This window comes from Arcticibacter pallidicorallinus (genome assembly GCF_003002875.1).
Classification (GTDB): domain Bacteria; phylum Bacteroidota; class Bacteroidia; order Sphingobacteriales; family Sphingobacteriaceae; genus Arcticibacter; species Arcticibacter pallidicorallinus.
On sequence record NZ_PVTH01000013.1, the window covers coordinates 57,672 to 102,013 of the forward strand.

Consider the following 44,342-nt stretch of genomic DNA (forward strand, 5'->3'; position numbering starts at 1 on the left):
CATTCGGGGTTTTTCCATTTTATATTTAATATGCTATGGCTGTACTGGTTTGGTCAGATCTTCGAAGACTTTCTGAGTGCCAGGCAGCTCACATTTACATATTTGAGCGGAGGTCTGGCTGGTGCTATCCTCTTTATCGCCTTCTATAACATATTCCCGGCCTTTTCGGATATTCTGCCAGTGGCAACTTTGATCGGCGCTTCTGCAAGTGTGATGGCGGTCGTTGTAGCTACTGCTACGCTTTTACCAGACTATAGCATCCGCCTGCTTCTGTTTGGGAACGTAAAGCTGAAGTTTCTGGTTATCGCGTTCATTGTAATCGATATTATCGGTATTGCAGAGCTGAACGCAGGTGGGAGCATTGCACATCTGGGTGGAGCGTTAATGGGCTTTATTTTCATTAAGCAGCTTCAGAACGGAAACGACTGGAGTAAGATCTTTGCCAGGAAGAAAAAGCTAAAGGTTGCTGCCACTAACTACAGTCACAAGGTTCCTGCCGGTCTCCCCGACCAGGAAGTGATCGACCAGATACTGGATAAAATATCAAGATCCGGATATGACAGCCTGAGCCGCAAAGAGAAAGAAGAACTATTCAAAGCGAGCAATAAGGAATGAGGCGTAAGAAAAGGGTGAAAAGCTTGGGGTTTGCAAGAAGGTCAATGCTGTTCATAAACATCGCATTTGTGGTCCTTATGCTCCTCAGTTATCTCTCATCGGTTGTGAATCCAACACATGTCTGGCCGATGGCATTCTTCGGACTTGCCTATCCGTTTCTCCTGTTTATACATGTGCTGTTTATCGCCTTCTGGATTCTTAGCAGGCCTGTCTTCGCACTTATTTCTTTGGCGACCATACTCTTGGGCTGGAAATTTTTGACGCTGACGATCGGCTTTCGTGAGTCGCAAGCTATAGAAGTACCCAAATCATCCAAGGACATGATCAGGATAATGACCTGGAATGTTCATGAGTTTAAGCCATTCGGCAGCAAGGCAGACAAGCCGGTAAGGGATCAAATGCTGGAAATCATCAGGAATGAGCAGCCAGACATTCTCTGTATGCAGGAATACTATTCCAAGCGTCGGGGCGAGTCGAATATCAAAAAAATGATCACCGAAATCATGGCTGCGGAGCACTATCATGTGCGCGAGGATTTCGGAAACCCCTGGGAATTGAAGGGTATGGTCATATTTTCGAAGATTCCGTTCACGGACACCGGATCGGTCGTTTTCCCGAACTCACCTGGAAGTAATGAAACGATATATGCAGACTTTGAATACGATAAAAAGAAGTTCAGAGTCTATAATGTTCATTTACAATCTATCAACTTTAAGCCGGAAGACTATAAATATATTAAGACGGTTAAAGAAGAAATCAATACCGATGTTCAATCATCAAGACGCATTGGGAGCAGGCTAAAACGCGCTTTCATCAAAAGAAGTGAACAGGTTAACTACCTTTCTAAACATATAAAAGCTTATCCGGGGCCGGTAATTATAGCCGGCGACTTCAATGACACCCCTGCGTCCTTTGCGGTAAATAAGCTATCTTCGGGCATGAGGAACGCGTTCCGAGAGAAAGGAAGTGGCTTTGGGATTACTTATAATGGCGAATTTCCGAACTTCCAGATTGACTATATTTTAGCTTCTAAAGATTTCGAAGTAAAAAGCTACCTTACTGTCAATAAAAAACTTTCGGATCATTATCCTGTTAGAAGCGATTTAGAATTCCGGACTCCATAGAATATACAATTTATTAAGTTTGCACAATGACTAACAACCTGGTTGTTTATAATACGTTATCAAGAAAAAAAGAGCCTTTTGAGCCGATAAATGCCCCGTTTGTGGGAATGTATGTTTGTGGACCTACCGTATACAGCGATGTTCATCTGGGCAATTGCCGGACGTTCGTATCTTTTGATTTAATATACAGGTACCTGACGCACCTGAAATATAAAGTGCGTTATGTTAGAAATATAACGGACGCAGGGCACCTCGAAGGTGACCGCGACGAAGGGGACGATAAATTTTCAAAAAAGGCCCGCCTGGAGCAGATTGAGCCTATGGAAATTGTTCAGCGATACACCATCGGATTTCATGATGTAATGAGGGTGTTCAATACACTACCTCCGAATATCGAGCCTACGGCAACCGGTCATATTGCTGAGCAAATCGAAATGGTCAAGGAGATCCTGGCAAACGATTTCGCTTACGAAGTAAACGGCACTGTTTATTTTGATGTGGAGAAGTATAGTAAAGATCATAATTATACTGTACTGACCAACCGGAACATCGACGAACTCATTGCAAATAGCCGCGATCTGGGAGGTCAGGATGAGAAGAAGGGAAGACTTGATTTTGCCTTGTGGATCAAAGCGAAGCCAGAACATATCATGCGCTGGCCGTCGCCATGGGGATGGGGCTTTCCGGGATGGCATATTGAATGCTCCGCAATGAGCAGTAAATATCTTGGTGATTCCTTCGACATTCACGGTGGAGGAATGGATCTTGCTGCAACCCACCACACCAATGAGATCGCGCAGTCTAAAGCATGCAACCATAAAGAGCCAGCCAAGTACTGGCTTCATACCAATATGCTGACCGTTAACGGCACGCGTATGTCGAAATCGGCTGGAAATGGCTTCTTACCTCATGAACTCTTCACCGGGAACCATCCTTTGCTTACAAGAGGATTTTCTCCAATGACAGTTAGATTTTTCATGCTTCAGGCTCATTACCGCAGTACACTCGATTTCTCTAATGAAGCACTTGAAGCGTCGGACAAAGGCTTTAAGCGCTTAATGAACGCCTGTGCGCTCCTGCCAAAGCTAAAGGCATCGGATAAGTCAGACTTTGATATCCAACAGATCATTCATCGCTGCTACGAGGCTATGAATGATGATTTCAACAGCCCTGTGGCAATCGCGGAGCTCTTTGAAGCGGCAAGGATAATTAACAGCGTACATGACGGAAAGGGTAGCATTACTCAGACCGATCTGGAGGCCCTGAACTCCTTGGTAAATGATTTTATCTATGACGTACTTGGCTTAAAGGAAGAGACTGCTCAAACGGACGAGATTGGACCGCTTATCGACTTCGTAATCAATTTACGTCTGCAGGCAAGAGCTTCCAAAGACTATGCGACATCTGACAGAATCAGAAATGGTCTGCTTGAACTGGGTATTCAGTTAAAAGACAACAAGGAAGGCACATCCTGGAGTAAATTATAACAATCTGCGCATATACAGGGCTGTACTTAACAACAAAACATCAAAATTTAATGAAATTCGCTTTATCGGTAATCTGCTTTATCACTGTGTGGTCACCCGCATTTTCGCAAACTCCTGAGGGAGTGCAGCAGCTAATAGCAGCAGAGAATTATTTCAATTTAAAGGTCGAGGAAAAAGGGCTTAAAAAAGCTTTTTTGTCAGTATCTGACGACTATACCATTGCATTCAGACCCGGACCTGTTTCGGCGAAGAAGTTCTACAAGGAACAGCCAGACAGCATCGGCCATTTAAAACTTCAGCCTGTACTGGCGAAAATATCCAAGAGTGATGACTGGGGCTTCACTGCAGGACCCTATACTTTCAAGCAGAGTCCATCATCGCCTCAGTCATTCTATGGTACTTACCTGTCTGTATGGAAGAAGAATAAGCGGGGTATCTGGAGACTGGCTATGGATGCGGGAGTTGCGCACAAAAAGCCAACAACAAAGCTCAAGAACTCTTTCATGACGCCGAGCGATAAGGACTACATACATCAGAAGTCGGACAAACGCCTGCAACAGAGAGAAGATATCGTACTTAGCTCTGACAAGCTGATGTCTACCATCATGAAGGCTGACAACCGCATTGCACAGACAGAGTTCTTAACAGATGACAGCTGGTTGCTATTCCCGGGATATGAGCCAATGACCGATAAGAAGAGCATTATGGCCTTCTGGAAGACAAAAGGCTATAAAGCGCTTACCTATCCGGTTAAGGCCGACAGATCTCTAAGCGGTGAGATTGCCTACACGTATGGCAATGCGACAATTCTCGCAAAAAAGTATAACTACATTCGTGTTTGGGAAGTTCAGCCTTCTCATAAATGGAATGTCATTGCAGAGGTGTTTACGGAAGAGCTGCCGTAAAGTTTGCATCACTTGCTACACATAAAAAAGTCCTGCAGTAAACTGCAGGACTACACAACACCAAATCCCGGGGATTAAAGGCGGGCAAACTTCAATTAGCCCCGGAAAGCCTTTAAATAGATAGCCTGAATATCGGCTACAGTAACGTCTCTCGGATTGCCGCCTGTACATACATCGGCAAAGGCCTGAACAGACAGCCTTTCTACATCAGCAGGATTGAAGGAGGTATCTTTTAATAATGGGATGTTCAACTTCACTGCCATTTCTTTCAGAGCCTCAATAGCCTCGTTTTTAGCCTCTGTAACTGTCAGACCATCAATGTTTCTTCCGAGAGCCTGTGCAATATTTTTAAATTTATCTTCGCAGACGACAGAGTTAAACTCTTCTACATAAGGAAGCAGCAGTGCATTCGCGACGCCGTGTGGAAGGTCATACTCAGAGCCAAGCTGGTGAGCCATAGAATGAACAATTCCCAGTCCGGCATTGGAGAAAGACAATCCTGCGATATAAGATGCCCACGCCATTTTAGAGCGGGCTTCGAGGTTCTTTCCATCTTTGACCGCGTCTTCAAGGCTCTCGCCGATCAGACGGATAGCTTCCAGAGAAAGCGTGTCGGAGAGTCTGAATGCTCCCTTAGTGATATATGATTCGATCGCATGTGTCAGCGCATCCATACCTGTAGCAGCAGTAAGGCCTGCCGGCTTATCTATCATAAGCTCTGGATCGTTTACGGCTACACTTGCCAGAGAGTTGGGATCAACGATGACCATTTTGATCTTCCTCTCCTCATCAGTTATGACATAATTGATGGTTACCTCGGATGCCGTGCCTGCTGTAGTGTTTACTGCCAGAATAGGTACAGACTTTTTCTGCGACTTACCGATTCCTTCATAGTCGGGAACTTTACCTCCATTCGTCTGCAAGATGCCGATGGCCTTGGCTGCATCCTGAGGAGAGCCTCCGCCTATTGATAATATCCCGTCACAGCCAGATGATTTATACATGTCGAGCCCGCTATAAACGTTCTGCGTAGTTGGGTTAGGTTTAACATCGTCAAAAACTACATAGGATATGTTATCAGCATCAAGCACATCTGTCACCTTCTTCACTACGCCAATGGATTGTAACATCTTATCTGTTACTACCAGAAGTTTCTTAAGTTCTAGCTTTTTAATTTCTATTGCAATCTCTTTGACTGCGCCGGGTCCTATTAGGTTAATGGCCGGAAAGTAAATTCTTCTGAAGGGTTCCATACAATACCGAATGATTAGATATGTGTTCTACACAAATCTACCTTTAACAACGGTCTGCAAAAATGATGGCTGTTACTTAAAGGGATGACATGTCGCATGCCTGTCCACCAAAAAAGGGTTTAAAAAAGGCTCCTGATGATATCGTCGGCACTCAAGCCTTCGGCTTCCGCCTTGTAATTCCGGACGACTCTATGCCTTAGGATTTGCATCGCGACTGCCTGTACATCTTCAATATCAGGAGAATATTTGCCGCTTATGGCGGCATGACACTTGGCTCCCAGAACCAGATACTGAGAGGCGCGGGGACCCGCTCCCCAGCTAAGGTACTTATTGACTTGAGGCGTTGCGAGTTCTGTTCCCGGTCTGGTCTTAGCCGACAGAGAAACTGCATATTCAAGAACATGATCGGTAATGGGTACATTCCTGATCAGGCGTTGGAAATACAATATCTGTTCGGCCGTAAGGACTTTGTGTAATTCTGGCCGGGTATTGGTTGTAGTGCTTTTTACGACTTCTATCTCGTCTCTGAAAGACGGGTATGAGAGCGTCACATTAAACATAAAACGGTCTAGCTGTGCTTCTGGCAGCGGATATGTCCCTTCCTGTTCAATGGGGTTCTGAGTTGCCAGTACGAAGAAAGGACTTGGCAGGGGGTAGCTTTTGCCGCCTACCGTGACGACCTTCTCTTGCATGGCTTCAAGCAGTGCCGCCTGCGTTTTGGGAGGAGTGCGATTGATCTCATCAGCCAGAATAATATTAGAAAATACCGGCCCCTTCAAAAATTTAAAGGACCGGTCTTCCCCCAGAATCTCGGATCCGACGATGTCAGACGGCATCAGATCGGGTGTAAATTGCACTCTATTGTAGCTCAGGTCGATGACCTGAGCTACAGTATTCACGAGTAATGTTTTCGCTAATCCAGGCACCCCGATAAGCAGGCAGTGTCCGTTACTGAGTATGGAGATGAGTACTGCTTTTATTACTTCATCCTGTCCGATGATAACATTAGATATCTCCTTGTTTACCTTTTTGTAAGATAAACTCAAAGCATCTAACCCTTCTGCATCTGACATATAGTTCATTAGTTCACCTGCGCTGTTTCATTGGGCAGCCACATCTTAAGGCTTTCACATGTTTGGAACTCGGGATCTACCTTGATATAGGTAGACAACCTGCGTTTTTCAAACCAGCTGCTTACTTCGCGTTGGATCTTATCTTCGAAAGCTATTTCCTTGATCTTTGGAAAATCCTGATCCAGGTTAGCTCTGTGAGGATCAGTCTTGGATTTAAGATACACAAAACGGTATCCCTTTTTACCGTCGCGGGCAGTGAACTCGTAAGGTCTGGAATATGTTCCGACCTGCATCGTATCAATAGCAAAGAAAACCGATGGGTCAAGCTTGTCCGTTGGGATGAAGGTAGTTCTGGATGAGACGTTCTCTGCATTCAGCATCATACCGCCGTTATATTTCGTGTCGTTATTATCTGAATACATAGAAGCAGCAGTTGAAAATGGCAGCTTCTTGTCCACTACATTTTGGTAGATACTGTCTATTGCTACTTTCGTGCGCACCAGACTTTCTTGTGGAGCTTCCATTTTTATAAGGATATGTCGTGCGCGAACTTGTTCGCCACGGCGTTCCATCACCTGCAGGAAGTGAAATCCGAAGTCTGTCTCAAACACAGGTGAAAGCTCATTCGCCTTAAGCTTGAATGCCAGGGCAGTAAACTCCTTTACCATAGCTGTTCTGTCAAAAAATCCCAGGTCTCCTCCTTCAGGTGCTGATCCTGGATCTTGCGAGTAAAGTCTGGCAAGCGTGGCGAAGTCTTCCCCCCCCTTTATCCGGAGGCGTAAGGCCTCAGCCTTATCTCTGAACTGTTCTTTTTCTGCCTTAGTAAGTTTAGGATAAACGACAATCTCTCCTACCTCAACTTCTGTAGGGTATTCCGGAAGACTATCTTTGGGAATAGACTCGAAGAATCGCTTAACCTCCAAAGGTGTGATACCTATATTTTCGGTAATCTTAGAGTGCATGCGGTTAGCAACCAGCTGCTCCTTAACGTCAGGACGGATCTCATCTTTATATTGAAGCACAGAGCGATTCAGGAATTGCTCCAGACGCTCTTGTCCTCCGGCTCTCTGGATAAAAGCACGCATACGCCTGTCTACTTCATTCGTAACCTCATCGTCTGTAACAGTTACCGAGTCAATAACAGCTTGCTGAGAAAGCAGCTTTTGTGTTAGCATCTGCTGTAACACCCCGCACTTCACTTCGTCATTTTGCGGATTACCTTGCAGGATATAATTGGCATATTCACGCTCTATATCTGATTGTAAAATGATATTATCGCCAACGACAGCTGCTATTTTATTAACTGTAATGTTTTGAGCGAAAGTGAGGTTGATAGATGTTAATAGAAAGAAAAGTATCCCTACGGTTTGTTTCATTATGTTTATGTACGTTATAGCATCCCGGACGCTTTAGTCCGCAATAACAGATATGCAGTGTATTCAAATGATAATCTCGCAAAAATAAGGATATAATCTTTGATTTGCTGAAGAAAATATTTGATTTACACCTTCATAAAGGTAAGCTTAATTTCTGCTACCAGGCAGTCTGCCGAGCTGATTTAACTATTTTTAACAAAGGATTATTACTTTTGAGCAATGAGTGAAATGAAAGCATCCGATTTGGTAGCGCTTCAGTACCTGATGACGGAAGATATCTACCTGATCAGCGAAAAAGAGCCGGCCACAAGCTCTGCGGAGAGTCAGGATAGCAGCCCTGCGTTTGATTATCTGGGAGAGAATAACAAGTTTATGCTCTTGTTGATTCAGGAGGACAGTCATCCTAACCTTCGTTCCAACGAACTTGAGGCACTGTCAAGCATTCTTGGCGCAAAGAGGATGAGCATTAAAGATGTTGCCATCGTTAACCAACGCAAGTACAACTCTTCCTCATGGAAAGAGTTTAAGGCTTATTTCGCCTGCAGCAGTATCGTGCTTTTCGGGATTGACCCGCAGCAGATCAAACTACGCCCTTTACCAAAAAATGCAATAACAGACTTCGAGGGAATGCAGGTGCTGTTCACCTACAGCTTTGCGGAGATGCTAAACAGCGTAGATAAGAAGAGAGAATTTTGGAACCAAATGAAAAAACTTTAATGAGAACCCTGGTATTTGCAACGAATAACAAGCATAAGCTGGAAGAAGTACAAGCGTTGATTGGCGACAAATTTCAGTTAAAAACGCTTGAGGAGATTGGCTGCATGGATGACATTCCGGAAACCGGAGATACGTTCAGAGCTAACGCCTCTCAGAAAAGCCGGTATATATGGGATCGGTTCCAGATCGACTGCTTCTCTGATGATTCAGGTCTGGAGGTTGACGCTCTGAATGGAGAACCGGGGGTTTATTCAGCGCGTTATTCCGGCTCCCGGGATTCCGAAGAGAACCTGCAGCTTGTAATGAGTAAAATGAAGGGGATAGGCAACCGATCTGCCAGATTTAAGTGTGTGATTTCCATTATCCTTGATGGCAAGGAATACTTATTTGAAGGATCTGCGGAGGGTGAAATTACAGATGAACGCTCCGGGTCCGCAGGGTTTGGCTATGACCCGATCTTTAAGCCCCAGGGCTATGACGTTTCTTTTGCAGAGATGTCTGCTGAAGAGAAGAACGCGATCAGCCACAGGGCAAGGGCGGTAGGAAAATTAGTCGAATTTCTGAACCAGCAATAGGAACACATATTTTAAGCCCTGCCGGTTGGTCAGAGCTTACTTTTCGTTGTTTCTTTCTTTGGCTGCGGTGTTTTTCCAGGCGGCTGCCTTGAAGTAACCGTCGATTTCTGCGGCGTTAAGGTCGGAATGATTTCTTCCTTTGATTTTGGACGCTCTTTAGGCTTCCACATAAAGCCTTCCAGGATTTCCATATCCTTTGGTGCCTTCTCAATAGGGTAATATTTCCCTTCGGGTTTTCGAACCAGCACCACCCGCTTGAGCTTACTATCGGCGAATTCCAACTTCATCCTGCTGCTTAACGACCGGTTAAACCCTGTATATACGCTGTCTTCGAGCGTATAATAGATACTTTCAGCATTCCCATCCACAAACATGCTCTCCAGTTTACTGTCTCTGAACAGGCCTGTTACCACCTTCCCTTTTACCTGATTAAAGCGACTTGAATCTCCCTCTGCACTCACGATAAGGCCGTTATTCTGCAAAAGCATATTATCGAGCTTTTGATTTTTCATTTGCAGAAAGATGGTATCAGCGCTAAGCTGTGTTCCTTGCGTCCAGATGATCGGATTGATATAGCACCTGATGATTGAATCTGCATAACTGTAGAAAGCAGAGTCTGAACGAGACTGAAGATCCGATTTGAAGATCTTCACTTTGTGGTAAGCATTGATAATTCTGGTTTTAAGGGTATCCTGAGGATTAAAGGCTGCCTTTTTCGCGGCCGTATCTACACCATTGCCCCGGGGCAAGCTTGCGCGGTTTCCGGCCTTTTTTGACAGGGTGTCCGAAACCGTAGCAATACTATCGGCTGCCGGCGGCACCTCTGCCGTTGCAGATGTTTTCACACTGTCAGCCACAGTTGTCGTCGGCCCCGCCGTTTTGCTGTTGTCTTCGAGCGGTTTAACAGCCTTCGACGCTTCCTCCTGTTCTTTTTTCCTCTTTCTTTCCCTCTTGGAGAGCTTTACTTCTGGTTCCTGCTTGGGTGGTGCCGGAGGAGGCGCTAATCTTTTAGGGATCGCAATTCCACCGTCGTCAGAGACTGTGCCTTCGGGGTCTTCTTCGATCTCCTCATCAGATTTAAGCTCTTCGGGATTGGCAGACACCAAATCCTTCATGAAAATAATCTTCGTCATCAGGGTATCTGCGGTCATATAGATGGAATCCACAGACGCAGAATCTTTCTCGACTTCCATCACAACGTAAGCATTTCGTGTCACCAACGCACTTTCGTCGGCTCGTCTGTAAATACCCTGATTTCCTTTCAGTATAACCTTTTGAACGGTGTCCAGAAACGTGATATTATTGATGGCTTTCCCCATTCCGGCCTTTCCATCGTAAAACAGACTGTCGCCTTTAAGAGACTTGGAGCCTTCTGTATATAAATTCTTTTTTCCAAACCAGGCCTGATCCGTCACCGTATTATACCGGCCATTTTCTGTATATAGGCGCGAGGCTCTATTGGCGTTCTTCCCATCGATGGTTGTAGGTCCGTAAAAATAAGCGATTTTCGAATTCGTATTATACTTCAGCGTATCGGTGTTTATGAGGGCGTCGGGTGTATTGACCACGACATCAAAGCGAAAATAAGCATCATTGGTAGATGCAAAGTAATAGCCGTTCTTGCTGGTTAAAACATCCTTCCCATTCTCTATCTTTCCCCCGCCTATATAGGTACCGATCTTGTTTGCCATCTTATACGTCAGGTGATTGGTAGTGAGGGTCGAGGTCTTGTCAACCATGCGGACGTTGTTCGTCAGAATAGCCGTTCTGGTATTGCCATCATAGTTCAACAGATCAGAATAGATTACGGTTCCGTCCGGCTGAGTGATCACCACATGACCAAACGCGTCGAAAGCATTCCCTGCCTGGTTGTAATCGGAGCTGTCGGCCCGAAGGGTAGAACCTTCCTGAACGAACACCGGATTGATGACTCTGAAAAATTGGACCCCGTTTCTCTCAACTCCTTTAATTTCGGTAGAACTGGTTAACTGGACCTGGCTTCTCTTCTGTGCTGAAACATGACAAACACTTAAAAGAGCAATAAAAAGAAAAAGCAGTTTTCTCACGGTACAAAATTAGTTTTTTTTGAGCATGTAATTTGTATGTATGTCGTCAGCAATATTTACAGTTTATTTAAATAGTTTTGACCATGCTTCCAACAAGTAGATTTCTTTCTTACATCTCGCAGCACAATTTGTTCGGACCTGCCGACCGGCTGTTGCTTGGCGTGAGCGGAGGAAAAGATTCTGTACTGATGGCTCACCTCCTTTACGCTTCAGGATATCAGTTTGGTATAGCGCACTGTAACTTTTGTCTCCGGGACGAAGAATCTGATGGCGATGAGGCCTTTGTCAGGGAGCTAGCCTCCCAGCTCAACGTGGCCTTCCATTCCATTAAATTCGATACTGTGAGGCATGCGTCATCAAATCAAATTTCCACCCAGATGGCGGCAAGAGAACTACGCTACGCCTGGTTTGAGCAGGTCAGGCAAGAGCACGGATATCACTATATCGCCGTTGCACAACATAAAAGTGATGCTACCGAAACTATACTGCTTAACCTGATAAGAGGAACAGGTATTGCAGGCCTTCACGGGATATTGCCAAAAAGGGACAGCATCATCCGGCCTCTCCTTTTTCTGACTTCGGAAGAGATTGACACTATTGTTACACAAAGCGATATTAGCTTCCGCAATGACAGCTCAAACGCGTCTGTTAAGTACGCAAGAAACAAGATTCGACACGAGGTGATTCCCAAGATGAAGCAACTCAATGAACGCCTTGACCAAACCTTCGAAGAAAACAGCCAGCGCTTCCTGGAGGTGGAAACCTTTTTAAAACACGAGGTTGATAAGCTGCGGAATAAGCTTTTTCAACACACAGGCGCCGATACTACTGAGATCGACGTGGAACTGCTCGCAGACTTAAACCCGCGAAATCTACTGCTTTATGAACTGTTCAAACCGTATCAATTCAGTGAAACTACGATCAAAGATCTGGTGAGCGCGTGGAAAAATCAATCCGGGAAAATGTTCGAATCTCCAAGCCATATTCTGCTGCTAGATAGGAACCTTTTGATCTTACAAAAACGTTCAAACGCTGAGAACCCCAAAATTACCTTCTTCGAGAATATGGAATCTTTTGAATGGAACGGAAGGAAATATAATACCAGCCGTGTTAAGCCAAATGACGTTAAATTCTCAGGAAACGGCAAAATTGCATATTTAGACGCTGACCTGTTACAATTCCCCCTTAATTTGCGTCTATGGAACAAAGGGGACTATTTTCAGCCCCTGGGAATGCAAGGAAAAAAGAAGATCAGCGATTTCTTTATAGGACAAAAGCTCAACCGCTTTGAAAAAGCCAATATTGGAATACTGGAAAACGGGAATGGTGATATCTTATGGGTGGTCGGTTTCAGATCCGACAACCGTTACAGAGTAACCGATAGCACACAAAATATTTTCATTATAGAAACATCCGGATAACATGACAGATCAAGCGACCTTTACCGAAAAACAGTATCTGGGCAGGGACTATAACCGAATCAGCGTTCGGCTAACAATGGCTCTTTTCTGTTTTGGTGCATACTATCTGAGCTCCAACAAAGAAAGAACCGCTGAGGTACTCGTTCTGGTCGGCATAGGGATTTTAATTGGTTCTGTTGTCATGTTGTTCATGGTGCATTATCGCACCACGGTGAGAAACAAAAGTCTCATTATTGATGGCCTTTGGACAACCCGCCTGGTCAAAATTGATCTGAATAGTATCGTCAAAGTTGAACGCACTAAATACAGTTCCTATCTCATAAACAACCCGGTATATAATTTACATACCAAGGGCAAAATAAAATTTTATGCCGGAGGAAAAGAAGCCTTAACGCTTACAGACCGTGACGGACTCGAATACGTTATCGGGACACAGTGTCCGGAAGAGTTTGAGCTGGCGCTAGAGAAAGAAATGAAGGGGGATTAGAAGGATCTGTCAGCCGACCACCAACAGATCCTTGCTGTTTATCACATTTTGAGACCGATCTCTCTCAAACGCTCATCCAAATATTCACCAGCAGTCATATCACTATAAGCCTTTGGTTTATCTTCGCTGATACAGATATCCAGGCAGGTCAGATCCATGTCGAGCTTTGGATGCAGGAAGAAAGGCACCGAATATCTTGATGACTTCATCAGCTCCCTTGGAGGATTTACCACACGGTGAGTAGTAGATTTAAGTTTATTGTTTGTCAAACGCTGGAGCATGTCACCTACGTTAACAACAATATCTTCCACTTGTGCTTTTACTGGATACCAGGTTCCCGCACGGGTCAATACCTCCAGGCCATCCGCACTGGCACCTATCAGCAAGGTAATCAAATTAATATCTTCATGAGCACCTGCCCGCACTGCGTCAGGAGCCAGAGCATCAGGATCCTGAATGGGGAAATAGTGAATGCCCCGTAAAATGGAGTTACCATTGTGGACCTTAGGCTCAAAATAGTTCTCATCCAGACCAAGATAAACGGAAATAGCCCTTAGGAGATGTCTGCCTGCGATCTCCAGTCGCTCATAAACCTCTCGTGTCACTTCGTTAAATCGCGGAAGTTCTTCCACCATTATATTATCCGGATATTGTGCCTTTACCGGATCACCGTCAGTAACCGTTTGTCCCCGCTGCCAAAACTCTTTAAGATCTGCTACCGGTGCACCTTTGGCTTTCTCCTTTCCTTTACTGGTATAGCCCCGTTGTCCAGCCAGCTCCGGCTTTTCGTATTTGCGCTTAACATCCTCCTGGAGGTCGAAAAACTTCTTGACCTCGACATAGAGCTCATTCATCAATTCCTGAGTCATGCCGTGGTTCGCGATAGTCACAAATCCGGTTTCGGTAAAAGCCTTTCCTATGTTTTCTGAGAACTGCTGCTTCTGCTCGGCAGATCCGTTCACATAGTCGTTCAGGTCTAATCGTGGAATATTTATCTCTGCCATTTTCTTTGTTTGTTTGTTAACGTTCAAAGATAAAGAAATTGACTCGTCGATCAGAGACCAGAAAACGCCCTTCCGTCATCTACGGATCAGGTTTTAGAAATATTTCTGATAGTGGCTCATTATTATTATTTTTGATAATCATATTAACTCTATAGAGAATGCAAGGTTTCAGAACAGAGCTAGAGAATCCACTGGTACAGAAAGACATAATTGAACTTGAAAAGAAGATCAGACTGTTCAGAGAGGGACAACTTCATGAAGAGAAATTCCGCAGCCTAAGGTTAGCAAGGGGCGTTTACGGCCAGAGACAGCCTGGTGTACAGATGATCAGAATCAAGCTTCCATACGGAAGGATGACCGTTCAACAGTTGTATCGGATCTCCGATGTATCGGATAATTATGCCACCGGCAACTTACATATCACCACCCGACAAGACATTCAGCTCCATTACGTGAGTTTGGAACGCACCCCTGAATTATGGGCTGAGCTTGAAAAAGATTCAGTAACGTTACGGGAAGCCTGCGGAAACACTGTGAGAAACGTGACCGGATCGGCAATGGCGGGTGTAGATCCCGAGGAACCATTTGACGTAACTCCTTATGCACATGCTACGTTTGAATATTTTCTTCGCAACCCGATCTGTCAGGATATGGGAAGGAAGTTCAAGATGGCCTTTTCTTCTTCGGAGAAAGATTCCGCTTTCGCTTTCATGCATGATATTGGTTTCGTTCCGAAAGTGAGATTCGAAAATGGGGAGGAAGTGAGGGGCTTCAAGGTCGTACTTGGTGGCGGACTTGGCTCACAGCCTCATATCGCTGAATATGTTACAGATTTTATGCATGAAGATTTGATCATTCCTTTTGCAGAGTCGGTCATCCGCGTGTTTGATCGCTATGGAGAACGCGCAAAAAGAAACAAAGCACGCTTAAAATATCTTATTCAGGACATCGGCAAAGAGGCGTTTCTTGAACTTGCCGAAAATGAGCGTCTTGCTTTAAAGAATAAAATTTATAAAATAAACCGTCACATTGCTTTTACGGAGCCTGAAGGAAATCTACTTTCAGTTCCTGAGATCAGCAATCCGGCTAAGTATGAGCGTTGGCTTAAAACAAACATTTTCGAGCAAAAACAAAAAGGCTTTGTTTCCATCGGTATACGTGTTCAAAATGGAGACATAAAGACCCCTATTGCCCGGAAGTTTGCTCAGCTCGTCCTTGATGCTGCTGGTGACGACATTCGTCTGACCAATTCACAAGGCATTATGTTACGCTTTGTGAAGGTTGAAAACCTCCCCTACGTGTTTGAAAAGCTAAATGAACTCGGTTTAGCAGAGCCCGGCTTTGAAAGCGTTATCGACATCACGTCTTGTCCCGGCACTGATACTTGTAACCTGGGAATTTCAAACAGTACAGGCATCACTCGTGAACTCGAAAGAGTTATAGCTGCTGAGTATCCGGAACTCATCTATAACAAAGACATTACCATAAAAATCAGTGGGTGTATCAATGCTTGCGGACAACATGCAATGGCAGCAATAGGTTTCCATGGCTCCAGTATGAAAATAGGGAAGATGGTAGCCCCTGCCCTTCAGGTATTGCTGGGAGGCGGACCAACCGGTGACGGAGGTGGTGTCGCATCTGAGAAGATCGTAAAAGTACCTAGTAAACGCGGACCACAGATTCTGCGCACGCTTCTAAATGACTATTTTGACAATCGCAACGATGGCGAGCTATACAACGCTTATTATACCCGTCAGGGAAAGATCTATTTCTACGACTTATTGAATCCTATCGCTAAGTCAGACGATATCACTCCTGACGACTTTATTGACTGGGAACATACAGAAGCGTATAAGCCCGCTATCGGGATCGGCGAATGTGCCAGCGTCATGATTGACCTTGTTGCCACCCTGCTCTTCGAAGCTGAAGAGCGCATTGACTGGTCAAGGGAGGCATTGGAGGCCGCTGAGTATGCCGATTCAATTTATCATTCCTATACCGGATTCGTAAATTCAGCAAAGGCTCTTTTAGTAGCTGAAGGAATAAAAACGAATACTCAGGCAGGAATTATTCGTGACTTTGACTCGACATTCGTCGAGACGAAAAAAATTGCGCTTCCTACGAGTTTCCATGATCTGGTTTATCAAATGAATCAGCAGGAACCAGGTAAGGAGTTCGCCACTTATTATTTCCAGCAATCTGAATTGTTTAATCTGCAATTGAAAGACTATAGAAATCTTCAACTAGCATAGATGACTGACCTGGAGGAAACAAATCCCTTATTTCCAATATTCCTGAAACTACATAACCTCAACCTGCTCCTTGTAGGTGGAGGTTACGTAGCTATGGAAAAGCTTAGTGCCCTACTGGCTAACAGTCCGCATGCAAATATCAAACTGGTAGCACCTGAGATCAGTAGCGAAGTGTTGAATATTCTCAAGCTTCACAATATCCCCTACATAGAACGTGTTTTTGAACCCGGCGATCTCGAGGGTATGGATCTCGCCGTTGTCGCGATAAACGACAGCAACATCAGTGCAGGCATTGCCTCCGTCTGCAAGGAAAAAAAGGTATTAACAAATGTTGCTGACAAGCCGGATCTCTGCGACTTTTACCTTGGGTCCATCGTGCAAAAAGGCAATCTAAAGATAGCGATATCAACAAACGGCAAATCACCCACCATTGCCAAACGTATCAAAGAAGTACTAAACGAAACCATACCTGAGGAGATGGACGACCTTCTGAATAATATGCAACGCATCAGAAACGGACTGAAAGGCGACTTCAACGATAAGGTAAAACGCCTGAATGAAATTACCAGCGTAATGTCTGTTGAGAATAAAAAGAAGTCCGCATTCAAAAGGTTCATCTACTTCTTCTCCTTCATCATCGCAATCATGTTTCTTATACTGGCAGGCTACTATATCCTTCTGGCGGTTTCATAATATATATACAGCTTTCCGCGTTGATAATATTTATATCTTATCTTTGCTATTGACTTTATATACTATTTGCTTTGCTAACAAAGAAAACCAAATACGCTGTGAAAGCCTTGATGGCTCTAGCAAGAAATAAAGGGAACTCTCCAATGCTCATTTCAGCTATTGCGGCAAAAGAGCAGCTTCCCAAAAAGTTCCTCGAAGCGATTTTACTGGAGATGAAGCGAAACGGCATCCTCGCCAGTAAAAAAGGCGCCGGCGGCGGATATTATCTGATGAAGAAAGCTGAAGAGATAAAGCTTGCTGCTATTATCCGGATAATCGATGGTCCTATCGCGCTCCTTCCCTGCGTCAGCCTCAATTTTTATGAACGATGCGAAGAATGCACAAGTGAATTGTATTGCGGGATACGTGATGTAATGAAGGACGTCAGGGATGCCACTTTAAAAATCCTCGGCGAAACGAGCCTGGCCGACATGATCGAACGTGAAGACAAGATGAAAGCCCTGCTGATGGAGAATCAGGCCGAAAACGTAACAGGGGAAGACTTCAAAGGCAACCTGGGCGGTGTTATAGAATAAAAAAGGGTTGTTCTCATGATGAATGATACAACCCTTTTTTTAAAAAAACCTAGCTTAAAACTACTCTAAAGTCAAATCACTTAACTTACCTTCTTCTACGGGGAAAGTAGTTGAAAGTTTCAAAAAAATCATCTTAAACACTGTTTCACAAGTTGTTGCAAACCATCAGCTCAGCGATTTACGGCGAATGATCATTAAAACGATCAAAGCTCCCGCAACCACACAAGCTGCCCACGCGATCCAGTCCCCGTAACGAACGTAAAATGTCAGATCACTATTCAGATTAATATCCTGCTTCAGGGCGGTGGGCACCCACCATGAAGTAGCCTGAATTACGTCACCTCGTTGATTGATAAAAGCTGAAATACCGGTATTGGCCGATCTTGCAACCCACCTCCTTGTTTCGATGGCTCGCAAGCGAGCATACGCAAGATGCTGATCTTTACCCGAAGTATTACCCCACCATGCGTCATTGGTAATGATGGCGATAAATTGAGCTCCGTCACGAATATACTCCGCCACATAGCTGCCCCAGACAGATTCATAGCAGATCACCGGAGCAACGCCCATACCACTCTGCGAAAAGAAAACAGATGGCTTATCCTGTTTCCCGAAGCCTCCGGACGAACCTCCAAATGCAGCGAATACCGGCTTCATGAAACTTAATGCATCTGCAAAAGGGAGAGACTCAACCCCCGGCACCAGCTTTGATTTGTGATAAAATTGGACCCTGGAAGAGTTCTCTATGTTGATGGCCGCGTTATAATAGTCGAGATATTTGCCAAAAGACTCGTTGTATGTGGCGCTAGATGTTTCAGCCTTGTCGTAAAGCTTAAAACTCTCAATTCCCGAAAGCACGTTTCCATTCTTGTACTTTGACAGAAATGCCTGAACCTTAAGAAAGTTAAGATCACTGTGAATACGGTACTCTTCGGTCATTCTGGATATGGCAGTCTCAGGCCATATGAAATACTCTGTATTTATCTGACCTATAGAGTCAGATAGCCGTATCAGGTCATCGACCTGCGTTTCGGGCGACTTGCTCCATTTATCATAGGGATCAATGTTCGGTTGTACCACGACCACGTTCGCCGGATTGGGCGATTCGACATACCGCGTGTACATCATGACCGAAACCGCAATAGGAACGGCCACCCAGACTGACAGCCCAAGAGCTAATTTCTTCTTGAGGTGGTAACCAGCAGCCCGGGAGTCATCCTGCTCACTCAACTCAAAGGCAAGAATATTCGCGACGAGAATCCAGAGACTGCCACCATAGACCCCCGTAAACTCATACCACTGCACTAACCGGGGCGTCTCGGCGAAGCCATTGCCCAGATTCATCCAGGGAAACTGAAGATCCCAGCTCTGATGCAGATACTCATAAGCGATCCAGAAGCATATAAGACCGAGGTAGCTTAAAAACCTGCCCGAACTTCTTCGCAGTTGAAAATATAGCCAGAACGCCAGGGTCATCAATAGTGCGGCCAGGCCGAACGGAATAAGAGAGATCAGAGAGGCAACCCAGACATCGAGCACTGCGTTTAACGAATTAAACACCCAGTAAATAGAGGAAGTGTTCCAGATCAAAAACGTCAGGCCCGACAGTAGGAACACCTTTCTCCCCTTTCGCGGAAGGTCAGACTGAAACACGTTTTCAACAGCCCTCAGCAGAGGCACCAAAGCCACTAACAGTATTGGCGCAGTAAAGGACATGGGTGGCCAGGCAAGCCATAACAGAAATGCACTTACAAGGGCCAGGAAATAATTTCTTTTCACTTAGAACTGAGATAATATATCCGATTTTTTTGCTTCATACTCTTCCTGCGAGATCAACTGCTTTTCAAAGAGCACCTTCAGCTTCTTCAGCTTCATAGTAATCTCATCTTCAAAGGCTTCCACAGGTTCAGGAGCAGGAGCGACCGTTTCCGCAACAACAGGCTGAATCACTTCCTGAGCTATACTCTCCTTTTCAAACTGCTCTCTACGTTGCTGCTGTTCTTTAAGATACTGCTCTTGCTTCAGTTCTGCTTTTAGCCTGTCTATCTGCTGATTCGAAAACTGATACAATTTCCTTGCCTGAACTTTTGGTATATAATCGACCGTAAAATTCTCTCCGCTCAAAGGAACAGCAGTAAAGCGCGCACCAAAGAATTCTTCTTTGAAAGAAACCTCCTTGATGTCTTTCCACGAATAAATCTCAAAGTTGGTAGTCAAACCCAAATTACCCGGAATACAAAAAAACAAACGCTTGCTGGTAACCGCAATAGTATCCGGAACAAGGGTAACCGCAGGTTTTTTCTGTACTGCGAGATATAAAACCTCTTCTCCGGGGGTGAGCATATCCTGCAGTTTAATAAGGATCTTCTCGACAGCCTTCGGATCCTGTTCATCTATTAAAAACTTCTCAAAGTTCATTCTCTTTTTTATTAACGTTTTTCTTTCCTTCTTTCCCTCCTATTATAACAACAAACTCACCCTTTAAAGTATTTGATTCATAATAAGACTTAACTTCTGATAGACTACCCCGTACCGTTTCTTCGAACATCTTTGTGAGCTCCCTCGATACGGAGGCTGGACGATCTTCTCCAAAAACAGTAATAAATTCATCTAAAGACTTAAGCAGACGATGCGGCGACTCATAAATGATCATCGTCCGCGGCTCTTCAGCTAACTCCCTTAAGCGAGTCTGACGCCCCTTTTTCACAGGCAAAAACCCCTCAAACGTAAAACGGTCAGTCGGCAGACCCGAATTAACGAGCGCAGGCACAAAAGCTGTTGCTCCTGGAAGACACTCCAGCTCGATATCATTTTTGAGCACCTCCCGAACCAGGTAAAAGCCTGGATCAGAAACCGCTGGCGTTCCTGCGTCAGATATCAATGCGATATTTTGCCCTTCCTGTAGGAACCTTACAATCTCCGAACTTGCCTTATGCTCATTATGCTGATGATGCGCGTAAACCTTTTTATCTATTCCAAAGTGTTTTAAAAGCGGTGCACTGGTACGTGTGTCCTCCGCAAGAATGAGATCCACCTCCTTCAGAATGCGGATCGCCCTAAGCGTTATATCCTCCAGATTTCCAATGGGAGTGGGTACGAGATAGAGTTTCCCTGTCATATTCAAAAAAAATGCAAAAACTTCCTGCAAACAGTCAACTGATCATATCTTTGACAAAAATTTACAACGATGCTGCAAGTTAGTTATATCCGCGAGAACAGAGAGAAGGTTTTGGAACGATTGTCTGTTAAAAATTTCAAACAGCCTGAATTAGTTGACACTATTATTTCCCTAGATGAAGAACGTCGTCAGACTCAAACCTCGTTAGACTCGATCTCCGCGGAAGCAAACGCTATGGCTAAGCAGATCGGTGAACTGATGCGCAGTGGTCAAAAAGACCAGGCCGAAGAAATTAAGGGAAAGACAGGGGGACTAAAAGAACAGATCAAGCTATTGGGAGATAAATTAACCCATGCTGAAGAAGAACTCCAGAAAAATCTCGTATTGCTTCCTAACCTGCCACACAGCACTGTTGCCAATGGCTCAACACCCGAAGAAAACGAGAATATCTTCGAGTTCGGTGAGAAGCCTGAGCTTTCTGCAAACGCACTTCCGCATTGGGAACTGGCATCAAAATACGATATAATCGACTTTGAGCTTGGCAATAAGATCGCCGGAGCGGGCTTCCCTGTCTACAAGGGTAAAGGTGCTAAGTTGCAACGCGCACTTATCAACTTCTTCCTTGATCATGCAGAAGAGGCAGGTTATCACGAAGTGCAGCCTCCGATCGTAGTTAATGAAGCTTCAGGGTTTGGTACAGGACAGTTGCCTGATAAGGAAGGTCAGATGTACCATGTAGGTATGGATAACCTCTATCTGATCCCGACTGCGGAGGTTCCCGTTACCAATCTTTACAGGGATGTCATCGTTAAAGAGGACGAACTTCCAATTAAAAACTGCGCATACACACCATGTTTTCGCCGGGAGGCTGGCTCCTATGGCGCACACGTCAGAGGACTTAACAGGCTTCACCAGTTCGATAAAGTAGAGATCGTCCAGATAACTCACCCCGAAAAATCTTATGAGACAATCGAACAGATGAGCGCGCACGTTCAGTCATTACTCCAAAAACTTGGACTTCCCTACCGTGTTCTCCGCCTTTGCGGAGGTGACATGAGTTTTGCTTCAGCGCTAACGTATGACATGGAAGTGTGGAGTGCCGCACAGGAACGCTGGCTCGAAGTTTCATCCGTATCTAATTTTGAAACCTTCCAGAGCAACAGACTTAAGCTGCGTTTTAAAGGAAAAGAAGGCAAGGCCCAGCTTGCTCATACTTTAAATGGAAGTGCCCTTGCCTTGCCGCGTATTGTAGCATCTCTTCTTGAAAATAATCAAACAGATAGAGGTATTAAAATCCCGGAAGCGCTTATTCCCTATACGCGCTTTGAATGGATTGATTAATAATCCCTATAAAATCAGAATATAAAGGACTGTCCATCTTGCTCTCAGAGCAAGTATTGACAGTCCTTTTTTGTAACCGCCAAGAGCAAAAGAACCGGCTTACCCGGCCAGGAAGTTGTAAAAAACTCCCATACACAGCACGCTGCGACTAAAATATTAAATCTGAAAATAGCTAAACAAACTGAAAAAAGATGTTCTTAAGGGATATTTGAAATTAACTTGAGGCTTGCACCCTTCTTATTAAACACCTAAGAAGTAATTACTGCGCGATTGTTGGAAATTCAGGACAAAAAATAAGCTCCTGATGGGCAGGAGCTCAAACTAACCAATTATAAACCTAAATCTTAAAAGAAATCTTTAAAAAGAATTTTTCTAAAACTTTATGTGTCAAAGATACATTTAAATCGCAGCCAGCGCAACTATTTCACATTTTTTAACATTTAAGCAAATTAAAAAAACCATCACCTCGCTGAAAATCAACAATTTGCAAATAACAGGTATCAGCGTTATTACAAAAAGGAAATTTTATCCAAACATTAACCATTCAATTTGGTTATAATCGTCTAAAGAAATCGTGTTACGAGACTTTAATTAAGGGAACTGGAATGTCTAAACGGATACTAATTTTTGACGACGATACTGATATACTGTCAATTTGCACTTACATACTTCAGGAACTTGGCTGGGAAGTCAAAACCTCTCCACATTGCAACGATATCGTAAATACGGTAAGGGCATTCAATCCCAATGTCATATTGATGGACAATTGGATACCCGATTCAGGGGGCGTAGTAGCCACTCAGGCAATTAAAGCAGAAACCGACCTACGAAATATTCCTGTAGTGTACTTCTCGGCTAACAATGACATACAGTCACTAGCTAATAAAGCTGGTGCTGACACTTATCTGGAAAAGCCTTTTGATCTTAACGAACTTGAAAACGTTATTGAACGCGTAGCCGGATTCAAGGACTAAGAACTTCTTCAATAATCTTGTGGGAACGTATTTCTGAGAAATTGTCGACGTGAAGCCTGTAATAGTCAAGAATTCTCGACAATAGTTCACGTCTTTCTGTATTGTTTATCCGCAATACATGTAGCGAATCGATTTTAGTTTCCAGTAGCTCCGTGAATTTCTTCACCAGGCTGCCATGCAGGAAATGAACGTGGCCGGGCGGCACGTTAGTAAAAACTCCATTCCTCAGGTCAAAATATGCAGACACCCGCTCATTGGTTCTCTCCGGATAAAACCCCAGATACCTGCTAAGGTGACTCAAAAACCAAAGATGGAAGTTATTGAGTCCTGTTTCCATACGATCAAGCAGCGCAATGCTATGAAAGATGAATTCGAACAATGGAAGATCTTCATGGTGATGCTTTACAACCTTGTATAGCACCTCATTTAAGAAGAGTGCTAAACTACTCTTTGTAAGATCGTAAGGCAGTGATTCAAAAAGCGGTACATTTCTCAGCTCTGACACACGCTGAATTCCCCCGTTTAATTTATGATAAACCACCATATCCAGCAAATGCAGAGGCTGAATCATGTTCATACGAATCTTCGCACGGGGCTTACGCGCACCGTTAATCAGATAGGACTGTAAGCCAAACTTTTCTGTAAAAACCTGAACCACGACACTACTCTCCGAATAGTCTGTCGTTTTAAAGACTATCCCCCGTGTCTTATGCAACATATTCAGCTAGTTGAGGCCAACCAAGCCATCCAGAAATGTGCATACTATGGATCCGTCTGCACACTGGTAGAATCTTAACTTTCATTCAATTCATTCTCTCGTTGCTCTTTCTTTTCAGCTTCGATCGCCCGTTCCTCGATAATCCCCTTATATTCGACCTTCCGCACAAATGAATAGAAGATAGACACGAAACCGATTCCAAACAGCAATGTCCCCAGAATCATAGCCCATCCATAGTCATCAAACGCATTTCGTTTGATGGAGTATCCAATCAGGTTAAGGCCAATTCCAATGGCTACCAGAATCAAACCACGTTTCATAAACTTATTCATAATCAAAACTACGCAAAGCACGTGCCACAAGCAAACAACATCACGCCCAATGGATTCATATAGATATGCATCTGGTATAATCCGCAGCTGATAGGACCTTAGTACGGCTTTTTCCGGCTTAATTTAATTATTGCCGCGCATTTTCATAACTTTGCACCTCAAAATTTGGGTTAAAGCGCTGATGTACAAAGAATATAAACAACTAAATTTATCTACTACAGGAAAAGACATACTCGAATACTGGAAAAACAATAAGATTTTCGAGAAGAGTGTTTCAAACAGACCGGCTTCTAAACCATATACGTTCTACGAAGGTCCTCCCTCTGCCAACGGCATGCCGGGAATCCATCACGTTATGGGACGCGGCATTAAAGATATCTTCTGTCGATATAAAACGCTCAAGGGGTTCCGCGTGGAACGAAAGGGCGGATGGGACACTCATGGTCTCCCAATCGAACTTGCTGTCGAAAAAACCCTCGGTATCACTAAAGAAGATATAGGGAAAAAAATTACTGTAGAAGAGTACAACGCAGCTTGCCGCAGTGAGGTTATGCGCTATACAGATGCATGGAACGACCTGACCGAAAAGATGGGTTACTGGGTAGACCTAGACACCCCTTATGTCACCTATGAAAACAACTACATTGAATCCCTTTGGTGGATCCTGAAAGAGCTATACAACAAGAAACTACTTTATAAAGGCTATACCGTTCAACCTTTCTCTCCCGCTGCAGGAACCGGTCTGAGCTCTCATGAGCTAAACATGCCAGGCACCTACCGTAATGTGAAGGATACGTCTATTGTTGCACAGTTCCGGTTGAAGAAAGATCAGATCCATCCCTTAACGCCGATCCTCTTCCAAAATGAAGCGGAAGACACCGTGATGCTGGCCTGGACGACTACTCCATGGACATTACCGTCAAACTGCGCCCTGGCAGTTGGCAAAAACATCACTTACGTGAAGATCAGGACGTTCAATCAATACACCTATGCGCCTGTAAGTGTGATCCTCGCGAAGGATCTGGTTTCCAAACATTTCAAAGCAGAGGGCCAAAACGCATCGTTCCAGGATTATAAGGGAGGCGACAAACTTATCCCCTGGGAAATTGCCGGCGAGTTCAGCGGAGAAGACCTGATCGGTCTCCGCTATCACCAGCTTATGCCCTACGTAACGAGCGAAAAACTCGAGAAAGAAGCATTCCGCGTAATCCCTGCAGATTACGTAACCACAGAAGATGGAGCCGGTATCGTACACATTGCCGCAGTCTTTGGCGCGGATGACTTCCGTGTCGCAAGGGAAAACAACGTTCCTTCTGTCATGATTACCGACGAACGCGGCAATGAGTTCCCTCTAGTCGACAGACAGGGTAGATTCGTTGATCAGGTAACAGACTTCGCCGGAAAATATGTAAAAGAAGAATTTTATACTGATGAGATCAGAAACCAGCCCGGTTTCAGACCTACAGACGTTTTAATAGCCATACAGCTTAAGGAAGACAATAAAGCCTTCGATGTTAAGAAATACGAGCACAGCTACCCGCATTGCTGGAGAACTGACAAACCCGTATTGTATTATCCGCTAGACAGCTGGTTTATTAAAACGACCGCCGTTAAAGAACGGATGGTCGAGCTTAACAAAGAAATCAATTGGAAGCCGGAAGCTACCGGAACAGGCAGATTCGGCAACTGGCTCGAAAACCTGGTCGACTGGAATCTTTCCCGCTCCAGATACTGGGGAACTCCTCTACCCATCTGGCGTAGTCAGGACGGAACAGAAGAGCTTTGCATTGGCTCCGTTGATGAATTAAAAACTAAAATAACCGAAGCCTTACTGTCTGGCACTCTAACAGCAGAAGAGACAGAAAAGCTTTCTGTCCTTGAAAGCACGTACACGGACGGCACTTTCGACCTCCACCGCCCGTATGTTGATGACATCATTCTAGTGTCGCCTAGTGGCCAGAAGATGTACAGGGAGCCCGATCTGATCGACGTATGGTTTGATTCCGGCGCCATGCCATTTGCGCAGTGGCATTATCCTTTCGAAAATAAGGCTGAGTTTGAAAAAGCGTATCCGGCAGACTTTATCGCTGAAGGAGTGGATCAGACGCGCGGTTGGTTCTTTACGCTCCACGCTATCTCCGTCATGCTGAATGACTCTATAGCGTTTAAAAATGTTGTATCAAACGGACTGGTACTCGACAAAAGCGGCAACAAGATGTCCAAACGTTTAGGTAATGCAGTAGATCCATTCGAAACGATTGAGAAATACAGTGCTGATGCCACCCGCTGGTATATGATCAGCAATGCATCCCCATGGGATAACCTGAAGTTTAATGAAGAAGGACTGGATGAAGTGCGCCGTAAATTTTTCGGAACGTTATATAACACCTACGCATTCTTCGCGCTTTATGCAAACATCGACAAGTTTACGTATGCCGAGGCAGATATCGCATCTGAGGCTCGTCCGGAGATCGACAGATGGATCATTTCCCGTCTGAATACGCTGGTTAACGACGTAGACGGCTTCTATGCCGACTTCGAACCTACCCGCGCGGCTCGCGCTATTCAGGAATTCGTAGACGAGCATCTGAGCAACTGGTATGTGAGATTATGCCGCCGCCGTTTCTGGAAGGGCGATTACACCGAAGATAAGATCTCTGCATATCAGACACTTTACACTTGTCTGAGTACGATCGCTAAGCTGATGTCGCCCATCGCGCCATTCTTTAGCGAACGGTTGTTCCTCGATCTGAATACCATTACAGGTAAAGAGCAATCAGAATCTATTCACCTGACAGATTTCCCTGCCTACAACGAAACACTCGTAGATACAGGCCTTGAAGAACGCATGTCCCTGGCTCAGAACATCTCTTCCATGATCCTTTCCCTAAGAAAGAAAGTCGGAATAAATGTACGTCAGCCATTAAACAAGATCCTTCTACCCGTACTCGACAGCCAGTTTCAGCAGAAAGTTGATCAGGTAAAAGAGCTGATCCTTTCAGAAACAAATATCAAGACGATCGAGTATATCAGCGACACCGCCGGCATCATCAAGAAGAAGGTTAAACCAAATTTCAAGTCATTGGGTCCGAAGGCAGGCAAATCTATGAAGGATGTAGCCGCTTTCATCAACTCCTGGACTCCTTCCGACCTCGCTTTGTTCGAAGAAAACGGCGTGGTTACCTTCTCAAAAGACGGCCTGAACGTGGACATATACCCTGAAGATGCAGAAATCATTGCAGAAGACGTTCCGGGATGGCAAGTTACGAATCTTGGAAAACTAACGGTAGCATTAGATGTTACGATAACAACTGAACTGAAACAAGAAGGAATTTCAAGAGAGGTCATTAATAGGATTCAGAACCTGAGAAAAGAGCAGGGACTGGAAGTAACAGATAAAATACAGGTAGAGGCTGCATGCCCTGATCTGGTATCTGAAGCGATAATAAATAATTTATCATATATTAAAGCCGAAATTCTCGCCGAGTCTTTTAAGATTGTACCTGATCTGTCAACCGGCGAAAAAGTGCAAATAGACGAACAGGAATTAACGATTCTTATAACAAAGGTATAAAAGATGGAAAACAACCTAAAAACCCGCTACTCAGACTCCGAATTAAAGGAATTTAAGGACATCATATTAGAAAAAGTCCGCGTTGCAAAAGAAGAGCTTGCTTCTCTTACGCAGTCATTAAGCAATCCGAATTTGAACGGCACTGATGATACTGCAGGAACGTATAAAACGCTTGAAGACGGATCGGCAACACTTGAAAAAGAACAGATCAATCAGCTTGCAGCACGTCAAAAGAAGTTTATCGAAAACCTCGAAGCCGCTTTGGTTCGTATAGAAAACAAAACGTATGGCGTTTGTCGCGAAACCGGCAAACTAATTCCTAAAGAACGTCTTCGTGCAGTACCTCATGCGACATTAAGCATGGAAGCAAAAATGAGACAGAATTAATGAAAGCTTATTTCAAGCCTTTCCTGGCTATATTCTTAATCTTATTAGCAGACCAGGTACTCAAGTTCTGGATTAAACTGAATATGAGCCTCGGCCAGGAATTCCATATCCTGGGCGATTGGTTCATCATACACTTCACCGAAAATAATGGTATGGCTTTCGGTATGGAATTTGGCGGAGAGACCGGAAAGCTGGCCCTTACCCTCTTCCGGATAGTGGCCGTTTCTGCCATCGGCTATGGTGTGGTGCATCTCGTAAAACACAAGTACCACAGAGGGCTGATCCTCAACGTCGCCCTCATCTTTGCGGGCGCTATGGGAAATATTATCGATTCTACGTTCTATGGAATGATATTCAGCGAAAGCACCTACTTTCAACCTGCAAGGCTTTTCCCGGTCGAAGGAGGCTATTCCAGCCTTTTCCATGGAAAGGTTGTGGATATGTTCTATTTCCCGATAATAGACGGAACCATTCCGCAATGGTCGCCTATTTGGTCAGGGGAAAACTTTGTCTTCTTCAGACCAGTATTTAACATAGCCGATGCTGCCATTTCCATTGGGGTCATCGCTATACTGATCTTCCAGAAAGCCTATTTCAAAGAAGAAAAGCAAGAAAATATTTATCCTCATAATGAGATAATTGAGGAATAAGCAGCTAGGTTTTTAACCGTAGCTTAATTAAAAGGGATGGTCGTTTGTGGAATATGCAACAAACAATCATCCCTTTTATAAGTTAAACACACAAATACAAACGCACATGAAGCAGTTTATTATCCTTGCTATATTTAGCATATTTACAACTCAACTCTTTTCTCAAACGGTAGACACCCGGCGAAAAATTGAAGTAAACGGATCGTCCGAGATGGAAGTCACACCCGATATTATCTATCTGAGCATCTCCCTGAAGGAATACTTCAAAGACAATAACAGCAAGAAGAAAGTAGAGATCAACACCATTGAGACTCAACTATACAATGCTGTTCAGGCAGCCGGCATTCCAAAAGAGAATCTTACGATAAACAACATTTCAGGATACAACTACCAGTGGGAAAAAAAGAAGAACCCCGATTTTCTGGTAGCCAAGCAATACAGATTAAAGGTTACCAATCTGAACAGCTATAATAAGCTGATGGATGCGATAGACGCAAAGGCTGTTCAATATACCAATGTCGAGAGCTACGATTACTCGAAGATTGAGCCTCTTAAAAAGGAGCTAAAGATAAAAGCATTGAAGGCTGCAAAAGAAAAGGCAGATTTTCTGGCGGCGGCACTCAACAACAGGGTAGGCGAACCTCTTGAAATTCAGGAGATCAATAATGAGTCTTACCCACAGCCTATCTACCGTGCCAACATGATGACGGCCAAAGTATCAGACGAGGCTTTTTCTCCGGAAATAGACTTCAAGCAAATCAAGCTAAACTACCAGATGAGGGTAGTATTTGAACTGGTCAAATAAAGAAAGCCATAAACTAAAAAGCCTCTGATCACTCAGGGGCTTTTTAGTTTATGGAAGTATTGAACTTCTGCTAAATACGGCTAAGAACCCATACGCTGGCCATCAACAAGAAATATAGTATAGCGGCTACCACAGCAAAAAAAACGAGCAAGATTACCGCGATAAGTCCCCAGCCACTTCCCTGGTGCCTGCCCTCCTCATAATGCTCTCTGAGAAGCCGCATATTACGGACATTCGATTTATAGTAAAAATCAAAGATATTTCCAATCAGCGGGATAGCACCTATGACCGTATCTACGATAATATTAAGCGCCATCAAAATGGCAAGCTTCGGGCTTATACCGTGCTTCAGTATAGTGGCGAACATCGCTGTAGAAAGCAAGAACCCTGACATATCGCCTAATACAGGCACCAGATTAAGGATCGGATCCAGGCCAAACCTGAACTTCGTCCCCGGAATCCTAAACTGATTATCCAGAAGCCTGGCAAGGCGCTCCACCCAAATCAGACGGTTGGCAGGCTGCAATGATTCTCGTCTTTCCAATTATTATTGTTTTATAGATCTCTTAAAAAACTTGTCCATGAACAACAACTGAAAGTCAATAGAGTTTACCCAGTAGTCCCAATTATGCACTCCAGGCCGGGTAATATAATCATGAGGAATGTTCCGCTTAAGCAGCAATTGATGCAAATTCTCGTTTACATCGTAAAAAAAGTCGCCCGTACCGCAGTCAATAAGCAACGAAAGCGATTGAGGCGTAAGCAAATGCAGCATATTTACAACGGTATGCTCTTCCCAGTTAAGGGGAGAACTTGCGTAGGTCCCCAGGCGCTGTGCGAGCTGCCAGTTTTGAGGAAAGGGACGGATATCAACTCCACCACTCAGACTTCCCGCCGCACCGTACACATCCTGATTCCTGAACGCCAGATACAGCGCGCCATGTCCGCCCATACTCAGGCCTGCAATGGCCCTCCCTGAGCGCGAAGCTATCGTTCGGTAATTTTTATCCACCCATGTTACCAGCTCTTTAGCAACATACGTCTCGTACTTCCAGGCAGGATCTACGGGACTGTCCAGGTACCAGCTTCCGATCCCGCCGTCAGGACATACGATGATCATCCCGTATCGGTCAGCCGCCTGCGCCAGCTGGGGTGCTCTGGTCGCCCAGTCGCGATAGTTTCCACCAAAGCCATGAAGCAGATAAAAGACAGGGTAAGATTGTTTATCAGAGTAAGAATCCGGAGTGATGACCACTGCCTTTATGTTCTTATTCATCGCAGCGCTGCGGGTATTCACCGTGTCTATTTTACCGGCATAAGCAAAGCCGGCTAACAAAAAAAACGGCAGGAAAAGTAAAAAGCGAAAAGGTTTCATATTGTGTTTGTCTGCCTAAAAATATAGATTTTTCGCGAATTCACCTATAACATACATAGGCCACATGCCGGCAAAATACACCTGAACAGAAAAAGGCAGCCTGATCTACAGAACTGCCTCAAATATTATTGAATAGATTAGTTCTTACATGAACTATAAGTGCGTCTTTACTTTCTTGCCCACATTATAACCCTTCACTCCATAGAACCAGATAAACAGGTAACACGGAACAGCGATCCAATATGCCTCGCGTGGATTCCAGGTATCTGCAAGATGTCCGTAAATCAGTGGAAGTATCGCACCCCCGGCTATACCCATTACCAGCAGCGAAGAGCCTATTTTGGTAAAGCGACCCAGACCCGATAATGCCAGAGGCCATATTGCCGGCCAGACCAGTGAATTCGCTAAGCCCAGCAAAGCAATAAACATTACAGATACATAGCCCTCAGTAAAAATCGCTCCCAGGGTAAAGGCAACTCCCATGATAGCAAACACCTTCATCGCAGTTTCCTGGGAGAAGTATTTAGGAATACATACAATGCCAATCAGATATCCGACAATCATGCCTACCAAAGTCATCGTGGTAAAATAGGTAGCAGTAGAGAGAGCGATACCCTGGGAAGCTCCATAACTGATGATCGTATCACCGGCGATTACTTCAACACCTACATAAAAGACGATGGTCAGTACACCCAGCAACAAATGCGGAAACTGAACAATGCTCGTCTTGTCGGTATTGGCTGCGGCCACTACTTCATCTTCAGTGTCTGTATCAATCTCTGGCAAGCTCGATTTACTTACCAGCACTCCCAAGATCACCAGCACCACCATAATGATGATATATGGCAGAATAACCCGTCCGGCAAGCATATCCAGCTCTGCAGCCTTTTCTATTAGCGTCATTGTCTGAATTCTGATCTGCAGGGCATCAGCGTCCTTCAATGCAACTGCCCCCAGAGCAATCGGAGCAATCGCACCGGCTACCTTGTTACAGATCCCCATAATGCTGATACGCTTCGCAGCGCTCTCCGGCGGACCCAGGATCGTGATATAAGGGTTGGAAGCAGTTTGCAGCAAAGCAAGACCCGTACCCTGAACGAATAGTCCCAACAAGAACAACTCGTACATCCTGATCATAGCTGCCGGTATAAATACCAGCGCCCCAAGTGCCATAACACCAAGCCCCAGAGCCATCCCCTTCTTAAAGCCGGTAATTTTCAAAACCCATGCAGAGGGAATCGCCATTACCAGATAAGATATGTAAAAGGCAAATGTTACCAGATAGGACTCGAAATTATTGAGCTCACAAGCTATTTTCAAGTAAGGGATGAGAACGGAGTTCAACCAGGTAACAAACCCGAAAATGAAGAACAAGGCTCCGATAATAGCTATTGGAGGAATGCCGGACTGTTTAACCGGCTCAGAGTAGGTAACTGGCTTTCCCATTTTTTAGTTAAAGGCTATAGCTGCTAAGATCTAAAATTTATACCGTATAAAAGCTTCCATCGCTTCATATTCTGCAAGTCCCAGCTGATCATAAGCAAGCGCCGTTTCACGGTTACGCTCCTCGGCCCTCACCCAGAACTCCCTGGCGTCATCACCCGGGAAAACCGGAAGATCTTTTTGCGACTGGTGCTTAAATATAGCCAGTTTTTTGCGCTCAACTTCCTGTGGAGAAAGAGGAACTGCCATTTCTATTTCGTGTACTTCAAACTCATGCCACGCACCTCTGTACAACCACATCCAGCAATCTTTTACCCACTCTTCCGTTTCCTTAAGGCGTTTCAATGCTTCCAGAATGATATCGAAACAAACCTTATGCGTCCCGTGCGGATCGGCGAAATCTCCTGCAGCAAACACCTGCTGAGGTTTCACTTCCCGAAGAAGTTCCATAGTCTGCTGTATATCGTCTTCATAGGAAACTTTTTTAGCCGTTTTCAGCCTGTCATAGAACGGAAGATCCATAAAATGAATCTTCTCATCAGGAAGTCCCGCGAAACGCGCTCCGGCAATCGCCTCCCCTTTTCTGATCAGACCTTTAATATCACGTATTTCCAAAGTGTCCGGCTGATTTGGCTGCTTGATCGCGATGAATTTACGCATATCCTCATAAGACTGCTCCTGGGCCGTCGTATCTTCTCCCCTTGACCTTGCATAATCGATCGCAAACTCGATAAAACGAAGGACGTCTTCGTCCCAGACAGCGGTATTACCGGATGTTTGGTAAGCTACGTGAACGTCATGTCCCTGGTCAGCCAGGCGAATGAATGTTCCACCCATTGAAATTACGTCATCATCAGGATGCGGTGAGAAAATAATCGCACGCTTCACTGCCGGAAGGGCTCGCTCAGGTCGTTGACTATCATCCGCATTAGGCTTGCCGCCCGGCCATCCCGTAATGGTATGCTGAATTTTGTTAAAAATATGGATATTGATATTATAAACCGGTCCACGCTCCGTTGCGAGCTGAGCCATGCCGTGATTATTATAATCCTCTTCAGTAAGCTTTAGAATAGGCTTTTTAAGCGTCTTGGCAAGCCAGATAACCGCTTTCTTAATGAGAGCCTCCGTCCAGACACAATCTTTAACCTCCCATGGCGTATCAAAACGAGTCAGTTCCGATGCAGCCTCTTCGTCAAGAACGAATTCTACATGATCGGATAGCTGCAAATAAGTCGCAGGTACCTCCGAAGAAATCTCTCCTTCAACCGCTTTTTTGATAATTCCTGCCTTTTTCCGGTTCCAGGCCATCAAAATAATCTCTCTGGCCTTGAATATGGTACCGATACCCATCGTTATCGCCTTTGTAGGTACTTTTTCCTTGCCACCAAAGTCATGGGCAGCATCGCGACGTGTCAGGTCATCCAGGGTCACCAAACGCGTTCCGGAGTTAGGCGCAGAACCCGGTTCGTTGAAACCGATGTGTCCCGTACGTCCAATACCCAAAATCTGCAAGTCCAGACCGCCGAAAGAACTAATTTTCTGCTCATAAGCCAGACAAAATGCCGGAATCTCTTCCTGAGCCAGCGTACCGGTTGGAATATGCACGTTGTTCATATCAATATCGATATGATTAAACAACTGCTCCTTCATGAAGTGCACATAGCTTTGTGCTGCATCCGGCTGCATAGGATAATATTCGTCCAGATTAAATGTCACTACGTCAGCAAAGCTGAGGCCCTCCTCCTTGTGGAGACGTATCAGTTCCGCATAGACTTTAACCGGGGTTGCTCCGGTAGCAAGTCCTAGGACAGTAGTTTCTCCTTTAGATTGTTTTCGTCTGATCAAATCAGCGATTCTTTTCGCCACAGAGCGGGACGCAGACCCCGAATCAGGGTATACGGTTACCGGCAATTTCTCGTAACGTGTTTCTTCTAATAAGTTTAATCTTGACATGATATTATTATGCTATTCTCTACTCTTACTCAAACCTAATCAATAATATTCACTAAAACAAGCTGTGTGTGCGCACAAACACAACTTCAATAGGAATAAATACCCTTAAAACCCCAGAAAGTGTTTCCGCACACACGTAACGGTAAAAAATTTTACTCCTCGTGGATGAAATAATTCAGGTTCTCTTTTGCCACGATATCCAAAGGCATATATTTAATTACGGGAACACTTTTTTTGAATACCAGATAGTCAGCCATATGGTTAACACTCCAGTATCCCTGTCCCCGAGGATTTTGATTGATAAGAAAACTGATGACTCCCCTGTTTAAAAAATGAATATTCTTTGGTACAAGGTCATAACAGATCAACTTCAAACCTTTTATATGACGTTGCTCCAGATAGGTAGCAATGGCATAACCCTTTGACGTGGTCACGTAGATTCCTTGTAGATCCGGATTGTTTTCAATCAGATCATCCATCTGTCGCTGAAATAAAGCGTAGTCCTTTCGCTGAAGCTCTACCCGTTGTAACTTGTATTTACCTGATAGATTATTGTGACTGAAATAGTTACGAAAGCCCTGCTCCTTTTTCATCAGGTGAGTGGCATTCCCGATATCCTCATCAATATGGGCAATCAGGAAGGAACACGGGTCAGAATGCAGCTGACTCAACAACCTACCTGCCAGCAAGCCACTCTGATAAGAGTCCTGGCCGATATAACTCAGCGGATTATACTCTGAAATTTGCGTATTGAAAATGATAAAAGGGATATTAAGCGTATTCCATTCATCGAAAAAAGGCAGCGTTTCCTTATAGAAAAGAGGAGCGAGAATAATGCCGTCTGGCCCTTTCGATGTTACTTCCTTAGCCCTTTCCATAAAGGAATCTACCTCATGAGGGTTAAAGCTATACCTGATTACGGTGATACCATATTGCTTCAACTCCTTCTCCGCCTTCTCAATGCCCAGGATTGCCTGGTTCCAGTAAGAATCGGAAGAGTGATTAGGCACGAGGGCCGCTATGGTATATATTTTATTGGATCCGAGAGCGCGCGCACTGTAGTTCGGCTCGTAATCCATCTCCTTGATAATCTTTAAAACTTTCTCTTTCACATCCTGAGATACGCGGCCCCTGTCATGCAAAACCCTGTCAACTGTACCGGTTGACACACCAGCCCTCTCCGCAATATCTTTTATTCGAACTACTTTATTACTCATAAATTCTTTTATCAGGTGATTGACTCCATACACGATCAATCACCTGAAGCAAGTTTAAGCAATTTTGTGAACTTATAATACGGCGCTAATCAGAGGATGCGCCGATCTTGTTTTATTACGTAAGACGCTATTTCAATTCGATAACAATCACGCCATCTTTTCCACTCACTCCGTACTTGGCAATAGCAGCTGTACCGCTCAGCACATTCATTGATTTGATCTTATTGGGATCAAGGGCATTGAGATTGAATGCCTGATTCTGAGTTTTCCCGTCGATAACGACCAGTCCTTTGAACGTTCCCGGGAGTTGAGAGGGTTTGCCACCTTTCGCTTTCGTGGTAATCCTAATCACCCCGTTTTTTCCTTTATCTCCGTAAATGGCAGTAGCAGACGCGCCTTTGAGAACATCAACTGATTCGATACTCGAGCGATGTATCTTATTTACCTCAACCTGATCAACTTCTTTTCCGTCGACTTCATATAAGGGGCCTGGAGCTTTGGTCCCCGCGTATCCGATAACAGTGATTTCATTCAGAACCGCACCACTTTTCCTTACCGAGTCTATCTCGCCTATAATCTTTCCCCTTACTTCGTTATCTAAATTCAGCTGGATAGGCAATGTATACTGCACACGCACCGGTTTGCCATTCTGCACCCCCGGATTCCATTTAGGAGATTCCTTCAGCAACCTCACAGCCTCGTCACCCGTTCCCGCACCCAGGTCCCTGAGGACCTTGATATCAGATAAGGATCCATCTTTTTCCACAACAAAGCTCAATATTAACCTTCCGGATACACTGTCCCGCCTTGCGGCCTCAGGATATTTAAAATTCTTCCCGACGTATCTGTAAAAACCAACCAATCCTCCAGGATATTCCGGCATCTTTTCTATCGACGAAAAATCGTAGACCACATCTTCCCTGGTCGTGTCCAAGGACAAAACTTTCACCGCAGGCCTCAGCACCTCTTTTTCAACGTCAAAAGATTCCCGAGCCTCCTCTATTTTCTTCAATGTGCTGATCGGCTCTGCCACATCCGACTTTTCTATAAATTCCTTACTCTTCGCGTCAATACTGGCCGAGGAAAACACCAGCATACAGGTAAACAATGGCACAGACAGCCCGTACTTCAACAAGGCAGACCGGTTAGACTTCTTTTTGTGGAGCATCATAATTCTTCTTTTCAGGAGTGATTGGTTAAAAAAATTGTTAACTAACTGACTTACGGGCACCCCAAGCGTATTGCTCAAAAGCAGCATCGCATAATCGTCTTTCCTTTCCTCTCTGCATGCAGCCTCGTCGGCAATAAATTCATGAATGTGCTTTATAGAACGCTTATAGAAATAAGCCACCGGATTATACCAAATCACTATTGACAGCAGTTCGAGCAAAATTATATCCAGTGAGTGATATTGTTGTACGTGCGTCTCCTCATGTTTGAGCACAGCCGGATAACTGGCCAGGGATTCGGAAATAAATATCCTGTTGAAAAAAGACCAGGCGGCACTTTTCTCATAAACCGGCTTGATCACGATGTAACATAGCCTGAACAGAAACCGGCAGGCCATCAACAATGCGACACCCAGATACACGATAACGATATAGTCCGTAAGAGTCCATCCTTTACCTGCCTCCTCCAGAATCATCGTCGGTACAATCAGCGCATTGATAAACACCTTCGTTTCCGTCACCGGCTGCGAGCCAAAAATCCCATTAATCCAGTCGGAATGTAATAGTGGAATTAGAAAGGATAATACTGCAGCACCCATCAGGTACGCGCGGTTTAAATTAAAGAACGTTTCGTTCTTCAGCAGCAAATAAAAGAAGCCGTAGAATAGGATCAGGTAAGCGTTCACCTGAACGAAGTACTCAAAAGCATTCATACTATTTATTTTTTAGGTTTTCGATTAGTTTCAGAATCTCATCAGCCTCTTTCAGATCAATCTTCTTTTCTTTCACGAAAAAGGAGAACATGTTCTCTACCGAATTGCTGAAATAATTATTGAGCAATTTCCCCGTCGCGAAACTTTTATAATCCTCCTTACTGATAATTGCGAAATAGCGGTGACTCTTTCCAAATGCTTCATGGTCGATGAAACCCTTTGTTTCCAGAATACGGATAATCGTCGATACCGTATTGTATGCCGGTTTGGGCTCCGGCAACTCTTCTATTACATCCTTGACAAAACCTTTTCCGAGGTCCCACAAGATTTGCATAATCTGCTCTTCTGCTTTGGTCAGTTCCTTTATTTCCATGGTTTTACAATTACAAAACGAATATATAACTAAATACATAGTTTTACAACTATTTGTTTAGTTATTTTTTCACCGTGGCGCTGGTGCCTACTGATTCACAGTTGATACCAATATGGACCGGGGTTCAATGCTACCCATAATAGCCAGACAAAAGCCCCTCATGAGTCCGACTTTAACGATGACAAGTCGGACTCATGAGGGTAGAAACACGCCTTAAACTGGGCTGGATATAAAGGCCGATGAACTAATTTCCTAACTCATTTGCAGTTGATATCGCGATATAAACACTGCGCGGAAGATCCGATGTTTACGCAATAATGCAGGCTTGTCGGGCATTTTCCACAAACAAATTATTTTCTCGTATGTAATGTAATGAGTTACACTAAATTAGAAAGGATCGTTATGCTACACAGCCTTCACCGCTTACTTGGATTTTCTATCGGCGCCATTGATGGGGAAATCGGTCATGTGAAAGATTTCTGCTTCGATGATAAAACCTGGACTATACGCTATCTGGTTGTCGAAACCGGCAACTGGCTTTTTGGACGCAAAGTGCTTATTTCGCCCGTTGCATTACTTCAGCCGCAATGGGATAAGAAAGTTTTTCCAGTTAATTTAACTAAGGAGCAGGTACAGTCGAGTCCCGATGTTGATCTCAATCATCCATTGTCACTAGAACAGACAGAGGGTCTTTATAGCCACTATTCATGGCCATATCCTGAAGAATCAGGCATAGGCTTCATGACTACCGGAATGGTTGGAGGAGTAGTCGCTCCCGGAATCCCGCTTGATGAGCGTATCTCAGACGAGTTGCACCATACCACTGCGCGAGGAGCTGAGCCTCATCTCCATGGCATCAAGCACACGACGCGCTATGACGTACATGCAACCGACGGCGTAATTGGAGAAGTTGCAGATTTTCTGATAGATGAAAACTGGCGTATCACATCAATTGTAATTGATACAGGAACTTGGTTTGCCGGCAAAAAGATTCTGGCGGATGTCAGCAATGTGCAACGGGTTGAATGGGAAACTTCGGCTATATACTATAACCAGTCTTTGGAATTGCTCAAAGGAAGTCAGGAATATCACGAAAATATACTGTAACAAAAAAGCCATTTTTCTATCGAAAAATGGCTTTTTTATTTGTGGAGGCTACTGGGTTCGAACCAGTGACCCTCTGCTTGTAAGGCAGATGCTCTGAACCAGCTGAGCTAAGCCTCCGTTTCCTTTCCTTGTTTCGGATTGGGACTGCAAATATAGTAAGGTTTGTTAAAAAATCAAGATATTCTTCATTTTTTAAATTTTGCGGACTGATACGAGCTTACAACAAGCGTTTCAGGAACTCAGCCAGGCTCAAGGCATAGGATCTCTTTTCCTGTTTCTCAGCACGATAGGTACCTGCAGATTAATTTCAAAGCTGCCCCCGGTATCTAAACGTTGTGCGGCCAACTGATCTGTATAGTATCCCTGGATCAGCACTTTGTCCTGATAGTTTACACCAAGTCCGAAGGTTGAACTGCGACTGCTGTGATACATTCCCATGAGGTAGATAGCGTTGTTAGAAAATTTAATATTGGTACCGATGTCCCATAAGTTATTGATATCCCTTGCTCCACGAAAGGCAAATTTCGGTTCAATACAGATCAGATCGAGCTCCCGCCCTATCTTGTATGAGAAAGCCATGTAAAAGGACGATCCGTCGACGGTGGTATTGATGTCCTTTTTTAGCAACTTCTTCATGTTCGGCAGAGCACCCTGGATAGTCAATCTATCTTGAATATATGCCATGCCAAAGTCTCCGTCGAGAAACGATTTGCGCTGATTAAAGCGCTCGGCCGAAATATCAGTCGGATCACCCACCAAAGCACCGTAGTCAAGCCTTTCATGCATAACGCCTAACGAGAGCCCGAAATGCAGCTGCTGGTTGTTACCGCTAAGCGGCAGATGATAGGCGTAACTGCCCATAATACGTGTCCTGCGAATCAGGCCGGCTTTATCGCTGTATATATTCAGCCCCGTACCGACTTTTCCGCCGTTTACATTCTCCAGATTGTAGTCCGCAGACAGCGATTGAGTTGAAGGAGATCCGGGCAGGGCCTTCCATTGGTTTCTGGTGGCTAGATTGACCCTGATCCCTTTGTCCATTCCGGCGAAGGCGGGATTTCCGAGATACTCGTTCTCATAATATTGCGAAGCCATAGGTACCAGCTGTGCTTTAGCCTGGGGGTGTGAAATTGCCAAAAAGAAGACTGCCAGCACCGCTATCGCTATCCACCTGTATATATTGTTATTTATCGTCATTCTTATGATTTTTGGGTACAGTTAATCGCGTACAATCGTTATAAAACCAGTTAATTTCCCCTTACCAGAATTGATGTACAGGGCGTAATAGTAAGTGTCTTCAGGAAGCGCTACGCCGTTATGGGTGCCATCCCAGGTATTCTTATAATCGAACTGCCTGAAGACAACGCGTCCGGCACGGTCGAATATGACCACTTCATTATTTGGATACAGATCAAGATTCTGAACAATCCATACATCGTTTACACCATCTCCGTTCGGCGTAACGATATTGTTAGCGATCAACGTTTTATAGTCATCTTTAACTTCAATATCAATCGTCTTCACGACGTTACATCCCGAACCGTTGCTTATAACCACCTTATAAGTGGCATTTTTTGAAGGTCTGACGACCAGAGAGTCGGTATGGCTGCCGCTGATTATTCCATCCGCTTCTTCCCAGAAGTATGCTATTCCACCGGAAGCTTTCAGGGTGGTAGTTTCGCCTAATGAAATGGTAGTTCGAGCGGAGCTGAGGTTACCAACTAGCGACGTATTAACAACGACTTCAGCAGGTTCAGAAACAACCGCTAGTCCGCTCTGGAAAACAACGCGAACGGTATAATTTCCGGAGCCGGAGGCAACGAGTGAAGGCCCCGTCCCGCCGGGGATTAATACACCGTTTCGGAACCACTGCCATGACGCACCGGGTATTGTGCTTAGCGTTACGGAAGATCCTTCGCAAATCGTCGCATTTGCAGGGGTAACCGGAACAACGAGAGATCCAGGAGTTACTGCCGTCAGGCCCGACAGGCTGGCTATCTGCTCGAAATCATGACTTATCAGCTTGGTCGAAGTGTTCACAAGCGATGAAGTTGAAAGCGAATAGTTCAGATAGTCGGAACTGGTGCTGAGACTTGTATAAGCCAGAACAAGATCTTTAGCGGCATTGCCATTGAGCTCGGAATCCATGAAGCTCATGTTCAGGGCTCCCTGAAAAGCGATGGGACTGCTGAAACGGTACACCCGCTTAATCCCACTGAACTGAGGCCACTGAACCGGTGCGGAGTCGCGGGTTAAGGAAACGCTCCTCAATGTCAATTCGATGGATGGCACCAAGGCAAGTCCTTCAAGCGAGAAGAGGGTGTTTTGTTTCACGGTAAGGCCCTCGGCTCCAATACTGATCTGGGCCTGCCCTGTTGAAGGCAGCAGTAGAAAGGATAGAAGCAATCCAATTATTGTGTTCTTGATATTTCCTATATCGGAAGTTGTGATCTGAGCCATATCCTATTTTAGCTTGAGAGCGTCCTTTAATTGTTGTATTGTTTCGGGCAGTGCGAGGATCTTGTTTGTTGCAGGATCTACCAGGATCATCACGGGAGTAGCCAATACAAAATATGCGCTGGCTTCGGGACTATTGATTCCTCCTTTTGCGTGACTGTGTTTCCAATCGGTTAATGTATATTTTGCACTGTTCCACTTCTCTATCTCAACATCTGTAAAGTCAAGGCTTACAGCGACCACTTCCAAGCGCTGCTTCTGAGGCAAGCTTAGCGTAAGAGGATGCAACTGCTGAACCAGCTCTACGCAATGCTGGCAGTCGGCAGACCAGAAAAGGAGCAATTTATACGCGGAGTTCTTTTTGTAGTCATGAAACTGTATGGATTTTCCACCCTGGTCCTGAAGGGAAAAATCGGGAGCGATAGCGCCCGGGCGAACCGACTCAATGCCTTTCAGTCTCTTCTCGATCTCCAAACGTCTGGAGGTAAGGCAACGGGGATCCCGGAGGTAGGGTTCGAGCATCCTGATGCCGGCAGTGATATTAAATCCTTCGTAGCCGCGGTAGAAATAATCAACCATCCAGCCATAAAGCAAGGGATGTCCCGATTTAACCTTTTCGATAGCTCTCCTTCCGGCAAGGGTAAAAAGGGAATCCCTCAATGCGATGGTTGTGGCTCTGGCGCCATAAATATTAACGTACTGGTCTGTCCACGTTCTCAGCTGTGCTGTTCTGGCTAACAGTGGATTGCTGAAATCAATATTGTCGAAATAATGCTCGATGAGGCTTTCCATCCGCTGCTCTTCGGAGCCTTTCCAGGTGATCGGCGGGAGATACTCGAACGTGTAGGTGTTGCTGACAAAAGCGTCGTGGTCCTTTTTAATCTGGGAGTCAATCCACTTGTTGTATTGAAGCCGTCTGCTTTCGTATTCGGTGGCACCCTGCGAGAAAAACGGTGATTGCGGCTGATCATATCCCATAAGGAAATTTTGAAGGAGTGCCAGTTGTGCTCGCTGTTTTGCATTACTTTCAGCAAATTTTGCAAATAGCGAGTTCTCCTTCTCCCCTTCGGCGAAATAGGTACTGTCGGGATTATTGATCGCCTTAGGCCTCACCCACATTTCGAGGTCCTGGTCATTGACAAATATGCTTCGTTCTGAAGGGTAGGGATTACTGGAGGCATTTTCCTGGTAATTGCAACGGAGGATAAATTGTCCGGGTAGCTGATCAGCAGGAAGCGTAATTATAACGCTCTCTCCACCCTTAATGAGCGAACTCTCATGCATAGGCTTCATCGCATTTTGGCCGACAGTGGGGAGCACGCTTATCTTACTGGCGAATACTCCGTCTATATGTATTTTGAGCTTTCTGTCCTGGGCGTTAGCCTTGATGCCGGCCAGGCATGCAATGCTTAATAGTAAACTGTAAACTGTATTTCTTCGTTTTTTCATTCTCAATAAATTAGTCTCTAATGCAGCGAAGCGGTAAGGCATGCGCTTTATCTATATAGTTGATTGTACTGCCGCTGTACAGATCAAGGAAATACCCATAACTCGTACTGCTGTACTGGGTAGCAGACCAATAGCGACCGTACACTCCTCTGTTGATTACGGCTCCTCCATTATTGTTCAGAATTCCGGCTGAATGAAGTTTCAACGCAGAGCCGTAAGCATCATTCGCATTGTTCCAATTTTGTGGTGGAGCATCTGCCGCTGTCCATTCTGCTATGGTCGGGATGCGCCACCCCTGACCTAACAGCAAGCTACATGGGTCGTTATTTGCCTGCCAACTCGTATTTTGTGATATACTGGTTATCCATGCAGTTGCAGGGACGCGACTTGCCGCAAACTGGTACCCTTGTGGGCGATTAAACTGCCAGTACCAGCCTGCAGAAGCTTCGGATGCATCATTTATAGCAATAGGCTGTTGGTCTGCCCCAAGATTCTGTGTTAACCAGCAACTTGCGGCACCGGAGATATTACTGCTGATGGAATGGTAGGTTACCGTCTTGGTAACCGGAGCGCCGTTAAGTCCGGCGGTATGAGCTATCTCGAATGTTGTTGGACAGATCTTGAAGCTGGTTACCGAAGGGCTGTAAGAAGTACCCTGATTATTGGTTGCATAAGCACGCACATAATAGGTAGGTCCTTCAACCAAACCAGATAGTGTACTTTTGAAAACACCTGTTCCGTTTCCTGTGGGCACACAAATATCCGCAGTCGTTGGTGTTCCTGTTGTGTTATAACATAAGCCTCTTGTTTCAACCAAAACGCCTCCTTCTGTCGCTACCGTCGCTGTACCGACAGCTGTTTTACTTGTCATCGTTGTTGTTGGGATAATTACGTCACTGACTACAGGTTTCGACAAGACTACTTCATCGCGGATACAGCGTACGGGAAGAGCATAAGCCTTGTCCATATAATTAAGAGCGCTACCATTATATAAATCCATGAAATACCCGTAGCTCGTGCTGCTATACTGGGTGGAGCTCCAATAGCGGCCATAAGTACCCCTGGCTTCAAGATTGCCTGTGTTCGATAACAGAACGCCGGCCGAGTGTAATTTTAAAACAGAAGCATAGGCATTTGCAGCACTGGTCCAGTTCTGTGGCGGAGCATCTGCTGCTGTCCATTCTGCAGCGGTTGGGAGTCGCCATCCTAAACCAATAAGCAGATTACATGGGTCATTGGCAGGCAGCCAGTGCTGATTCTCTGAAATACTCGTGATCCACGGTGTCCAGGCATTGGACGGGGTGCGAACACCTCCATCCGATTTATATCCCTTAGACTTGTTGAACTGCCAATACCAGCCCGCTGATGCTTCCGTTGCGTCATTGACTGCAGTCGCTTCTCGCTCAGCGCCCAGGTTCTGGGTTAGCCAGCAACGAGCGGCACCGGAGATATTGCTGCTGATGGAATGGTAGGTTACCGTCTTGGTAACAGGCGCCCCGTTTAAGTCGGCAGTATGAATGACCTCAAACTCAGTCGGACAGATCTTGAAGCTGGTTACAGCCGG

Annotated in this window: 39 protein-coding genes and 1 tRNA gene (1 of these 40 only partly in view); 18 read left to right on the top strand and 22 right to left on the bottom strand. The window is 44.9% G+C overall.

The window, feature by feature from the left end:
- The 4 genes in view from B0I27_RS16100 to B0I27_RS16115 are tightly spaced (at most 50 nt apart) and all read left to right on the top strand, a layout consistent with a single transcriptional unit that may run on beyond the window.
- A protein-coding gene (locus B0I27_RS16100; protein WP_181276808.1) for a rhomboid family intramembrane serine protease crosses the window boundary here: on the top strand, window positions 1–615 show its 3' portion. It extends 240 nt beyond the left edge of the window; the window shows 615 of its 855 coding nt (coding positions 241–855); its start codon lies beyond the left edge, outside the window; the stop codon is at window positions 613–615.
- A 44-nt stretch (window positions 616–659) separates the two neighbouring features.
- Window positions 660–1,739 (top strand): endonuclease/exonuclease/phosphatase family protein, encoded by a 1,080-nt coding sequence (locus tag B0I27_RS16105; RefSeq protein ID WP_181276809.1) that lies wholly within the window; start codon window positions 660–662, stop codon window positions 1,737–1,739.
- 26 nt (window positions 1,740–1,765) lie between these two features.
- On the top strand, window positions 1,766–3,226 hold the full coding sequence (gene cysS, locus B0I27_RS16110) for a cysteine--tRNA ligase (RefSeq protein WP_106295245.1): 1,461 nt from the start codon (window positions 1,766–1,768) through the stop codon (window positions 3,224–3,226).
- Window positions 3,227–3,276: 50 nt separating this feature from the next.
- Window positions 3,277–4,131 carry a Cif family virulence factor gene (locus tag B0I27_RS16115; protein WP_106295247.1) on the top strand — a complete coding sequence of 285 codons (855 nt, stop codon included), beginning with the start codon at window positions 3,277–3,279 and terminating at the stop codon, window positions 4,129–4,131.
- Between the two features lie 95 nt (window positions 4,132–4,226).
- Here the strand turns inward: B0I27_RS16115 and B0I27_RS16120 are convergent, their stop codons facing one another.
- The 3 genes from B0I27_RS16120 to B0I27_RS16130 all read right to left on the bottom strand — a co-directional run bounded on the left by B0I27_RS16120 (window position 4,227) and on the right by B0I27_RS16130 (window position 7,833).
- Entirely contained in the window at window positions 4,227–5,384 is a 1,158-nt protein-coding gene (locus B0I27_RS16120; protein ID WP_106295249.1) for an iron-containing alcohol dehydrogenase, read from the bottom strand.
- 119 nt (window positions 5,385–5,503) lie between these two features.
- Complete coding sequence (locus B0I27_RS16125; protein WP_106295251.1) at window positions 5,504–6,466, bottom strand: AAA family ATPase; 963 nt, start codon at window positions 6,464–6,466, stop codon at window positions 5,504–5,506.
- Window positions 6,466–7,833, bottom strand: coding sequence for a peptidylprolyl isomerase (locus B0I27_RS16130; RefSeq protein ID WP_106295253.1), 1,368 nt, complete (start codon window positions 7,831–7,833; stop codon window positions 6,466–6,468). The genes B0I27_RS16125 and B0I27_RS16130 overlap by 1 nt, the downstream gene beginning before the upstream one ends.
- Window positions 7,834–8,052: 219 nt before the next feature.
- Here B0I27_RS16130 and B0I27_RS16135 point away from each other — a divergent pair, with 219 nt between their 5' ends.
- Both B0I27_RS16135 and rdgB read left to right on the top strand, forming a co-directional pair.
- Complete coding sequence (locus B0I27_RS16135; protein WP_106295255.1) at window positions 8,053–8,550, top strand: hypothetical protein; 498 nt, start codon at window positions 8,053–8,055, stop codon at window positions 8,548–8,550.
- Entirely contained in the window at window positions 8,550–9,125 is a 576-nt protein-coding gene (gene rdgB / locus B0I27_RS16140) for an RdgB/HAM1 family non-canonical purine NTP pyrophosphatase (protein ID WP_106295257.1), read from the top strand. Before B0I27_RS16135 ends, rdgB begins: the two co-directional genes overlap by 1 nt.
- 29 nt (window positions 9,126–9,154) lie before the next feature.
- Here rdgB and B0I27_RS16145 read toward each other — a convergent pair whose 3' ends face one another.
- Window positions 9,155–11,191, bottom strand: a complete 2,037-nt coding sequence (locus B0I27_RS16145; RefSeq protein WP_106295259.1) for an OstA-like protein — start codon at window positions 11,189–11,191, stop codon at window positions 9,155–9,157.
- An 83-nt stretch (window positions 11,192–11,274) separates the two neighbouring features.
- On the opposite strand from B0I27_RS16145, the gene tilS reads away from it, so the two are divergent.
- A complete protein-coding gene (tilS, locus tag B0I27_RS16150; RefSeq protein WP_106295261.1) occupies window positions 11,275–12,612 on the top strand; it encodes a tRNA lysidine(34) synthetase TilS in 1,338 nt (445 codons plus the stop codon).
- A 1-nt stretch (window position 12,613) separates the two neighbouring features.
- Window positions 12,614–13,099, top strand: a complete 486-nt coding sequence (locus B0I27_RS16155) for a hypothetical protein (RefSeq protein WP_106295263.1) — start codon at window positions 12,614–12,616, stop codon at window positions 13,097–13,099.
- A 41-nt stretch (window positions 13,100–13,140) separates the two neighbouring features.
- Here B0I27_RS16155 and B0I27_RS16160 read toward each other — a convergent pair whose 3' ends face one another.
- Window positions 13,141–14,103: an isopenicillin N synthase family dioxygenase gene (locus B0I27_RS16160; RefSeq protein ID WP_106295265.1), complete on the bottom strand. Its 963-nt coding sequence runs from the start codon at window positions 14,101–14,103 to the stop codon at window positions 13,141–13,143.
- Window positions 14,104–14,261: 158 nt separating this feature from the next.
- On the opposite strand from B0I27_RS16160, the gene B0I27_RS16165 reads away from it, so the two are divergent.
- From B0I27_RS16165 to B0I27_RS16175, 3 genes are all read left to right on the top strand, one after another.
- Window positions 14,262–16,355, top strand: coding sequence for a HEPN domain-containing protein (locus B0I27_RS16165; RefSeq protein WP_106295267.1), 2,094 nt, complete (start codon window positions 14,262–14,264; stop codon window positions 16,353–16,355).
- Window positions 16,356–17,048 (top strand): precorrin-2 dehydrogenase/sirohydrochlorin ferrochelatase family protein, encoded by a 693-nt coding sequence (locus B0I27_RS16170; RefSeq protein ID WP_106295268.1) that lies wholly within the window; start codon window positions 16,356–16,358, stop codon window positions 17,046–17,048.
- A gap of 71 nt (window positions 17,049–17,119) precedes the next feature.
- On the top strand, window positions 17,120–17,623 hold the full coding sequence (locus tag B0I27_RS16175; protein WP_106295269.1) for an RrF2 family transcriptional regulator: 504 nt from the start codon (window positions 17,120–17,122) through the stop codon (window positions 17,621–17,623).
- A 165-nt stretch (window positions 17,624–17,788) separates the two neighbouring features.
- Here the strand turns inward: B0I27_RS16175 and lnt are convergent, their stop codons facing one another.
- Genes lnt through rsmI form a run of 3 tightly spaced genes read right to left on the bottom strand, consistent with a single transcriptional unit; the run spans window position 17,789 to window position 20,741 of the window.
- Window positions 17,789–19,402: an apolipoprotein N-acyltransferase gene (gene lnt, locus B0I27_RS16180; RefSeq protein WP_106295271.1), complete on the bottom strand. Its 1,614-nt coding sequence runs from the start codon at window positions 19,400–19,402 to the stop codon at window positions 17,789–17,791.
- Window positions 19,403–20,041, bottom strand: a complete 639-nt coding sequence (locus B0I27_RS16185) for a PH domain-containing protein (protein WP_106295273.1) — start codon at window positions 20,039–20,041, stop codon at window positions 19,403–19,405.
- Window positions 20,031–20,741, bottom strand: a complete 711-nt coding sequence (gene rsmI, locus B0I27_RS16190; RefSeq protein ID WP_106295321.1) for a 16S rRNA (cytidine(1402)-2'-O)-methyltransferase — start codon at window positions 20,739–20,741, stop codon at window positions 20,031–20,033. The genes B0I27_RS16185 and rsmI overlap by 11 nt, the downstream gene beginning before the upstream one ends.
- A gap of 69 nt (window positions 20,742–20,810) precedes the next feature.
- Between rsmI and serS the strand changes: the two genes are divergently transcribed.
- Together serS and B0I27_RS16200 are read left to right on the top strand one after the other, a co-directional pair.
- Window positions 20,811–22,082, top strand: coding sequence for a serine--tRNA ligase (gene serS, locus B0I27_RS16195; RefSeq protein ID WP_106295275.1), 1,272 nt, complete (start codon window positions 20,811–20,813; stop codon window positions 22,080–22,082).
- A gap of 605 nt (window positions 22,083–22,687) precedes the next feature.
- Window positions 22,688–23,056, top strand: coding sequence for a response regulator (locus B0I27_RS16200; RefSeq protein ID WP_106295277.1), 369 nt, complete (start codon window positions 22,688–22,690; stop codon window positions 23,054–23,056).
- Here the strand turns inward: B0I27_RS16200 and recO are convergent.
- Window positions 23,046–23,774: a DNA repair protein RecO gene (gene recO / locus B0I27_RS16205; protein WP_106295279.1), complete on the bottom strand. Its 729-nt coding sequence runs from the start codon at window positions 23,772–23,774 to the stop codon at window positions 23,046–23,048. The genes B0I27_RS16200 and recO overlap by 11 nt on opposite strands.
- 74 nt (window positions 23,775–23,848) lie before the next feature.
- A complete protein-coding gene (locus B0I27_RS16210) occupies window positions 23,849–24,106 on the bottom strand; it encodes a signal peptidase (protein ID WP_106295281.1) in 258 nt (85 codons plus the stop codon).
- 181 nt (window positions 24,107–24,287) lie between these two features.
- Here B0I27_RS16210 and ileS point away from each other — a divergent pair, with 181 nt between their 5' ends.
- The 4 genes from ileS (at window position 24,288) to B0I27_RS16230 (ending at window position 29,522) form a co-directional block, all read left to right on the top strand.
- Complete coding sequence (gene ileS / locus B0I27_RS16215; protein WP_106295283.1) at window positions 24,288–27,680, top strand: isoleucine--tRNA ligase; 3,393 nt, start codon at window positions 24,288–24,290, stop codon at window positions 27,678–27,680.
- Between the two features lie 3 nt (window positions 27,681–27,683).
- The gene (locus tag B0I27_RS16220) at window positions 27,684–28,067 is read left to right on the top strand and encodes a TraR/DksA family transcriptional regulator (RefSeq protein ID WP_106295285.1); all 384 of its coding nucleotides are present in this window, start codon (window positions 27,684–27,686) and stop codon (window positions 28,065–28,067) included.
- Entirely contained in the window at window positions 28,067–28,717 is a 651-nt protein-coding gene (locus B0I27_RS16225; protein WP_106295287.1) for a lipoprotein signal peptidase, read from the top strand. Before B0I27_RS16220 ends, B0I27_RS16225 begins: the two co-directional genes overlap by 1 nt.
- Before the next feature lie 106 nt (window positions 28,718–28,823).
- Window positions 28,824–29,522, top strand: a complete 699-nt coding sequence (locus B0I27_RS16230) for an SIMPL domain-containing protein (RefSeq protein ID WP_106295289.1) — start codon at window positions 28,824–28,826, stop codon at window positions 29,520–29,522.
- A gap of 70 nt (window positions 29,523–29,592) precedes the next feature.
- Here B0I27_RS16230 and B0I27_RS16235 read toward each other — a convergent pair whose 3' ends face one another.
- From B0I27_RS16235 to B0I27_RS16265, 7 genes are all read right to left on the bottom strand, one after another.
- Window positions 29,593–30,066, bottom strand: a complete 474-nt coding sequence (locus B0I27_RS16235; RefSeq protein ID WP_245925536.1) for a DUF4112 domain-containing protein — start codon at window positions 30,064–30,066, stop codon at window positions 29,593–29,595.
- A gap of 3 nt (window positions 30,067–30,069) precedes the next feature.
- Window positions 30,070–30,897 (bottom strand): alpha/beta hydrolase, encoded by an 828-nt coding sequence (locus B0I27_RS16240; protein WP_106295291.1) that lies wholly within the window; start codon window positions 30,895–30,897, stop codon window positions 30,070–30,072.
- Window positions 30,898–31,050: 153 nt separating this feature from the next.
- Entirely contained in the window at window positions 31,051–32,343 is a 1,293-nt protein-coding gene (locus B0I27_RS16245; protein ID WP_106295293.1) for a sugar MFS transporter, read from the bottom strand.
- 30 nt (window positions 32,344–32,373) lie between these two features.
- Window positions 32,374–34,293: a glucosamine-6-phosphate deaminase gene (nagB, locus tag B0I27_RS16250; protein WP_106295295.1), complete on the bottom strand. Its 1,920-nt coding sequence runs from the start codon at window positions 34,291–34,293 to the stop codon at window positions 32,374–32,376.
- Between the two features lie 152 nt (window positions 34,294–34,445).
- A complete protein-coding gene (locus B0I27_RS16255) occupies window positions 34,446–35,510 on the bottom strand; it encodes a LacI family DNA-binding transcriptional regulator (RefSeq protein ID WP_106295325.1) in 1,065 nt (354 codons plus the stop codon).
- 127 nt (window positions 35,511–35,637) lie between these two features.
- Entirely contained in the window at window positions 35,638–37,392 is a 1,755-nt protein-coding gene (locus B0I27_RS16260; protein WP_106295297.1) for a M56 family metallopeptidase, read from the bottom strand.
- A 1-nt stretch (window position 37,393) separates the two neighbouring features.
- Window positions 37,394–37,765 carry a BlaI/MecI/CopY family transcriptional regulator gene (locus B0I27_RS16265; RefSeq protein WP_106295299.1) on the bottom strand — a complete coding sequence of 124 codons (372 nt, stop codon included), beginning with the start codon at window positions 37,763–37,765 and terminating at the stop codon, window positions 37,394–37,396.
- Window positions 37,766–38,167: 402 nt separating this feature from the next.
- On the opposite strand from B0I27_RS16265, the gene B0I27_RS16270 reads away from it, so the two are divergent.
- The gene (locus B0I27_RS16270) at window positions 38,168–38,872 is read left to right on the top strand and encodes a PRC-barrel domain-containing protein (protein WP_181276810.1); all 705 of its coding nucleotides are present in this window, start codon (window positions 38,168–38,170) and stop codon (window positions 38,870–38,872) included.
- A 42-nt stretch (window positions 38,873–38,914) separates the two neighbouring features.
- Here B0I27_RS16270 and B0I27_RS16275 read toward each other — a convergent pair.
- The 5 genes from B0I27_RS16275 to B0I27_RS17560 all read right to left on the bottom strand — a co-directional run.
- Window positions 38,915–38,989 (bottom strand) — tRNA-Val (locus B0I27_RS16275).
- A gap of 132 nt (window positions 38,990–39,121) precedes the next feature.
- The gene (locus B0I27_RS16280; protein ID WP_106295303.1) at window positions 39,122–40,069 is read right to left on the bottom strand and encodes a PorP/SprF family type IX secretion system membrane protein; all 948 of its coding nucleotides are present in this window, start codon (window positions 40,067–40,069) and stop codon (window positions 39,122–39,124) included.
- Window positions 40,070–40,090: 21 nt separating this feature from the next.
- Window positions 40,091–41,332, bottom strand: coding sequence for a T9SS type B sorting domain-containing protein (locus B0I27_RS16285; RefSeq protein WP_106295305.1), 1,242 nt, complete (start codon window positions 41,330–41,332; stop codon window positions 40,091–40,093).
- A gap of 3 nt (window positions 41,333–41,335) precedes the next feature.
- Window positions 41,336–42,778 (bottom strand): redoxin domain-containing protein, encoded by a 1,443-nt coding sequence (locus tag B0I27_RS16290; RefSeq protein WP_245925537.1) that lies wholly within the window; start codon window positions 42,776–42,778, stop codon window positions 41,336–41,338.
- A gap of 10 nt (window positions 42,779–42,788) precedes the next feature.
- Window positions 42,789–44,342, bottom strand: a 1,554-nt coding sequence (locus B0I27_RS17560; protein ID WP_219905031.1) for a fibrobacter succinogenes major paralogous domain-containing protein, incomplete at its 5' end; no start/stop codon positions are given.

What these genes read in the sequence shown, in the direction of transcription:
- rsmI (WP_106295321.1), bottom strand. Translation starts at nt 20,741, where the DNA reads ATGACAGGGAAACTCTATCTCGTACCCACTCCCATTGGAAATCTGGAG.
- ileS (WP_106295283.1), top strand. Translation starts at nt 24,288, where the DNA reads ATGTACAAAGAATATAAACAACTAAATTTATCTACTACAGGAAAAGAC.
- B0I27_RS16125 (WP_106295251.1), bottom strand. Translation starts at nt 6,466, where the DNA reads ATGAACTATATGTCAGATGCAGAAGGGTTAGATGCTTTGAGTTTATCT.
- B0I27_RS16220 (WP_106295285.1), top strand. Translation starts at nt 27,684, where the DNA reads ATGGAAAACAACCTAAAAACCCGCTACTCAGACTCCGAATTAAAGGAA.
- B0I27_RS16285 (WP_106295305.1), bottom strand. Translation starts at nt 41,332, where the DNA reads ATGGCTCAGATCACAACTTCCGATATAGGAAATATCAAGAACACAATA.
- B0I27_RS16265 (WP_106295299.1), bottom strand. Translation starts at nt 37,765, where the DNA reads ATGGAAATAAAGGAACTGACCAAAGCAGAAGAGCAGATTATGCAAATC.
- B0I27_RS16160 (WP_106295265.1), bottom strand. Translation starts at nt 14,103, where the DNA reads ATGGCAGAGATAAATATTCCACGATTAGACCTGAACGACTATGTGAAC.
- B0I27_RS16280 (WP_106295303.1), bottom strand. Translation starts at nt 40,069, where the DNA reads ATGACGATAAATAACAATATATACAGGTGGATAGCGATAGCGGTGCTG.
- B0I27_RS16225 (WP_106295287.1), top strand. Translation starts at nt 28,067, where the DNA reads ATGAAAGCTTATTTCAAGCCTTTCCTGGCTATATTCTTAATCTTATTA.
- B0I27_RS16290 (WP_245925537.1), bottom strand. Translation starts at nt 42,778, where the DNA reads ATGAAAAAACGAAGAAATACAGTTTACAGTTTACTATTAAGCATTGCA.
- B0I27_RS16230 (WP_106295289.1), top strand. Translation starts at nt 28,824, where the DNA reads ATGAAGCAGTTTATTATCCTTGCTATATTTAGCATATTTACAACTCAA.
- B0I27_RS16210 (WP_106295281.1), bottom strand. Translation starts at nt 24,106, where the DNA reads ATGAATAAGTTTATGAAACGTGGTTTGATTCTGGTAGCCATTGGAATT.
- B0I27_RS16185 (WP_106295273.1), bottom strand. Translation starts at nt 20,041, where the DNA reads ATGAACTTTGAGAAGTTTTTAATAGATGAACAGGATCCGAAGGCTGTC.
- B0I27_RS16105 (WP_181276809.1), top strand. Translation starts at nt 660, where the DNA reads ATGCTGTTCATAAACATCGCATTTGTGGTCCTTATGCTCCTCAGTTAT.
- B0I27_RS16200 (WP_106295277.1), top strand. Translation starts at nt 22,688, where the DNA reads ATGTCTAAACGGATACTAATTTTTGACGACGATACTGATATACTGTCA.
- B0I27_RS16260 (WP_106295297.1), bottom strand. Translation starts at nt 37,392, where the DNA reads ATGAATGCTTTTGAGTACTTCGTTCAGGTGAACGCTTACCTGATCCTA.
- B0I27_RS16120 (WP_106295249.1), bottom strand. Translation starts at nt 5,384, where the DNA reads ATGGAACCCTTCAGAAGAATTTACTTTCCGGCCATTAACCTAATAGGA.
- B0I27_RS16255 (WP_106295325.1), bottom strand. Translation starts at nt 35,510, where the DNA reads ATGAGTAATAAAGTAGTTCGAATAAAAGATATTGCGGAGAGGGCTGGT.
- B0I27_RS16170 (WP_106295268.1), top strand. Translation starts at nt 16,356, where the DNA reads ATGACTGACCTGGAGGAAACAAATCCCTTATTTCCAATATTCCTGAAA.
- B0I27_RS16130 (WP_106295253.1), bottom strand. Translation starts at nt 7,833, where the DNA reads ATGAAACAAACCGTAGGGATACTTTTCTTTCTATTAACATCTATCAAC.
- B0I27_RS16155 (WP_106295263.1), top strand. Translation starts at nt 12,614, where the DNA reads ATGACAGATCAAGCGACCTTTACCGAAAAACAGTATCTGGGCAGGGAC.
- B0I27_RS16240 (WP_106295291.1), bottom strand. Translation starts at nt 30,897, where the DNA reads ATGAAACCTTTTCGCTTTTTACTTTTCCTGCCGTTTTTTTTGTTAGCC.
- tilS (WP_106295261.1), top strand. Translation starts at nt 11,275, where the DNA reads ATGCTTCCAACAAGTAGATTTCTTTCTTACATCTCGCAGCACAATTTG.
- serS (WP_106295275.1), top strand. Translation starts at nt 20,811, where the DNA reads ATGCTGCAAGTTAGTTATATCCGCGAGAACAGAGAGAAGGTTTTGGAA.
- B0I27_RS16245 (WP_106295293.1), bottom strand. Translation starts at nt 32,343, where the DNA reads ATGGGAAAGCCAGTTACCTACTCTGAGCCGGTTAAACAGTCCGGCATT.
- rdgB (WP_106295257.1), top strand. Translation starts at nt 8,550, where the DNA reads ATGAGAACCCTGGTATTTGCAACGAATAACAAGCATAAGCTGGAAGAA.
- B0I27_RS16115 (WP_106295247.1), top strand. Translation starts at nt 3,277, where the DNA reads ATGAAATTCGCTTTATCGGTAATCTGCTTTATCACTGTGTGGTCACCC.
- B0I27_RS16135 (WP_106295255.1), top strand. Translation starts at nt 8,053, where the DNA reads ATGAGTGAAATGAAAGCATCCGATTTGGTAGCGCTTCAGTACCTGATG.
- B0I27_RS16270 (WP_181276810.1), top strand. Translation starts at nt 38,168, where the DNA reads ATGCTACACAGCCTTCACCGCTTACTTGGATTTTCTATCGGCGCCATT.
- B0I27_RS16165 (WP_106295267.1), top strand. Translation starts at nt 14,262, where the DNA reads ATGCAAGGTTTCAGAACAGAGCTAGAGAATCCACTGGTACAGAAAGAC.
- recO (WP_106295279.1), bottom strand. Translation starts at nt 23,774, where the DNA reads ATGTTGCATAAGACACGGGGGATAGTCTTTAAAACGACAGACTATTCG.
- cysS (WP_106295245.1), top strand. Translation starts at nt 1,766, where the DNA reads ATGACTAACAACCTGGTTGTTTATAATACGTTATCAAGAAAAAAAGAG.
- nagB (WP_106295295.1), bottom strand. Translation starts at nt 34,293, where the DNA reads ATGTCAAGATTAAACTTATTAGAAGAAACACGTTACGAGAAATTGCCG.